Origin of the sequence: Streptomyces sp. NPDC005722 (genome assembly GCF_040630935.1) — a bacterium.
Lineage (GTDB): Bacteria > Actinomycetota > Actinomycetes > Streptomycetales > Streptomycetaceae > Actinacidiphila.
The window spans coordinates 1-55,740 of sequence record NZ_JBEXYN010000040.1; the positions used below are offsets into that span (position 1 = coordinate 1).

Annotated in this window: 53 protein-coding genes, 1 tRNA gene and 2 pseudogenes (1 of these 56 only partly in view); 13 read left to right on the forward strand and 43 right to left on the reverse strand. The window is 70.5% G+C overall.

Annotation, left to right across the window (positions count from 1 at the left end):
- The first annotated feature begins 107 nt into the window (after window positions 1-107).
- The 4 genes from ABZ479_RS32310 to ABZ479_RS32325 all read left to right on the forward strand — a co-directional run bounded on the left by ABZ479_RS32310 (window position 108) and on the right by ABZ479_RS32325 (window position 4,102).
- Window positions 108-1,094 (forward strand): ABC transporter ATP-binding protein, encoded by a 987-nt coding sequence (locus ABZ479_RS32310; RefSeq protein WP_500464872.1) that lies wholly within the window; start codon window positions 108-110, stop codon window positions 1,092-1,094.
- Window position 1,095: 1 nt separating this feature from the next.
- Window positions 1,096-1,872 carry an ABC transporter permease gene (locus tag ABZ479_RS32315; protein WP_500464873.1) on the forward strand — a complete coding sequence of 259 codons (777 nt, stop codon included), beginning with the start codon at window positions 1,096-1,098 and terminating at the stop codon, window positions 1,870-1,872.
- A 113-nt stretch (window positions 1,873-1,985) separates the two neighbouring features.
- Window positions 1,986-3,236 carry an ABC transporter ATP-binding protein gene (locus ABZ479_RS32320; protein ID WP_500464874.1) on the forward strand — a complete coding sequence of 417 codons (1,251 nt, stop codon included), beginning with the start codon at window positions 1,986-1,988 and terminating at the stop codon, window positions 3,234-3,236.
- Entirely contained in the window at window positions 3,233-4,102 is an 870-nt protein-coding gene (locus ABZ479_RS32325; RefSeq protein ID WP_500464875.1) for an ABC transporter permease, read from the forward strand. The genes ABZ479_RS32320 and ABZ479_RS32325 overlap by 4 nt, the downstream gene beginning before the upstream one ends.
- A 28-nt stretch (window positions 4,103-4,130) precedes the next feature.
- On the opposite strand, the gene ABZ479_RS32330 is transcribed toward ABZ479_RS32325, so the two are convergent.
- Entirely contained in the window at window positions 4,131-4,454 is a 324-nt protein-coding gene (locus tag ABZ479_RS32330; protein ID WP_500464876.1) for an Rv1322 family protein, read from the reverse strand.
- Between the two features lie 212 nt (window positions 4,455-4,666).
- Between ABZ479_RS32330 and ABZ479_RS32335 the strand changes: the two genes are divergently transcribed.
- On the forward strand, window positions 4,667-5,692 hold the full coding sequence (locus ABZ479_RS32335) for an LLM class flavin-dependent oxidoreductase (RefSeq protein ID WP_499602462.1): 1,026 nt from the start codon (window positions 4,667-4,669) through the stop codon (window positions 5,690-5,692).
- Window positions 5,693-5,745: 53 nt separating this feature from the next.
- On the opposite strand, the gene ABZ479_RS32340 is transcribed toward ABZ479_RS32335, so the two are convergent.
- Window positions 5,746-6,138: an SCO5389 family protein gene (locus ABZ479_RS32340; RefSeq protein WP_499602463.1), complete on the reverse strand. Its 393-nt coding sequence runs from the start codon at window positions 6,136-6,138 to the stop codon at window positions 5,746-5,748.
- 186 nt (window positions 6,139-6,324) lie between these two features.
- Here ABZ479_RS32340 and nucS point away from each other — a divergent pair, with 186 nt between their 5' ends.
- Window positions 6,325-6,987 carry an endonuclease NucS gene (nucS, locus tag ABZ479_RS32345; protein ID WP_499602464.1) on the forward strand — a complete coding sequence of 221 codons (663 nt, stop codon included), beginning with the start codon at window positions 6,325-6,327 and terminating at the stop codon, window positions 6,985-6,987.
- A gap of 92 nt (window positions 6,988-7,079) precedes the next feature.
- Here nucS and ABZ479_RS32350 read toward each other — a convergent pair whose 3' ends face one another.
- The 3 genes from ABZ479_RS32350 to ABZ479_RS32360 form a co-directional block, all read right to left on the reverse strand.
- Window positions 7,080-9,662 carry a P-loop NTPase family protein gene (locus ABZ479_RS32350; protein ID WP_500464877.1) on the reverse strand — a complete coding sequence of 861 codons (2,583 nt, stop codon included), beginning with the start codon at window positions 9,660-9,662 and terminating at the stop codon, window positions 7,080-7,082.
- A 222-nt stretch (window positions 9,663-9,884) separates the two neighbouring features.
- Window positions 9,885-10,208, reverse strand: a complete 324-nt coding sequence (locus ABZ479_RS32355; protein WP_018563514.1) for an STAS domain-containing protein — start codon at window positions 10,206-10,208, stop codon at window positions 9,885-9,887.
- Window positions 10,209-10,398: 190 nt separating this feature from the next.
- Window positions 10,399-11,247 (reverse strand): 3-hydroxyacyl-CoA dehydrogenase family protein, encoded by an 849-nt coding sequence (locus ABZ479_RS32360; protein ID WP_499602466.1) that lies wholly within the window; start codon window positions 11,245-11,247, stop codon window positions 10,399-10,401.
- Between the two features lie 242 nt (window positions 11,248-11,489).
- Between ABZ479_RS32360 and ABZ479_RS32365 the strand changes: the two genes are divergently transcribed.
- Window positions 11,490-12,062 (forward strand): cob(I)yrinic acid a,c-diamide adenosyltransferase, encoded by a 573-nt coding sequence (locus tag ABZ479_RS32365; RefSeq protein WP_499602468.1) that lies wholly within the window; start codon window positions 11,490-11,492, stop codon window positions 12,060-12,062.
- A gap of 49 nt (window positions 12,063-12,111) precedes the next feature.
- On the opposite strand, the gene ABZ479_RS32370 is transcribed toward ABZ479_RS32365, so the two are convergent.
- A complete protein-coding gene (locus ABZ479_RS32370; RefSeq protein WP_500464878.1) occupies window positions 12,112-12,663 on the reverse strand; it encodes a hypothetical protein in 552 nt (183 codons plus the stop codon).
- A gap of 134 nt (window positions 12,664-12,797) precedes the next feature.
- Here ABZ479_RS32370 and ABZ479_RS32375 point away from each other — a divergent pair, with 134 nt between their 5' ends.
- Together ABZ479_RS32375 and ABZ479_RS32380 are read left to right on the forward strand one after the other, a co-directional pair.
- Complete coding sequence (locus tag ABZ479_RS32375) at window positions 12,798-14,000, forward strand: sensor histidine kinase (RefSeq protein WP_500464879.1); 1,203 nt, start codon at window positions 12,798-12,800, stop codon at window positions 13,998-14,000.
- Window positions 13,997-14,647: a response regulator gene (locus tag ABZ479_RS32380; RefSeq protein WP_500464880.1), complete on the forward strand. Its 651-nt coding sequence runs from the start codon at window positions 13,997-13,999 to the stop codon at window positions 14,645-14,647. Before ABZ479_RS32375 ends, ABZ479_RS32380 begins: the two co-directional genes overlap by 4 nt.
- A 96-nt stretch (window positions 14,648-14,743) precedes the next feature.
- On the opposite strand, the gene ABZ479_RS32385 is transcribed toward ABZ479_RS32380, so the two are convergent.
- From ABZ479_RS32385 to ABZ479_RS32505, 25 genes are all read right to left on the reverse strand, one after another.
- Entirely contained in the window at window positions 14,744-15,190 is a 447-nt protein-coding gene (locus tag ABZ479_RS32385) for a DUF2550 domain-containing protein (protein ID WP_500464881.1), read from the reverse strand.
- 99 nt (window positions 15,191-15,289) lie between these two features.
- Window positions 15,290-15,670 (reverse strand): F0F1 ATP synthase subunit epsilon, encoded by a 381-nt coding sequence (locus tag ABZ479_RS32390; protein ID WP_499602756.1) that lies wholly within the window; start codon window positions 15,668-15,670, stop codon window positions 15,290-15,292.
- A gap of 123 nt (window positions 15,671-15,793) precedes the next feature.
- Entirely contained in the window at window positions 15,794-17,236 is a 1,443-nt protein-coding gene (gene atpD / locus ABZ479_RS32395; protein ID WP_500464882.1) for a F0F1 ATP synthase subunit beta, read from the reverse strand.
- Between the two features lie 2 nt (window positions 17,237-17,238).
- Entirely contained in the window at window positions 17,239-18,156 is a 918-nt protein-coding gene (locus ABZ479_RS32400; RefSeq protein ID WP_499602478.1) for a F0F1 ATP synthase subunit gamma, read from the reverse strand.
- Window positions 18,157-18,158: 2 nt separating this feature from the next.
- The gene (atpA, locus tag ABZ479_RS32405) at window positions 18,159-19,730 is read right to left on the reverse strand and encodes a F0F1 ATP synthase subunit alpha (protein ID WP_499602481.1); all 1,572 of its coding nucleotides are present in this window, start codon (window positions 19,728-19,730) and stop codon (window positions 18,159-18,161) included.
- A gap of 89 nt (window positions 19,731-19,819) precedes the next feature.
- The gene (locus ABZ479_RS32410) at window positions 19,820-20,635 is read right to left on the reverse strand and encodes a F0F1 ATP synthase subunit delta (protein WP_500464883.1); all 816 of its coding nucleotides are present in this window, start codon (window positions 20,633-20,635) and stop codon (window positions 19,820-19,822) included.
- Window positions 20,632-21,177: a F0F1 ATP synthase subunit B gene (locus tag ABZ479_RS32415; protein WP_499602484.1), complete on the reverse strand. Its 546-nt coding sequence runs from the start codon at window positions 21,175-21,177 to the stop codon at window positions 20,632-20,634. Before ABZ479_RS32415 ends, ABZ479_RS32410 begins: the two co-directional genes overlap by 4 nt.
- A 44-nt stretch (window positions 21,178-21,221) precedes the next feature.
- Entirely contained in the window at window positions 21,222-21,464 is a 243-nt protein-coding gene (gene atpE, locus ABZ479_RS32420) for an ATP synthase F0 subunit C (RefSeq protein WP_018563527.1), read from the reverse strand.
- 78 nt (window positions 21,465-21,542) lie between these two features.
- A complete protein-coding gene (gene atpB / locus ABZ479_RS32425) occupies window positions 21,543-22,373 on the reverse strand; it encodes a F0F1 ATP synthase subunit A (RefSeq protein ID WP_026251816.1) in 831 nt (276 codons plus the stop codon).
- Window positions 22,374-22,583: 210 nt separating this feature from the next.
- The gene (locus tag ABZ479_RS32430) at window positions 22,584-22,997 is read right to left on the reverse strand and encodes a Cg1360 family ATP-synthase-associated protein (RefSeq protein WP_499602486.1); all 414 of its coding nucleotides are present in this window, start codon (window positions 22,995-22,997) and stop codon (window positions 22,584-22,586) included.
- A gap of 255 nt (window positions 22,998-23,252) precedes the next feature.
- Window positions 23,253-24,560 (reverse strand): MraY family glycosyltransferase, encoded by a 1,308-nt coding sequence (locus ABZ479_RS32435; RefSeq protein WP_500464884.1) that lies wholly within the window; start codon window positions 24,558-24,560, stop codon window positions 23,253-23,255.
- A gap of 118 nt (window positions 24,561-24,678) precedes the next feature.
- Complete coding sequence (gene glyA, locus ABZ479_RS32440) at window positions 24,679-25,980, reverse strand: serine hydroxymethyltransferase (RefSeq protein WP_500464885.1); 1,302 nt, start codon at window positions 25,978-25,980, stop codon at window positions 24,679-24,681.
- A 192-nt stretch (window positions 25,981-26,172) separates the two neighbouring features.
- Complete coding sequence (locus tag ABZ479_RS32445) at window positions 26,173-26,805, reverse strand: arsenate reductase/protein-tyrosine-phosphatase family protein (RefSeq protein ID WP_499602491.1); 633 nt, start codon at window positions 26,803-26,805, stop codon at window positions 26,173-26,175.
- Window positions 26,802-27,449, reverse strand: a complete 648-nt coding sequence (locus tag ABZ479_RS32450; protein ID WP_499602493.1) for an L-threonylcarbamoyladenylate synthase — start codon at window positions 27,447-27,449, stop codon at window positions 26,802-26,804. The genes ABZ479_RS32445 and ABZ479_RS32450 overlap by 4 nt, the downstream gene beginning before the upstream one ends.
- Window positions 27,450-27,480: 31 nt before the next feature.
- Window positions 27,481-28,326 carry a peptide chain release factor N(5)-glutamine methyltransferase gene (gene prmC, locus ABZ479_RS32455; RefSeq protein ID WP_500464886.1) on the reverse strand — a complete coding sequence of 282 codons (846 nt, stop codon included), beginning with the start codon at window positions 28,324-28,326 and terminating at the stop codon, window positions 27,481-27,483.
- 16 nt (window positions 28,327-28,342) lie between these two features.
- Window positions 28,343-29,431, reverse strand: a complete 1,089-nt coding sequence (gene prfA, locus ABZ479_RS32460; RefSeq protein ID WP_500464887.1) for a peptide chain release factor 1 — start codon at window positions 29,429-29,431, stop codon at window positions 28,343-28,345.
- Between the two features lie 115 nt (window positions 29,432-29,546).
- Window positions 29,547-29,771, reverse strand: a complete 225-nt coding sequence (rpmE, locus tag ABZ479_RS32465) for a 50S ribosomal protein L31 (protein ID WP_018563536.1) — start codon at window positions 29,769-29,771, stop codon at window positions 29,547-29,549.
- 123 nt (window positions 29,772-29,894) lie between these two features.
- Entirely contained in the window at window positions 29,895-31,034 is a 1,140-nt protein-coding gene (locus tag ABZ479_RS32470) for an LCP family protein (protein WP_500464888.1), read from the reverse strand.
- 269 nt (window positions 31,035-31,303) lie between these two features.
- Complete coding sequence (gene rho / locus ABZ479_RS32475; protein WP_500464889.1) at window positions 31,304-33,235, reverse strand: transcription termination factor Rho; 1,932 nt, start codon at window positions 33,233-33,235, stop codon at window positions 31,304-31,306.
- 397 nt (window positions 33,236-33,632) lie between these two features.
- Window positions 33,633-34,556 (reverse strand): homoserine kinase, encoded by a 924-nt coding sequence (thrB, locus tag ABZ479_RS32480; protein ID WP_500464890.1) that lies wholly within the window; start codon window positions 34,554-34,556, stop codon window positions 33,633-33,635.
- 262 nt (window positions 34,557-34,818) lie between these two features.
- Complete coding sequence (gene thrC, locus ABZ479_RS32485; RefSeq protein ID WP_499602500.1) at window positions 34,819-35,907, reverse strand: threonine synthase; 1,089 nt, start codon at window positions 35,905-35,907, stop codon at window positions 34,819-34,821.
- A gap of 7 nt (window positions 35,908-35,914) precedes the next feature.
- A complete protein-coding gene (locus ABZ479_RS32490) occupies window positions 35,915-37,207 on the reverse strand; it encodes a homoserine dehydrogenase (protein WP_500464891.1) in 1,293 nt (430 codons plus the stop codon).
- 126 nt (window positions 37,208-37,333) lie between these two features.
- Window positions 37,334-38,725 carry a diaminopimelate decarboxylase gene (lysA, locus tag ABZ479_RS32495; RefSeq protein ID WP_500464892.1) on the reverse strand — a complete coding sequence of 464 codons (1,392 nt, stop codon included), beginning with the start codon at window positions 38,723-38,725 and terminating at the stop codon, window positions 37,334-37,336.
- Window positions 38,726-38,744: 19 nt separating this feature from the next.
- The gene (gene nrtL / locus ABZ479_RS32500) at window positions 38,745-39,722 is read right to left on the reverse strand and encodes an ArgS-related anticodon-binding protein NrtL (protein ID WP_500464893.1); all 978 of its coding nucleotides are present in this window, start codon (window positions 39,720-39,722) and stop codon (window positions 38,745-38,747) included.
- Window positions 39,723-39,798: 76 nt separating this feature from the next.
- Window positions 39,799-40,227 (reverse strand): response regulator, encoded by a 429-nt coding sequence (locus ABZ479_RS32505; protein WP_500464894.1) that lies wholly within the window; start codon window positions 40,225-40,227, stop codon window positions 39,799-39,801.
- 255 nt (window positions 40,228-40,482) lie between these two features.
- On the opposite strand from ABZ479_RS32505, the gene ABZ479_RS32510 reads away from it, so the two are divergent.
- Both ABZ479_RS32510 and ABZ479_RS32515 read left to right on the forward strand, forming a co-directional pair.
- Window positions 40,483-40,554 (forward strand) — tRNA-Arg (locus ABZ479_RS32510).
- Between the two features lie 538 nt (window positions 40,555-41,092).
- Window positions 41,093-41,659, forward strand: coding sequence for a hypothetical protein (locus ABZ479_RS32515; protein ID WP_500464895.1), 567 nt, complete (start codon window positions 41,093-41,095; stop codon window positions 41,657-41,659).
- Window positions 41,660-41,770: 111 nt separating this feature from the next.
- Here the strand turns inward: ABZ479_RS32515 and ABZ479_RS32520 are convergent, their stop codons facing one another.
- From ABZ479_RS32520 to ABZ479_RS32535, 4 genes and pseudogenes are all read right to left on the reverse strand, one after another.
- Window positions 41,771-43,144 (reverse strand): tyrosine-type recombinase/integrase, encoded by a 1,374-nt coding sequence (locus ABZ479_RS32520; protein WP_500464896.1) that lies wholly within the window; start codon window positions 43,142-43,144, stop codon window positions 41,771-41,773.
- Window positions 43,141-43,314 carry a helix-turn-helix transcriptional regulator gene (locus tag ABZ479_RS32525; RefSeq protein ID WP_026251821.1) on the reverse strand — a complete coding sequence of 58 codons (174 nt, stop codon included), beginning with the start codon at window positions 43,312-43,314 and terminating at the stop codon, window positions 43,141-43,143. Before ABZ479_RS32525 ends, ABZ479_RS32520 begins: the two co-directional genes overlap by 4 nt.
- A 20-nt stretch (window positions 43,315-43,334) precedes the next feature.
- Window positions 43,335-43,781, reverse strand: a pseudogene (locus ABZ479_RS32530) (replication initiator); the annotation flags it as partial.
- 264 nt (window positions 43,782-44,045) lie between these two features.
- Window positions 44,046-44,342, reverse strand: a complete 297-nt coding sequence (locus ABZ479_RS32535; RefSeq protein ID WP_500464897.1) for a hypothetical protein — start codon at window positions 44,340-44,342, stop codon at window positions 44,046-44,048.
- Between the two features lie 460 nt (window positions 44,343-44,802).
- Here ABZ479_RS32535 and ABZ479_RS32540 point away from each other — a divergent pair, with 460 nt between their 5' ends.
- A complete protein-coding gene (locus tag ABZ479_RS32540) occupies window positions 44,803-44,955 on the forward strand; it encodes a hypothetical protein (RefSeq protein WP_500464898.1) in 153 nt (50 codons plus the stop codon).
- A 300-nt stretch (window positions 44,956-45,255) separates the two neighbouring features.
- Here the strand turns inward: ABZ479_RS32540 and ABZ479_RS32545 are convergent, their stop codons facing one another.
- The 4 genes from ABZ479_RS32545 to ABZ479_RS32560 all read right to left on the reverse strand — a co-directional run bounded on the left by ABZ479_RS32545 (window position 45,256) and on the right by ABZ479_RS32560 (window position 48,194).
- Window positions 45,256-45,906, reverse strand: coding sequence for a hypothetical protein (locus tag ABZ479_RS32545; protein ID WP_500464899.1), 651 nt, complete (start codon window positions 45,904-45,906; stop codon window positions 45,256-45,258).
- 61 nt (window positions 45,907-45,967) lie between these two features.
- The gene (locus tag ABZ479_RS32550; RefSeq protein WP_500464914.1) at window positions 45,968-46,582 is read right to left on the reverse strand and encodes a hypothetical protein; all 615 of its coding nucleotides are present in this window, start codon (window positions 46,580-46,582) and stop codon (window positions 45,968-45,970) included.
- A complete protein-coding gene (locus ABZ479_RS32555) occupies window positions 46,516-47,364 on the reverse strand; it encodes a helix-turn-helix domain-containing protein (protein ID WP_500464900.1) in 849 nt (282 codons plus the stop codon). The genes ABZ479_RS32550 and ABZ479_RS32555 overlap by 67 nt, the downstream gene beginning before the upstream one ends.
- A 21-nt stretch (window positions 47,365-47,385) precedes the next feature.
- Window positions 47,386-48,194 (reverse strand): IS5 family transposase gene (locus ABZ479_RS32560; protein WP_500464901.1). Its coding sequence is split into 2 segments (ribosomal slippage): window positions 47,386-47,855 and window positions 47,855-48,194, totalling 810 coding nucleotides; the frame shifts between segments, so codons are not numbered across the junction.
- A gap of 201 nt (window positions 48,195-48,395) precedes the next feature.
- On the opposite strand from ABZ479_RS32560, the pseudogene ABZ479_RS32565 reads away from it, so the two are divergent.
- A pseudogene (locus ABZ479_RS32565) lies at window positions 48,396-49,333 on the forward strand (IS5 family transposase).
- 136 nt (window positions 49,334-49,469) lie between these two features.
- Here ABZ479_RS32565 and ABZ479_RS32570 read toward each other — a convergent pair.
- From ABZ479_RS32570 to pglZ, 4 genes are all read right to left on the reverse strand, one after another.
- Complete coding sequence (locus tag ABZ479_RS32570; RefSeq protein WP_500464902.1) at window positions 49,470-50,678, reverse strand: IS701 family transposase; 1,209 nt, start codon at window positions 50,676-50,678, stop codon at window positions 49,470-49,472.
- A 125-nt stretch (window positions 50,679-50,803) separates the two neighbouring features.
- Window positions 50,804-52,987, reverse strand: a complete 2,184-nt coding sequence (locus ABZ479_RS32575; protein WP_500464903.1) for a DEAD/DEAH box helicase — start codon at window positions 52,985-52,987, stop codon at window positions 50,804-50,806.
- Complete coding sequence (brxD, locus tag ABZ479_RS32580) at window positions 52,984-54,321, reverse strand: BREX system ATP-binding protein BrxD (protein ID WP_500464904.1); 1,338 nt, start codon at window positions 54,319-54,321, stop codon at window positions 52,984-52,986. The genes ABZ479_RS32575 and brxD overlap by 4 nt, the downstream gene beginning before the upstream one ends.
- A protein-coding gene (pglZ, locus tag ABZ479_RS32585) for a BREX-2 system phosphatase PglZ (protein ID WP_500464905.1) crosses the window boundary here: on the reverse strand, window positions 54,318-55,740 show its 3' portion. Its footprint extends 1,316 nt past the window's final position; 1,423 of the gene's 2,739 nt are visible here — the last part of the coding sequence; its start codon lies off the right edge, out of view; the stop codon is at window positions 54,318-54,320. The genes brxD and pglZ overlap by 4 nt, the downstream gene beginning before the upstream one ends.

Below are 55,740 nucleotides of genomic sequence, written 5' to 3' on the forward strand. Positions count from 1 at the left end.
GCGAGCCCCCCGCCTCCTCGGCGGGGGGCTCGCGCACGTCCGGGGAGCGCAAACGGGGGCGGGAATTCCGCGTGCATCGCGCGCCGCGGCCAAATAGTGTATGCGGCATGATCGAGCTGCAGGGGCTGACCAAGCGGTACGGCGACAAGACCGCGGTGGACGACCTCACCTTCACGGTGCGGCCGGGGGTGGTCACCGGCTTCCTCGGCCCCAACGGGGCAGGGAAGTCGACGACGATGCGCATGATGCTGGACCTGGACAATCCGTCCAGCGGCAGCATCCGCATCGACGGCAAGCACTACCGCGAGCTCCACGAACCGCTCAAACACATCGGGGCGTTGCTGGAGGCCAAGGCCATCCACGGTGGTCGCACGGCCCACAACCACCTGCTGTGCCTGGCGCAGTCCAACCGCATCCCGGCCCGCCGGGTCGACGAGGTGCTGGAGATCGTCGGTCTCGCCCCCGTCGCGAAGAAGCGCTCCAAGGGCTTCTCCCTGGGCATGGGCCAGCGCCTCGGCATCGCCGCGGCGCTGCTCGGCGACCCCGAGATCCTGATGTTCGACGAGCCGGTCAACGGACTGGACCCGGAGGGCATCCACTGGATCCGCAACCTGATGAAGGGGCTGGCCGCCCAGGGCCGCACGATCTTCGTCTCCAGCCACCTCATGAGCGAGATGGCGCTGACCGCCGAGCACCTGATCGTGATCGGTCGCGGGAAGCTGATGGCGGACACGACGATGGCGGACTTCATCGCCGAGAACTCCCGCTCCTACGTGCGCGTCCGCACCCCGGAACCGGAGAAGTTCAAGGACGCGCTGGCCGCCGCGTCGATCACCGCCGTGATCGGCGACGAGGGCGCCTTCGAGATCGAGGGTGCGGAATCCGCCAAGATCGGCGAACTGGCCGCCCGCAACCAGCTGGTGCTGCACGAGCTCAGCCCCCAGCAGGCCTCGCTGGAGCAGGCCTTCATGCAACTCACCGCCGAGTCGGTGGAGTACCACGCCGGTGGGCCCGCGGCGGAGCACGGCGAGGCCGCCGCTCCCGCACCCCAGTGGGGCTCCGCCTGGAACACCAGCGCCGGAAAGGAAGCCTGACATGGCAGCGACCACCGCTGTTCTGCAGTCGGAGTGGACCAAGGTCAGGACCGTCCGGTCGACCGTGTGGACGCTGGCGTCGGCCGCCGTCCTGACCATCGTCATCAGCGGTCTGTTCTGCCTGCTCTTCCGTACCCAGTGGGACACCATCGAAGAGGGTGCGCGCGCCCAGTTCGACGCCACCAGCCAGAGCCTGTCCGGTCTCTTCCTCGGTCAGCTCGCGCTGATCACCTTCGGCGTGCTGATCATCTCCAGCGAGTACAGCACGGGCATGATCCGGGCCTCGCTCTCGGCGGTGCCGCAGCGCGCGACCTTCTACCTCTCCAAGGTCGCCGTCGCCGCCGGCATCACCTTCGTCCTCGGGGTGATCGTCAGCTTCGTCTCCTTCTTCATCGGCCAGGCCATCCTCGGCGGTGACCTCGCCACCTCGATCAGCGACCCCGGTGTGCTGCGCGCGGTCTTCGGGGCCGGCCTCTACATGACGCTGATGGTGCTCTTCGCGGTCGGCGTCGCGACGATGCTGCGCAGCCCGCTGGTCTCGCTGGGCATCCTCATCCCCTTCTTCTTCCTGATCTCCGGGATCCTCTCGGCCGTGCCGGGCGCCAAGGAGGTGGCCCGGTACTTCCCGGACCAGGCCGGCAGCAAGATCATGCGGGCCACGATCGCCCCGGACGACCCCGCCCCGTACAGCGCGTGGGGCGGACTCGGCATCATGGCGCTGTGGGTGATCGTCGTACTGATCGGCGGCTACGCGCTGCTGAAGAAGCGGGACGCCTGACCGCACCGGGACGTTTCGGGCCTCACGGGGCGGGAACCGATCCCGCCCCGCTAGCCTCCTGATACTCACGGGGGCGAGCGCCGCCCCGCGGACTGTTCGTCGAGGGGCGGAGCATGATCGAGGCAGTCGGCCTCACCAAGACCTACGGCAGCAAGACGGCCGTCCACAACCTGTCGTTCCAGGTGCGGCCCGGCATGGTGACCGGCTTCCTGGGGCCCAACGGCTCCGGGAAGTCGACCACGATGCGGATGATCCTGGGCCTGGACACCCCGACCGCGGGACAGGTGACCATCGGCGGCCGGCCGTTCCGCCAGTTGCCCAACGCCCCGCGCCGGGTGGGCGCGCTGCTGGACGCCAAGGCCGTGCACGGCGGGCGCAGCGCGCGCCAGCACCTCCTGTGCCTGGCCCAGTTGTCCGGGATCCCGGCCCGCCGGGTGGACGAGGTGCTGGGCGTCGTGGGCCTTCAGGACGTCGCGGGCCGGCGCTCCAAGGGGTTCTCCCTGGGCATGGGGCAGCGCCTCGGCATCGCTGCGGCGCTGCTGGGCGACCCGGAGGTGCTGCTCTTCGACGAACCGGTCAACGGGCTGGACCCGGAGGGCATCCACTGGGTGCGCCACCTGATGCGCAAGCTGGCCTCTGAGGGCCGTACCGTCTTCGTCTCCTCGCACCTGATGAGCGAGATGGCGCTGACCGCCGACCACCTGATCGTGATCGGCCGCGGCCAGTTGCTGGCCGACACGAGCGTCAAGGACTTCATCGCCGGCAACTCCACCGGCTTCGCGATGGTCCGCACCCCGGACGTGGCCGCGGACCGCGAGAAGCTGGCGAAGGCGCTGACCGGCGCGGGCGCGCAGGTGCAGCAGGAGCAGGACGGCGCACTGCGCGTGACCGGTCTGGAACTGCCGCGGATCAGCGACCTCGCGTACGAGGCCGAGGTGCGGCTGTGGGAGCTCTCCCCCCACCAGGCCTCGCTCGAGGAGGCCTACATGCGCCTCACCAACGGCGCCGTGGACTACCGCTCCACGGCCGACCCCCGGCAGGGCCTGCAACAGCCCGCCAGTGCGCCGGTGCCCGGTGGCTGGGGCATGCCGCCGCAGGGCCCGTGGCCGCAGCCCGGCCCGCAGCCCGTCCCCCCGCAGCCGCCGTACGGGTACGGCTACGGGCACCCGCAGCCCCCGGTGCAGCCGTACGGACCGCCGGTGCCGCCCGGTCCCGGCGCGGCACCGGGCGCGTCCCCGAACCCCTACGCGCAGCCGCCGGTTCCGCCCGGTGCGTCCGTGCCACCGGCCGTGCCCGCGGCGCCGGCCGTGCCGCCCGCCCCGCCCGCCCCGCAGCCGACCCAGCCCGTCGAGGACGCCCGATGACCGCCCCCGTCCACATCCCGGCCCCGCAGTTCTCCTCCGCCGTCCCGGTGGAGCGGACCCACCTCGGCCACGCGCTGAGGTCCGAGTGGACCAAGATCCGCACGGTGCGCTCCACGATCTGGACGCTCGGCGTCATGCTGGTGCTGATCCTCGGGATCAACCTGCTGATCGTCGGCCTGTCCTCGTCCGACATCGTCACCGACCCGGTGCTCGGCTTCGGCCTGTTCGGGGTGCTCCTCGGCCAGCTCTGCGTCATGACGCTCGGCGTGCTGGTGATCAGCTCCGAGTACGGCACCGGCATGATCCGCACGACCCTGACCGCCTGCCCGCAGCGCGGCCGGGTGCTCGCCGCGAAGGCGATCGTCTTCTTCGCGCTGACCTTCACCGTCACCACCGTGGCCTGCGCGCTGACCGCGCTGATGAACTACGCCACCTTCGGCGGCAAGCCGGTGGGCGAGGGTTCCTTCCTCGGCCCCCGGCTGGTCGTCGAGGACGGCTTCACCACCGCCAGCGGCAGCCAGTGGCTCGGGGCCACCGTCGGCGTCGGCCTCTACGTGGCCCTGCTCGGGCTGCTCTCGCTGGCCGTGGGCGCGCTCCTGCGGCACTCCGCCGGCGCGATCACCACGATGATGGGCGTGGTCCTGCTGCCGCTGATCATCGCGATCTTCATGCAGTCGGACGGCCTGCACACGGTGCAGGAGAAGCTGATCGAGTACTCCTCCCCCAACGCCATCGCGTCGCTCTACCAGATGCCGATGCTGGAGAACGGGGACGCCGACGGCGTGCGCCAGTTGATCGTACTCGCGATCGTCACGGCCGTCGCCCTGGGCGCGGCCTACGCGGCGCTCGCCAAGCGCGACGTCTGACCCGGGTCACCGGGCTTCCGCTCCCCGCTCAGTACCTGGGGGCGTTGCGGGACCGCTGGAGCCGTGCGCCCCGGCGGTCCCTCGCGTTCCAGCAGGCGGTGTGCCAGTGGCGCCGGTCCTCCACGCCGCCGTACTCGGGCCAGGCCACCAAGTGGCCCACGCCCGGCGGGATCTCCTGGTCGCAGCCGGGGCAGCGGTAGTGCTTGCCGCCGGTGCTCCCGGCCAGTTGGCGGACGCTCCACTGCTCGCCCCGCCAGCTCTCCACGCGCTCCGGACCGCGGCCCGGTCCGGCCTCGGGAGGCTCCTCGGCTCTGCCGGCGGCGCCTCGCGGGCGGTTTCGGCGCGGGGACACGGGCACACACCTCATGCGTTCGGGGGACTCGGACCGCTTCCCAGCGTACGCGTAGCGCGCACCGTGCCGGGTACCCGATCGGACATCCCCCATTCCGGCCATCATCTGGAAAATCATGAAATCGCGGCGGCCGGGCCGTGCCTTTGGCACGTGTCAGGCGTTAATGCCGGTAGGGGAGCCGTGTCGGGCCACCGAGGAAGGTGTGAAGCACGATGCGTGTCGGTACTTTCGTCCTCGCCGCCCAGTTCCCGGGGCAGGGACCGGGGGAGGCACTGCACCGCGCGGTGCGGACCGCGGAGGCGGCGGAGAAGGCCGGGCTGGACTCCGTATGGCTGGCGGAGCACCACTTCGTGCCGTACGGCGTGTGCCCGTCGGCCGTGACGCTCGCCGCGCTGCTGCTGGGCAGGACGCGCCGGATCGGGATCGGGACGGCCGTGAGCGTGCTGCCGACCGCGCATCCCGTGGCACTCGGGGAGCAGGCGGCGCTGCTGCACATCACCTCGGGCGGCCGTTTCACGCTGGGCGTGGGCCGCGGCGGTCCCTGGGTGGACCTGGAGGTCTTCGGCGCCGGACTCGCCGCCTTCGAGAGCGGTTTCCCCGAGTCGCTGGACCTGCTGCTGCGTTGGCTGCGCGAGCCCCGCGTGGGGGCCTCGGGTGAACGATTCGCCTTCCGCGAGGTCGATGTCGTGCCGCGGGCGGACGAGTTCGAGGCGCCCGGCGGGCCGCCGGTCGTCGTCGCCTGCACCTCGCCGGGCAGCGTCCGGCTCGCGGCGCGCAGGGGTCTGCCGATGCTGCTCGGCATGCACTGCGGCGACGAGGACAAAACTGCCATGGTCGCAATGTGGCAGGCGGAGGCGCGCGATGCGGGGCTTTCACCCGAAATGGTGGCCGCCGCGGAACACGTCTCGGCGGGCGTCGTGCAGATCGCGGACCGCCGCGCGGACGCCGTGGAGACCCTCACCAAGGCGATGCCCGGCTGGCTCCAGCGGGGCCTCGCCGCGCACCGCACGGTCGACGGCCGGCCCCGGACGATGCGCGATCCGCTCGCCTACACCGAACTCCTCTGCGATCTCCACCCGGTGGGCCCGCCGGCGCTGTGCGCCGACCGTCTGGCCGCCACCGCCGAGCGGACCGGCATCCGCCGCTTCGCCCTGCTGGTCGAGGGCTCCGGCGATCTCGCGGCCACCGAGGAGAACGTGGCGCGGCTCGGTGGCGAAGTGCTCCCGCAATTGGCCTGATTGAAACATCAAAGAGCAGTGGTGCGACCAACGGCGGGAGCACCCTGCCCGGTTCAGCAGTCCCGCAGCTCCGGGGACTGGTTCAGCAGCTGTGCGCGTACGGAGGTGAAGGTGGCGTAACGCTCGTCGACCGCCGGGTCCAGCGGGAACACCGCGACCCGGTGGCAGTTCTGGAACGCCAGCCGGACCCCGAAGTGCCGCTGCAGGGCCCCCCGTATCGCGTCACTCGCCAGGGCGCGGAGCAGCTGACCGCGCGCGTGCTCGTCCGGCGGGGGTACCTGGTTGTCGGCGAACTGGCCGCCGTCCACCTTGAGTTGTGCCGCCAGAGAGCTGATCATGTCCCATGCGTAAGGCAGGGAAGTCCGGACGCAGTCGACGAACTCCCGTTCGTCGACCTCGCCTCGCTCGGCCTGTTCGAGGAGGGCCGGTGAGACGTCGAGCGACATGAGTACTCCTCTCGTGACCCCCCTGTCCGAGGAGTCAGACGGACTACGGAGAGAAGCCGCCCAGAGTTCTCCCGCGCGACGGCCTCCACCCACAACCGTAGGCGGAGAGGTCCCACGACACTAGGCGGGAGCGCTCACAACAGGCCATTTTCCGACCGCGCCCGGTAGCGAGTAACGTTGCCGACCATGCGTCTCGTCATCGCCCGTTGCTCCGTGGACTACGCGGGCCGGCTCTCCGCCCATCTGCCGTCGGCGACCAGGCTGCTCCTGGTCAAGGCCGACGGCAGTGTCTCCGTCCACGCCGACGACCGTGCCTACAAGCCGCTGAACTGGATGTCGCCGCCCTGCACGCTCAAGGAGGGCGAGGACGGGGTCTGGACGGTCACCAACAAGGCCGGCGAGCAGCTGATCATCACCATCGAGGAAGTGCTGCACGACTCCACCCACGAACTCGGCGTCGACCCCGGCCTGATCAAGGACGGCGTCGAGGCCCACCTCCAGGAGTTGCTGGCCGACCGCATGGAGGTGCTCGGCGAGGGGTGGAGCCTGGTACGCCGCGAGTACCCGACCGCCATCGGCCCGGTGGACATCCTGTGCCGGGACGCGTCCGGCACGACCGTCGCGATCGAGATCAAGCGCCGCGGCGAGATCGACGGCGTCGAGCAGCTCACCCGCTACCTCGAACTCCTCAACCGGGACCCCCTGCTGGCGCCCGTGAAGGGCGTCTTCGCGGCCCAGGAGATCAAGCCGCAGGCGCGGGTCCTCGCCACGGACCGCGGCATCGACTGCGTCGTCCTCGACTACGACGCGCTGCGCGGCATCGAGGACGACAAGCTCCGCCTCTTCTGAGGGACGCCGTCCTCGCCCCGCCGGACGGTGGGGCGAGGACGGCGCGCGGCCCGGGCGGGCGCACCGGGCACCGGCCGACGGGCCGCGCCTCGTCAGGCGATCGTGCCGGAGGCGTCCGGGACGCCGGGCAGATCGGTGCCGGTCGCGGAACCGTCGGGAGCGCTCGCGCTGGCCGTGGTGCCGCCGTCGTCGGTGCCGCCGTCGGTTCCGGTCTCGGTCGGGGTGGGTGTGGGAGTGCCCGAATCCGACGGGGACGGGCTTCCGGTCGAACCGCCGTCCGTCGTGCCGCCGTCGGTCGGGTCGCCCGAGCCGCCGGAGTGGCTGCCGCCCGTGTTCCCTCCCCCGGTCTGGTTGCCGCCCGTGCCACCGCCGTGCGAGCCACCGCCGGAGCCGCCGCCGGCCGCGCCGCCGCCCGTCGAGGAGCCGCCGCCGTCCCCGCCGTCGGTGCCGCCGGAGCCGCCGGAGCCGCCACCGGACACGGACCCGGCACCGCCGGTGCCGGCCGCCGGCGTGGTCGCGGTGTCGCTGCCGCTCGCGGAGGGCCGGGGCCGCTGGCTGGAGCCGGGGCTCGGGATGTCCTCGGCCGGGAGGCCGTCGTCCGCGTTGTCCTCCTGTGCGGTCTCGACCGGCTTCACGTTCATGGGGGTGTTCTGGTCGCCCCCGGAGGCCGTCGTGCCGAGGGTGACGACGGTGCCGAGCACGGCGGCCAGCAGGGCCCCCGCACCGGCGGCGGCGAGGTTGCGGCGCGAGCCGGTCAGGACGCGGCGCGGGGCGGTGGCCGCCGCGGCCAGGCCCTTGCCGATGATCGTCGTCGGCGCCTCGGACATGTCGGTGCCCGTCGCCGGGGTCTCGACGCCCGCGAGGCCCGTGCCGGGCACAGGACCGCCCTCCCGGTCCACGACGAGCGCGAGGGTCCGCCGCCCCACCGTGGTGCCCTGGCGGTCCGCCAGGGCGCCGCGCAGGGCTATCGAGGCCTCCAGCTCGCTGCGGGCCCGGTCCAGGTTGCCCGTGCACAGCGCCAGGACGCCGAGTTCGTGGAGGAAGTACGCCTCCTCGGCCACCTCCCCGGCGAGCCGGGCGGCCTCCTGGCCGACGCGCAGCGCACGCTCCCACGCGCTCCAGTGCATGGCGGCGGCGAGGACGGGCGCCACCGTACGGGCCAGGAGCACCGCGGCGCTGGCATGGCCGCCGTCGCGGGCGGCGCCGAGGGCGGCCAGGATGGCCTCCGCCTCGGCGGCGACGCGCCGCGGGGTGACCGAGGGGTGCCCGGCCCACCAGGCGTAGTGCTGCGCGGCGGCCAGCGCCTGCGGGGAGCCCTCGGCGGCGGCCTCGGCCGCGAGACCGTCCACGAGGGCGAGTTGCCGGGCCACGCCCGCCGCGAGGCGGTGGTGCGCGGCGACGGGCACGGCGAGCCCGACGGCCACGATCTCGCCGAGCGCGGCGTCGCCGTGGGTCTCGCCGACGAGTGCCGGAAGGTGCGACTGGTGCGGGCACTCGCCACCCAGGGCCACGGCGAAGCGCAGGGCCTCCTGGGCCGAGGCGCCGAGGCGGGAGGCGAGCAGGGCGGCCGGGGCGGCGCTCTCGGCGAGCGAGGGCAGCGGCACGTGCGAGGCCGACGCGGCCGGGTCGGCGCCGAAGGGCGCGTCGACGGGGAGTCCGTCGGCCTCGACGTCACCCCACACCGACTCGTCGGCCGCGAGGATCTCCGCCCCGAGGGCGTCGCGCTGCCGCAGCAGTGCGCCGGCCTGGACGAAGCGCAGCGGCAGACCCTCGGACTCGAACCACAGGTCCGCCGCCCAGGCGGTCTCGTCCTCCTCCAGGGGGCGGCCGGCGGAGAGCTCCAGCAGTTCCAGGCAGGCGACCCGGGTCAGTCCGGGGAGGAAGACCTCCTCGACCAGGGAGTCGGTGGCGGGGGCCGGCACGTCGGGCGTGGCCGACAGGACGAAGGCGCACTCGGGCGCCGCCGCGAGCAGTTCCTCCAGGGAGGCACCGCCGAACTCCAGGTCGTCCAGGACGACGACCGCGCCGACGTTGCGCAGCAGCTCCAGCAACCGGCCGCGGTCGGGGCGGTGGTCATCGGCGTCGTAGACGGTGCCGAACAGTTCCTGCAGCAGGTCGCTGGGGGTCCGCCGGTAGCCGGAGAGCCGGATCACGCCGTCGGGGGCGAGGTCCTCGCAGGCCTCGGCGACGACGTCGAGCAGCACGCTGCGGCCGGCGCCGGAGGGCCCGGTGACGCGCACCGAGCGGCCCCGGGAGAGCAGCCGCACCAGGCGCTCGCGTTCCTCCTCCCGCTCCAGCAGCGGAAGCTCGGGAGCGCGCGGCCCCGGCGGCACCGACGGCCGGGCGGCGGCGGTCAGCGCGGCGCGTCCCTCCGCCGTACGCCGTACGGGTGCGGGCAGGTCGGCGGGGGCGAGGGAGCTGACCTCGCTGCCGTCGACGGGGTTGAGGGTCAGCTTGCAGTCGCCCACGACGAGTTCGACGACGCGTGGCGCGTCGCCGTCCGCCGTGCCCGCCCCGACCTCGAGGGCGAGCGGTTCGCGCGGCGGCCGGCCGGGACGCGGGACCGGCAGGGTGCCGTCCTCCGCGCCGACGGCGGGCGGCAGCTCGGCCGGGCTCGTGGAGTCCTGTAGTGCGCCGTACTCGTCACCGGTCATGTCGGGTCCGTGTGGGTCCATTAGTCTCCGCCCCCCATGTGCGTCGCAGCGGGGCCCCACCGGGCCCGCGGTTCCGCCGTTGGACCGGTCCGGCTCCCCTCCTCGGCGTACGGGGTTGAGGCACGCCGGAACCGAACCCTAAACCTTCCCACAGTATGTGCGAAGCCCAGGGCGGCCATGCCGCCCTTGCGCCCGAATCTGTCCGGGGTTGCCGCTTCCGTGGCGGCGCGCCCGGTCGGTGCCCTAGGTCCGCGGCAGTGCTTCTGCCGCGATTCCCCCCTCGATGACCAGGATGCGGTGCAGCCTCGTGGCGACCAGCAGGCGCTGCATCTGCGCGGGCACGCCCCGCAGGACGAGGCGCCGGTCCGCCCGGCCGCAGCGGCGGTGCGCCCCCATGATGACCCCCAGGCCCGTCGCGTCCCACGAGTCGAGTTCGGTCAGGTCGAGCACGAGGTCGCCGTGGCCGCCGTCCACCGCGCTGTGCAGGACCTTGCGGGCGTCCGCCGCGGTGCGGACGTCGAGGCGGCCCCCGACGACCAGCTCGGCGTGATCGCCCCTGATGTGCATTACGCCTCCCCGTGGAGTGAATGGGTGGAAACTGCCGTGGTTCTACGTAACTGACGGTCCGTCGTACGAAGAGGTTGCCGTCTGTGAGCGAACCGATACCGAATTCACCCTTGCGAGTGACAGGAGGGGTCCGAGGGGCCCAGCCCGCCGGTCGTCCGCACCGGGCCGGGCCCTTCTGGTTGACGCTCCGTCAGTACCGGTAGAAGCCCTCGCCGCTCTTGCGGCCGAGCGCGCCCGCGTCCACCATGCGCCGCATGAGCTCCGGCGGGGCGAACTTCTCGTCCTGGGACTCGGTGTAGATGTTGTCGGCGGCGTGCAGCAGGATGTCGACCCCGGTGAGGTCGGCGGTCGCCAGCGGGCCCATCGCGTGGCCGAAGCCGAGCTTGCAGGCGACGTCGATGTCCTCCGCCGTGGCGACGCCCGACTCGTAGAGCTTGGTGGCCTCGACGACCAGCGCCGCGATCAGCCGGGTGGTGACGAAGCCGGCCACGTCCCGGTTGACCACGATGGTCGTCTTGCCGATCTCCTCGGCGAAGGCCTTGGCGCGCGCCAGGGTCTCGTCGCCGGTCTTGTAGCCGCGGACCAGCTCGCACAGCTGCATGAGCGGCACCGGCGAGAAGAAGTGGGTGCCGACCACGCTCTCCGGGCGCTCCGTCACCGCCGCGATCTTGGTGATCGGGATGGCGGAGGTGTTGGAGGCCAGCACCGCGTCCGCCTTGGCGATCTTGTCGAGGGCGCGGAAGATCTCCTGCTTGACCTCGATCTTCTCGAAGACGGCCTCGACGACGATGTCGGCGTCGGCGGCCGCGTCCAGGTCGGTGGTGGTGGTGATGCGCGCGAGCGCGGCGTCCGCGTCCTCGGCGGTGAGCCTGCCCTTGGCGACGAACTTCCCGTAGGACGCCTCGATCCCGCCCTTGCCGCGGGCCAGCGCCTCGTCCGTGATGTCACGCAGGACGACCTCGTAGCCCGCCTGTGCGGACACCTGCGCGATGCCGGAGCCCATCAGGCCGGCTCCGATGACGGCGAGCTTCTTCGCCACGGCACACACCAATCTTCTCGATGCTGTTGCCGGGACCTTAACGCCGCTTCACAACGGAGCGCAGCAGGAAGAGAGGCGGGTCACCCTGTGTCCTTCGTCGCACAGTTGAGGGCCCCGGCGCCCAGTTGCTGCCGCTGCGCGTCCAGTTTGACCGGGACCGCCCCCGGAGTCTGCTTCCGCCGCCCCCGGCCGCGGGCCCGCCACCGGGCGCGCCCGGGGCGCGGCCTGACTACGCTCGACACATGGTCAATCTGACGCGCATCTACACGCGGACCGGGGACGACGGCACCACCGCCCTCGGCGACATGAGCCGCACCGCCAAGACCGACAGCCGCATCTCGGCCTACGCGGACGCCAACGAGGCCAACGCGGCGATCGGTGTGGCCCTCGCGCTCGGCGCGCTCCCGCAGGAGGTCGCGTCCGTCCTCGTACGGGTCCAGAACGACCTCTTCGACGTCGGCGCCGACCTTGCGACGCCGGTCGTGCCCGACCCCAAGTACCCGCCGCTGCGCGTCGAGCAGTCCTACGTGGACCGGCTGGAGGCGGACTGCGACCGCTTCCTGGAGGAGCTGGAGAAGCTGCGCAGCTTCATCCTGCCCGGCGGCACCCCGGGCGCCGCGCTGCTCCACCAGGCGTGCACGGTCGTCCGGCGCGCCGAGCGCTCCACGTGGACCGCGCTGGAGGAGCACGGCGAGACGATGAACCCGCTCACCGCCACCTACCTCAACCGGCTGTCCGACCTGCTGTTCATCCTGGCCCGGACGGCCAACAAGGAGGTCGGCGACGTGCTGTGGGTGCCCGGCGAGAACCGCTGACCGACCGCGCCCGCCGGCCGCGACGACGCGGAGGGCCGGCCTCGCCCGCTCAGGTACGCGGACGGACGGCCGGCTCCCGCTTGGGCCACAGCGTGTAGCTCGCCGCGATGACGGCGTGGATCCCCGCCGTCACCGCCATCCGCCCCTGCCACTCCCCCAGGGCCGCCGTGCGCGAGGCGTCCGCCACAAGCCACACGGCCAGCTGCAGCAGCGCCGCGGCGACGGCGGCGGACACCGCGGTACGGCCGAGCAGCCGCCACTCGTGCACGGCCCGGGCCCGGCCGTACTTCGGCGCCGGCGGCGGCTTCGGCCCGCCCGCGAAACGGTGCGCGAACCGGGCGTCGGCCCAGCGGACGACGGAGTGGCCGTAGCCGGCCGAGAAGCCGACGTAGACGGCGGCCAGACCGTGCCGGGCGGCGGCATCGCCGCCGTCGCGCAGGTCGGCCACGGCGGCGGCGAGCAGCACCAGGTCCACCAGGGGCACGCACAGCAGCAGTGCCGCACCCGTCCGGGGCCGGCGCAGCAGGTAGCGCACGGCGAGCCCGGCGCCGAGCAGCACCCAGAAGGCGATCTCGCACGCGATGATCAGCGTCACCAACATGCCGCAAGGCTCCCCCACCGCCCCGCGGGAGGCGTCGTCGGCGCTGATGAGACCCGGCTGCAACCTTCGGTGTAGGCGCCGGCTCCGCCCCCGGGCGGACGCGCGCCGTCCGCGCCGCGTGCTGGGATGGGCCCATGACGACCACCGCCGCCCGGCGCCCGCACCGCGACGACGTGCTGATCGCCGTGGCGGGGCTCGCCGGGGGCCTCACGATGTGGGCGTTCGGGCTGTACACCTACTCCGGGAACCATCCGGCGGGCAACCGTCCCTGGCTGCCCCTGCTGCCGCTGGCGATCATGGCCGGATGCGAGCTGCTGCGCCGGACCGCGCCCGGCGCCGCGATCGCCGTCGGCGTCCTCGCCTTCTGCGCGGACTTCGTGATCGGCTCGCTGCTGGTGACCGTGCTGATGTTCACCGACCTGGTGTACGCCGCAGTCCTGTACGGGCCGAAGCGGCTGGCCCGGGTCGTCCCGGTCGGCAGCGTGCTCGGCACGGCGGCCCTCACCGCCACCGCCGTGGCGGTGCACCCGGTCGCCGAGTCCCTGCTCATCGGTGTGGTCGGCGCCCTGGTCTCGGTGGCCCCCGCCTCGACGGGCGCGATCGTACGGCGGCACCGCGACGAGGCCGCCCACGAACGGCTGCGCGCGGAGCAGACCGCGCTCCTGGCCGAGCTGGACCGCCGGGAGGCGGTGGGCCGCGAGCGGGCCCGGATGGCCCGCGAACTGCACGACATGGTGGCGGGCCACCTCTCCGCGATCGCCGTCCACTCCACCGCCGCGCTGTCCCTGGACCGCCAGGAGGGCCCGGCCCGCCAGGCACTGGCGGTCATCCGGCAGAACAGCGTGGAGGGCCTGTCCGAGATGCGCCGGCTGATCGGGCTGCTGCGCGACTCGGCGGGCGAGGAGGGGGAGCCGGCCGCCGTCCCGCGGCTGGCCGGTCTGGACGTGCTCCTGCGGCAGATGCGCGCGGCGGCCCCGCACTCGGCCTTCGTGCTGCGCGACGCGCGCCCCGAGGGTGCCGCCACGCTGCCCGCGCCGGTGGAGCTGGCGGCCTACCGGATCGTGCAGGAGTCCTTGACCAACGTCCTGAAGCACGCGTCGCCGGGCGAGGTGCCCGTCATTCTGGAGCAGGACGGCATGGCCCTGACGGTGACCGTGGCGAGCCCCTGCCGGAACGGCGCCGCCGCGCACCGGCCGGGCCCCCGGGCCCCCGGCTCCGGCAGCGGGCTGATCGGCATGCGGGAGCGCACCGAGTTGCTGGGCGGCACCTTCGAGGCGGGCCGGGAGGGCACGACGTGGCGGGTACGGGCGGTACTGCCCATGGAGGGGAGCGCATGATCCGGGTGGTGGTCGCCGAGGACCAGTCCGCCGTACGCGCGGGACTGGTGCTCATCCTGGGTTCGGTGCCCGACATCGAGGTGGTCGGCGAGGCGGCCGACGGGGAAGCCGCGGTCCGCCTCGCCCGCGAGCTGCGTCCCGACGTGATCCTCATGGACCTCCAGATGCCCCGGCTGGACGGGGTCTCCGCCACCCGGGAGGTCGTCGCGGAGGGACTCGCCGACGTGCTCGTCCTCACCACGTTCGACCTGGACGAGTACGTCTTCGGGGCGCTGCGCGCGGGCGCCGCGGGATTCCTCCTGAAGGACACCGAGGCGGACCTGCTGATCGAGGGCGTACGGCTGGTGGCCCGCGGCGAGGGGATGATCGCGCCCGCGGTGACCCGCCGGCTGATCGGCGAGTTCGCCCGCCCGCGGCCGCGTCCGGCCGCCGACCACGCCGCCCTCGGCACGCTGACGCCCCGGGAGCGCGAGGTGCTGGTCTGCGTGGGCCAGGGCCTGTCCAACGCGGAGATCGCGGCACACCTGGAGATGGCGGAGGCCACGGCGAAGACGCACGTCAGCCGCATGCTGGCCAAGCTGGAGCTGCGCAGCCGCGTGCAGGCAGCGGTGCTCGCGCAGGAGTTGGGGCTGTCGGTACGACCGTAGGACCGCGCAGGACCGGACGGCGCCTGTCAGGCGACGTTCACCCCGCCCCGGACTTCGTCCTGGGGGACCCGCAGCCGGGAGGGCCGAAGCGGACTGCTAGGCGACGTTCACCCGCTGCCCCGGAGGGGCGGCCTCGAGCCAGGCGAGGAAGCCGGTGAGGGCGTCGTCGCTCATGGCGAGTTCCAGACGGGTGCCGCGGTGCTCGCAGACCAGGATGACGGCGTCGGAGAGGAGCGCCAGCTCCTCCTGCCCCTCCGGGAGGCGCCGGTGCAGCACCTCGATGGCGGAGCGCTCCAGCACCCGGCGCGGCCGGGGCGCGTAGGAGAAGACCCGGAACCACTCGATCCGGTCACCGCTGTAGCGGGCGACGCCGTAGGCCCAGCCCTTGCCCGAGGGCTCACCGGCAGCGGTGGGCGACATCCGCAGGCTGCAGTCGAAGGTGCCGCCGGGCCGCTGGATCAGCCGGCGCCGCAGCCCGAAGATGAACAGCCCCAGCAGCGCAAGCGCCACCAGGGCCCCGCACACCTGAAAAGCGAGGATCACGCCCACCGACCTCCTCGCTCCGTGTCACGAATAGGGATACTGCAGCCGCGGGACACCCTCACGGGCCTCCCGCGGCTCATGGCCCAGTGGGCCGGGTGCTCAGCGCGACCCGCTGGTCGCGGCGATCAGCCGGACCTCGGCCCGTCGCTCGCCGGCGGCGTCGGCGTCGGCCTTCGCGCGCTCCAGGGCCCGCTCCGCACGCTGGACGTCGATCTCCTCGGCGAGCTCGGCGATCTCCGCCAGCACCGAGAGCTTGTTGTCCGCGAAGGAGATGAAGCCTCCGTGCACCGCCGCGACGACGGTGCCGCCCTCGCCGGTGCGGATGGTCACCGGGCCGGACTGGAGCACTCCCAGCAGCGGCTCGTGGTTCGGCATGACGCCGATGTCGCCGGACTCGGTGCGTGCGACGACAAGTGTGGCCGCGCCGGACCAGACGTTGCGGTCCGCTGCGACCAGCTCGACGTGCAGCTCAGCCAAGATGGCTCCTCGGGTCGGCACCCGCCGCCGTCCGGCGGGTGCATAAAACAAAGGATAACGGGGGTGCGGCAAGGGGGCGGACACAGGGTCCGCCCCCTGCCACGGTGAGCCGTCGGGCTACGGGTGTCAGCTGACGCCGAGCTCGCGGGCGTTGCGCTCGAGGTCCTCGATGCCACCGCACATGAAGAACGCCTGCTCAGGGAAGTGGTCGTACTTTCCGTCGGCGATGGCGTTGAACGCGGAGATCGACTCCTCCAGCGGGACGTCCGAGCCGTCCACACCGGTGAACTGCTTCGCCGCGTGGGTGTTCTGCGACAGGAAGCGCTCGATGCGGCGGGCGCGGTGGACGGTGAGCTTGTCCTCCTCGCCCAGCTCGTCGATACCGAGGATCGCGATGATGTCCTGGAGGTCCTTGTACTTCTGCAGGATCCCCTTGACGCGCATGGCGCACTCGTAGTGGTCCGCCGCGATGTAGCGGGGGTCCAGGATGCGGGACGTCGAGTCCAGCGGGTCGACCGCCGGGTAGATGCCCTTCTCCGAGATCGGACGCGACAGAACGGTCGTCGCGTCCAGGTGGGCGAAGGTGGTCGCCGGCGCCGGGTCGGTCAGGTCGTCCGCGGGGACGTAGATCGCCTGCATCGAGGTGATCGAGTGACCACGGGTCGAGGTGATGCGCTCCTGGAGGAGGCCCATCTCGTCCGCGAGGTTCGGCTGGTAACCCACCGCGGAGGGCATGCGGCCGAGCAGCGTGGAGACCTCGGAGCCGGCCTGGGTGAAGCGGAAGATGTTGTCGATGAAGAACAGCACGTCCTGCTTCTGCACATCGCGGAAGTACTCCGCCATGGTCAGACCGGCCAGCGCCACACGGAGACGGGTGCCCGGGGGCTCGTCCATCTGACCGAAGACCAGCGCGGTCTTGTCGAGGACCTCCGACTCCTCCATCTCCTGGATGAGGTCGTTGCCCTCACGGGTGCGCTCGCCGACGCCGGCGAACACGGAAACGCCCTCGTGCAGCTTCGCCACACGCATGATCATTTCCTGGATGAGGACGGTCTTGCCGACACCGGCGCCGCCGAACAGGCCGATCTTGCCGCCCTTGACGTACGGGGTCAGCAGGTCGACGACCTTCAGGCCGGTCTCGAACATCTCGGTCTTCGACTCGAGGTCCTCGAACTTCGGGGCCTTGCGGTGGATCGCCCAGCGCTCGCCGACGTTGGCGTTCTCCTCGGGCAGGTTCAGCACCTCACCGAGGGTGTTGAACACCTTGCCCTTGGTGAAGTCGCCGACCGGGACGGTGATGCCCGTGCCCGTGTCGGTCACCACGGACTGGCGGACCAGGCCGTCGGTGGGCTGCATGGAGATGGCGCGGACCAGGCCGTCACCCAGGTGCTGGGCGACCTCGAGGGTCAGCGTCTTCTTCTTGCCGTCCTCGGCCGGGTCGGCGACCTCGACGTGGAGGGCGTTGTAGATCTCCGGCATGGCGTCGACGGGGAACTCCACGTCGACGACCGGGCCGATGACCCGGGCGACGCGGCCCGTGGCAGCGGCCGTCTCAACAGTGGTGGTCATGTTTAGTCACTCCCCGCAGACGCGTCGGCCAGGGCGCTGGAGCCACCGACGATCTCGCTGATTTCCTGGGTGATTTCGGCCTGGCGGGCCTGGTTGGCAAGCCGCGTGAGCGTCTTGATGAGCTCCTCGGCGTTGTCGGTCGCCGACTTCATCGCGCGGCGGCGGGCGGCGTGCTCGGAAGCGGCACCCTGCAGCAGCGCGTTGAAGATCCGGCTCTCGACGTACCGCGGCAGCAGCGCGTCCAGGACGCCCTCCGCCGACGGCTCGAAGTCGTACAGGGGGAGGATCTCCCCCTCCTTGCGGGCCTCGCCACCGGTGGCGTCGTCCAGGGACAGCGGCAGCAGCCGCCTCTCCACCGGCGCCTGCGTCAGCATCGACACGAACTCCGTGAAGACGATGTGCAGTTCGTCGACGCCGCCCTCGGCCGTGTCCTTGAGGACCTGGTCGATCAGCGGGTCGGCCACGGACTTGGCGTCCGCGTAGGCCGGCTTGTCGGTGAACCCGGTCCACGAGCCGGCGATCGGGCGCTCACGGAAGCCGTAGTACGCCACGCCCTTGCGGCCGATGATGTAGTGCACGACCTCCTTGCCCTCCGCGCGCAGCCGCTCGGTGAGCCGGTCGGCAGCCTTGATCGCGTTGGACGAGTAGCCGCCGGCCAGACCGCGGTCGCTCGTGACGAGCAGCACCGCGGCACGGGTCGGGTTCTCGGCCTCGGTGGTCAGCGGGTGGTTCGTGTTGGAACCGGTCGCGACCGCCGCGACGGCCCGGGTGAGCTCGTCGGCGTACGGGGACGATGCCGCGACCTGGCGCTGGGCCTTGACGATCCGGGACGCGGAGATCATCTCCATCGCCTTCGTGATCTTCTTCGTCGCGGTGACGGTCTTGATGCGGCGCTTGTATACCCGAAGCTGGGCGCCCATGCTCAGCCCTCACCCAGCAGCTTGCCGTCCGAGGTCTCGAACTGCTTCTTGAACTCCGCGACCGCGTCGGTCAGGGCCTCGACGGTGTCGTCGCCGAGCTTGCCGGTCTCGGCGATGCTCAGCAGCAGGTCCTTCTTCTCGCGGCGGAGGTAGTCCAGCAGCTCGCGCTCGAAGCGGCGGATGTCCTCGACCGGGACGTCGTCCAGTTTGCCGGTGGTGCCGGCCCAGATGGAGACGACCTGGTCCTCGATCGGGAACGGGGCGTACTGGCCCTGCTTCAGCAGCTCGACCATGCGCTTGCCGCGCTCCAGCTGCGCCTTGGAGGCCGCGTCCAGGTCGGAACCGAAGGCGGCGAACGCCTCGAGCTCGCGGTACTGGGCGAGGTCCACGCGCAGGCGGCCGGCGACCGACTTCATGGCCTTGATCTGCGCCGAGCCACCGACTCGGGAGACCGAGATACCGACGTTCAGCGCCGGGCGCTGGCCCGCGTTGAACAGGTCGGACTCCAGGAAGCACTGGCCGTCGGTGATGGAGATGACGTTGGTCGGGATGAACGCCGACACGTCGTTGGCCTTGGTCTCGACGACCGGCAGACCGGTCATCGAGCCGGCGCCCAGCTCGTCGGAGAGCTTGGCGCAGCGCTCCAGCAGACGGGAGTGCAGGTAGAAGACGTCACCCGGGTAGGCCTCACGACCCGGCGGGCGGCGCAGCAGCAGGGACACGGCGCGGTAGGCGTCGGCCTGCTTGCTCAGGTCGTCGAAGACGATCAGGACGTGCTTGCCCTGGTACATCCAGTGCTGGCCGATGGCCGAGCCGGTGTACGGGGCGAGGTACTTGAAGCCGGCCGGGTCGGACGCCGGAGCCGCGACGATCGTCGTGTACTCCAGGGCGCCTGCCTCCTCCAGCGAGGCGCGCACGCCCGCGATGGTGGAGCCCTTCTGGCCGATGGCGACGTAGATGCAGCGGACCTGCTTCTTCGGGTCGCCGGAACGCCAGTTGTCGCGCTGGTTGATGATCGTGTCGATCGCCAGGGCGGTCTTGCCGGTCTGGCGGTCGCCGATGATCAGCTGGCGCTGGCCGCGGCCGATCGGGGTCATCGCGTCGACGGCCTTGAGGCCGGTCTGCATCGGCTCGTGCACGGACTTACGGGCCATGACGCCGGGAGCCTGGAGCTCCAGGGCGCGGCGGCCGTCGGTCTCGATCTCGCCGAGGCCGTCGATCGGGTTGCCGAGCGGGTCGACGACGCGACCCAGGTATCCCTCGCCGACCGCGACGGAGAGCACCTCACCGGTGCGGCGCACCGGCTGGCCCTCCTCGATGCCGCTGAACTCGCCGAGGACGATCGCACCGATCTCGCGCTCCTCGAGGTTGAGGGCGAGACCGAGGGTGCCGTCCTCGAACTTCAGCAACTCGTTCGCCATGGCCGAGGGCAGACCCTCGACCTTCGCGATACCGTCGCCGGCCAGGCTGACCGTTCCGACCTCCTCGCGCGAGGCCGCGTCCGGCTGGTACGACTGGACAAAGTTCTCCAGCGCGTCCCGGATCTCCTCCGGCCGGATCGTGAGCTCCGCCATCTGGGTTCCCTGCTCTCCTTGTTGGGCCCGAAGTATTCGCTACGGCCCAACTCGGGCCGCTGATACTGCTCTTTGAGTTGGTGGCTGGTTCAGCCGGCCATCCGCCGGCTCGCCTCTTCGAGGCGGTCCGCGATGGTCCCGTCGATGACCTCGTCGCCGACCCGAACCGAGATGCCGCCGCGGACCGCGGGGTCCACGTCCAGGTTCAGGTGCACCTGCCGGCCGTAGATCGTGGCCAGCGCGGCACCGAGGCGCTGCTTCTGCCGGTCGCTCAGCGGCACCGCCGAGACCACGACCGCGACCGTGCGGTCACGGCGCGTCGCCGCCAGCTTGGACAGGGCGTCGATCCCTGCCTCCAGGCTACGGCCTCGCGGCTGGGTCACGAGACGGACCACGATCCGCTCGGTGACCGCGTTGACACGGCCGTCCAGCAGCGAGTGCAGCAGGGTCGTCTTGGCCTGGGTGCTCGCGGCGCGGTCGGTCAGCGCCGCCCGCAGCTCGCTGCTGCCGGAGACGATGCGGCCGAAGCGGAACAGCTCGTCCTCGACGCCGTCGAGGTGACCCGCCCGCTCCGCGGCGACCAGGTCGGCGCTGTAGGCAAGCTCCTCCAGCGCGTCGGCGAGATCGCGCGACTGCGACCAGCGGCTGCGGACCATGCCCGAGACCAGGTCGGACGTCTCGCCGCCGATCTGCCCGCCGAGGACCGCCTGCGCCAGGCCCGCCTTGGCCTCACCCGGCTGGGCCGGGTCGGTCAAGGCGCGGCGCAGCGAACCCTCGCGGTCGAGCAGCCCCGTGACGGCGGCCAGCTCCTCGGCGAGCTTCGCCGCGTCGACGGACGTGCTGTCCGTCAGTGCGTCGAGGCGCTCGCGCGCGGTGGCCAGTGCCTCGCGGCTCGCTCCGTTCATCGCGCGGCCTCGGCCTTCTCCTCGAGCTCGTCGAGGAAGCGGTCGATCACGCGGCTCTGACGGGCGGTGTCCTCGAGGGACTCACCGACGATCTTGCCGGCCAGGTCGGTGGCGAGCTTGCCGACGTCCTGGCGCAGGGCGTGCGCGGCGGACCGGCGGTCGGCCTCGATCTGGGCGTGGCCGGCCGCGATGATCTCCTCGCGCTGCCGCTGGCCTTCCGCACGCATCTCGGCGATGAGCGCGGCGCCCTGCTCCTGCGCCTCCTGGCGCAGACGCGCGGCCTCGTGGCGGGCCTCGGCGAGCGACTGCTTGTACTCCTCGAGGGTCCGCTGAGCCTCGGCCTGTGCGGCCTCGGCCTTCTCCATGCCGCCCTCGATGGCCTCGCGACGCTCGTCCAGAACCTTGTTGATGTTCGGGAGCAGCTTCTTTGCGAGGAAGAAGAAGACGATGGCGAAGGCGATGAGACCGATGACGAGCTCTGGGATCGGCGGGATGAGGGGGTTCTCCGCCTCCTCGGCCGCCAGCTGTGCCAGGGCGTTCACATCAGTGCCTTCCGTCGAAAGGGGTTGGTCTCGTCAGCCCGGACTCAGGAGGTCGGGTAGACGAACGGCATGACCAGACCGATCAGCGCGAGCGCCTCACAGAAGGCGAAGCCGAGGATCTGGTTGGCGCGGATCAGGCCGGCGGCCTCGGGCTGGCGGGCGAGGGCCTGCGTACCGTTGCCGAAGATGATGCCGATGCCGACGCCGGGGCCGATGGCCGCGAGGCCGTAGCCGATGGAGCCCAGGTTGCCGAGGATCTGGGTGGCGGCGAGGTTCACAGCGGACATGCTGTTTCTTCCTTCTCTTTCACGGACCGGTGGGGGTTGGCCACCGGACAATCGGGGGGCTGTGCGTCGTGCGGGTGCTCAGTGGTGCTCGGCGAGCGCGCCCTGGACGTACGAGCAGGCCAGCAGCACGAAGACGTACGCCTGGACGGCCTGGATGAAGAGCTCGAAGGCGGTCATGACGATGACCATCACGAACGAGACGCTGGCGTAGGCGATGCCGATCCCGTTGAGCAGGTACCAGCTGGCGATGGTGAACAGCAGCAGCAGGACGTGACCCGCGAACATGTTGGCGAACAGTCGCACCGCGTGGGTGAACGGCCGGACGATCACGTTGGAGAGGAACTCCAGGCCGACGACCATCGGCAGCACCGCGCCGAGGTTCTTGTCGTAGCCCGTGATGTTCTTCCAGCCCCCGACGAAGCCGTGCTTCTTGAAGGTCAGCGACATCCACGTGATGTACACGATCGCGGCGAGCGCGGCCGGGTAGCTGATGATCGCCGTCACGGGGAACTGGGCGATCGGGACGATCGACCAGAGGTTCATGATCCAGACGAAGAAGAACAACGCGACCATGAAGGGCACGTACTTCTCGCCGTCCCGCTTGCCGATCGTCTCGTAGACGATGCCGCGGCGGACGAAGTCGTAACCGGCCTCGGCGACCATCTGCAGCTTGCCCGGGACGATCTTCGGCTTGGCGAAGGCAGCCCAGAAGAAGCCGACGATCACGATGCTGCCGAGCAGCGCCAGCAGCATCGTCTTGTTGAAGTAGACGCTGCTGTCCCCGTCGCCGATCAGCGGCTTGAAGAGGAAGGAGTGCAGGCCGGGAGCCGGGAAGCCGCACCCGTCGAAGATGTGGCAGTTCGTCTCGAAGGCGAGCGTCGTTACATCACTCACCGAGAGCTCCTTCAGCGTGGCGCATAGGTACGGCAACCTCTACGTGTCGGCGCGGCGCACGGCCACGGAACGGCACTGGACTGGTGTTACGGATGTGGGGGCGGCGGGTGGGCGCTGAGCCGAAGGGCTGTTGCGAAGGCATGACTGCCACCCGCGCCAGCTCTGCCGCAGTTGAGACCGGACGATAGCAAACGAGCGGAACCCCGCTTGCACCGGCCCTGCTTTTCACGTCGGGGTTCCGGCGGAGCCGGGCTCCACGTACAGCATCTTGGTCTTCATATGAGCACGGGCCTGGGCGGCGATCCACACCAGGGTCGTGCCGAGCAGGGTGAACGCGAACACCTGGGTGTCGAACAGCGTCGTGTTCTTGAACACGGCCAGCACGATGGCGAGCAGCAGCAGCTGCACGGTGTAGAGCATCAGGCCCATCGCCTGGAAGAGCGAGGGATAGGAACGGGCGGTGCGCTGAAGCACCGTCAGACCGATTCCCATGAAGGCGATCACGACCACCGCGCCGAAGCCCGCGCCGATCGCGCCCTTGCCGCCCGCGAGCGCGCTGGACACAGCGACCGCGATCACCCCCGCGGCGGCGGCGGGCACGGCGCAGTTCAGGAGCGTTCGGACGTCGTTGGACTGCATGGCGGCAGCTCCTCCGGCGAGGTTGGGAGTACAGGGGTCGTCGAGGACGAGCGTAGCCCGGCGGCGGGGACATGCCTCACGCCGGAAGACCATCGCACTAGGGTCTTTCGGCTTGCTTCCGGGTTCTCGTGAACGGTATCACAAACTATTTGATGAGGTCTTTACCCGGTTCGTGTGCGACCTGTCACACGGACGGCGCAATCCTCGTGGCGCCTGGCTGACGCCGCAAGGACCGTGTGCTATCGGACCGCCGGCCTACGGGCGGGTGCCCGCGCCGCGGCCGGCGTCCACCAGGGAACGGGCGCTGAGCGCGGTCGCGCCGTTGACGCCGGGGGCCTCCCCCGCGGCGATGGTGGCCGCCGCGGCGGCGTGCGCCGCCTGCGCGGCCTCCGCCTGGGTACGGCGGTACCGCGGCGGGACGAACGCCTCGGCCCAGCGCGGGGCCCGGGGCCGGAAGCGCGGCATGAGCAGGGCGCTCAGGCCCATCGCGCTCAGCATCACGATGCCCAGGACGATCCACAGGCTGGAGGAGTTGACCGCGAAGGCGACCGCTCCGAAGGCGATCAGCGCGGACCAGAAGTACATGATCCACACGGCCCGGCTGTGCGAGTGGCCGATGTCCAGCAGCCGGTGGTGCAGGTGGCCGCGGTCGGCGGCGAACGGCGACTGCCCGTTCCAGGTGCGGCGCACGATGGCCAGCACCAGGTCGGCGGCGGGGATCGCGATGAGCGTCAGCGGCAGCACCAGGGGCATGTAGACCGGCACCATGAAGTGCGTGGTGTCGCGGGTCGAGCCGGTGAGGTTGGTGATCGCGTCGGGGTCGGTCTGGCCGGTGATCGAGATGGCCCCGGAGGCCAGCACCAGGCCGATCAGCATCGACCCCGAGTCACCCATGAAGATCCGCGCGGGGTGCAGGTTGTGCGGCAGGAAGCCCAGGCACATCCCGATGAGGATGGCGCTGAACAGCGTCGCCGGGGCGGCGGCCTCGATGCCGTAGCCGTACCAGATGCGGTACGCGTACATGAAGAACGCGATCGCGGCGATGCACACCATTCCGGACGCGAGTCCGTCGAGTCCGTCGACGAAGTTCACCGCGTTGATCGTGATCACGACCAGGGCCACGGTCAGCAGGGTCGACTGCACCGGCGTGAGCGCCACGATGCCCTTGCCCGGGATCGGCAGCCACAGCACGGTGAGGCCCTGCAGCACCATCACGCCGGCCGCGATCATCTGCGCGCCCAGCTTGATCAGGGCGTCCACGCCCCACTTGTCGTCCAGCACGCCCAGCAGCCAGATCAGTCCGGCGCCGGAGAGCAGCGCCCGCGGCTCGTTGGAGAGCTCGAAGACGCTCTTGAGGTTGGTCAGGTGGGCCGCCACCAGCAGGCCGGCGCACAGCCCGCCGAACATGGCGATGCCGCCGAGGCGTGGCGTGGGTTCGCGATGGACGTCGCGATCGCGGATCTCGGGCATGGCGCCTGCCGCGATGGCGAACTTCCGCACCGGCCCCGTGAGGAGGTAGGTCACGGCTGCCGCCACGCACAGGGTCAAGAGGTACTCACGCACGGGCACACCCTATTCGCGTCCGGGTGGCGACTGTAAACACAGACGAAGACTCACAGCGAGTACCCAGGGTTGCACACACCACTCGCGGGTTCGGCCCGGCCCCCCTGTGAAGCGCGTCTCAGCCGGGGTACGGCGGGAACGCCTCCACCAGTTCAGCGACCTCGCCCGCCAGCCCCCGCTCTTCCCGCAGCGCCCGCACGATCAGGTCCGCGACCTGCGGCATCTGCTCCTCGCGCATCCCCTGGGTGGTCACCGACGCGGTGCCCAGCCGGATGCCCGAACCCGCCGTGCAGGGCTCGGTGTCGAACGGCAGCGTGTACTTGTCCAGCACGATCCCGGCGGCCGCGCACAGCCCGCGGGCGCGCATCCCGGTGACGCCGAGCGCCGACACGTCGGCGGCGATCAGGTGGGTGTCCGTGCCGCCGGTGGCGATGCGCAGGCCGTGCGCGGCGAGCGCCCCGGCGAGCGTACGGGCGTTGGCGACGACCTGGTGCGCGTAGAGCGCGAACTCCGGCCGCGCCGCCTCGGCGAGGGCCGCCGCCTTCGCCGCGACGGCGTGCATGTGCGGGCCGCCCTGCGAGAAGGGGAAGACCGCCCGGTCGATGCGCTGGGCCAGGTCGGCGCCGCACAGCACCAGCCCGCCGCGCGGGCCGCGCAGCGTCTTGTGCGTGGTGGCGCACACCACGTCCGCGTACGGCACCGGGTTGGGGGCGGCGCCGCCGGCGACCAGGCCGAGGGTGTGCGCGGCGTCCACGATCAGGTACGCGCCGACGTCGTCCGCGATCTCCCGGAAGGCGGCGTAGTCGATGTGCCGCGGGTAGGCGATGCCGCCGCAGACGATCGCCTTCGGGCGGTGCCGGTGGGCCAGCTCCCGCAGCTGCGCGTAGTCGATCAGGCCGCCCTCCTCGAAGGACGCGCCCCGCGTCACCCCGTACCCGGCGATGCGGAACCAGCGGCCGGAGAAGTTCGACTCGGACCCGTGGGTGAGGTGGCCGCCGTGCGCCAGCGACATCGCCAGGACGGTGTCCCCGGGGACCAGGAGGGCCGCGTAGGCGGCCAGCACGGCCGAGGAGCCGGAGTAGGGCTGCACGTTCGCGTGCGCGGCTCCGAACAGCCGTGTGGCCCTTTCCACGGCCAGCCGCTCGGCCAGGTCCACCAGCTCGCAGCCGGCGTGGTGGCGGTGACCGGGGTAGCCCTCGGCGTACTTGTTCGCGAGCGGCGAGCCGAGCGCGGTCAGGACGGCCGGGGAGGTGAAGTTCTCGCCCGCGATCAACTGCAGGCACGAGGCCTGCCGCTGGGCCTCCCCGAGGAGGATGTCGGCCAGCTCGGGGTCATGGGCGCGCAGCTCGTCCAGGCCGCGGTCACCGGCCGGGAGCGTGGGGGCGGCTATGTGGGGTGAAGACGCTTCCGCGGTGGGCATGGCGGCGCTCCCGGGGGCGGCTGGGAAGGTTCTCACCTGCCACTGTTGCACCCTTCCGGACATTTCGCGCCGCGTTGTGCTCCACCGGGGGCCGCGATCGCGCCGCCCGCCGCGGCGCGGTGCCCCGGCGCCCCCCGCGGTGACCGCCCCGGGGGCCGGGCGGGACGTGCTGAAACCTTTCCGCCCCGCCGGTCAGGCGGTCGGCGCCGGAACCCCGGTGAGGGCGGTCATGACGGGGTCCAGCGCGTCGTGGATCTCCTCGCCGATGCTGCGGAAGAAGGTCAGCGGGGCGCCGTACGGGTCGTACACCTCGTCCGCGTCCGCGGTGGGCGCCAGCAGCCACCCGCGCAGGGCCGCGGCGGCGCGCACCAGGGACCGCGCGCGCTCGGTCACGCTGCCCTCGGGCAGCGTCGCCGGGTCTATCGCCTTCACCAGCCGGGTGAACTCCTTGAGCGTGAAGGTGCGCAGCCCCGCCGCGTGCCCCATGGAGATCACCTGGGCGCGGTGGTCGCGGGTCGCGGTCAGCACGAGGTCGGCGTCGATCACGTGGTCGTCGAGGAGTTCGCGCCCGAGGAAGCCCGTCGGGTCGGCGGCGTACTCGGCGAGCACCGTCGCGGCGTGCGCCTCCATCGGGGCGCCCTCGTGCCCCCAGGTGCCGGCGCTCTCCACGACGATCCCCGCGGCGCCGTCACCGAGCCGCAGCGTCAGCTCGTGCCGGGTCAGCCGCTCGGCCATCGGCGAGCGGCAGACGTTGCCGGTGCAGACGTGGAGGATGCGGAACGGGCGCTCGCCGTGATCCCACTGCCCGGGTATGGGCGGTGTCAATTGCCGACCTCCAGGTCGGGTACGACCTCGCGCAGCTGCTCCGCGCTGATCGCGCCCGCCCGCAGCAGGACGGGCACCTTGCCGGTGACGTCCACGATGGAGGACGGCACGGCCGCGGGCGTCGGGCCGCCGTCGAGGTAGATCGCGACGGAGTCGCCCAGCATCTCCTGTGCCGCGTCGCAGTCCTGCGGGGAGGGGTGTCCGGTCAGGTTGGCGCTGGAGACGGCCATCGGGCCGGTCTCGGTCAGCAGCTCGATGGCGACCGGGTGCAGCGGCATGCGGACGGCGACGGTGCCGCGGGTGTCCCCCAGGTCCCACTGCAGCGACGGCTGGTGACGCGCGACGAGGGTCAGCGCGCCCGGCCAGAAGGCGTCGACCAGTTCCCAGGCCTGCTCGGTGAAGTCGGTGACCAGGCCGTGCAGGGTGTTCGGGGAGCCCACCAGCACGGGCGAGGGCATGTTGCGGCCCCGGCCCTTGGCCTCCAGCAGGTCGCCGACGGCCTCGGCGTTGAAGGCGTCCGCGCCGATCCCGTAGACGGTGTCCGTCGGCAGCACCACGAGCTCGCCGCGGCGTACGGCGGACGCGGCCTCGCGCAGTCCGGCGACCCGGTCCGTCGCGTCCGAGCAGTCGTAACGGCGTGCCATCAGCAGACCTCCATGACGTGCGGCGCCGTGGTCACGGCGTCGCCTTGCGGGCAGTGGTGAACCGGGGGCGGTTGTTGAGGTCGGGGTGGTCGGCGGCGTCCGCCCAGCCGGCCTCCTCGGTGAAGATCCAGGGCACCTGGCCGCCCTGGGTGTCGGCGTGCTCGATGACGACGACCCCGCCCGGCCGCAGCAGCCGGTGCGCGGTGCGCTCGATGCCGCGGATGGTGTCCAGGCCGTCCTCACCGGAGAACAACGCCATCTGGGGGTCGTGGTCGCGGGCCTCCGGCGCCACGTACTCCCATTCGGTGAGCGGGATGTACGGCGGGTTGGAGATCACCAGGTCCACCTGGCCGTCGAGGTCCCCGAAGGCCTCCAGGGCGTCCCCCTGCCGCAGGTCGACCTTGCTGCCCTCGACGTTCTTCCTGGCCCACACCAGTGCCTCGTCGGACAGCTCCACCGCGTGCACCCGGCTGCGCGGCACCTCCTGCGCCAGGGCGAGCGCGATCGCGCCCGAACCCGTGCACAGGTCCACGATGAGCGGCTCGGCGACGTCCATCGCGCGCACCGCGTCTATGGCCCATCCGACGACCGACTCGGTCTCCGGACGGGGCACGAACACCCCCGGGCCGACCTGGAGCTCCAGGTAGCGGAAGAACGCCCGGCCCGTGATGTGCTGCAGCGGCTCGCGGGCCTCACGGCGGGCCACGGCCTCCCAGTAGCGCGCGTCGAAGTCGGCGTCGGCGACGGTGTGCAGCGCGCCGCGCTTCACCCCGTGCACGTACGCCGCGAGCTCCTCGGCGTCGAACCGCGGCGAGGGAACGCCGGCGTCGGCCAGCCGCTGGGTCGCCTGGGCGACCTCGGCGAGCAGCAGGTTCACGTTCTCCGCCTCCGGTTCAGCTTCCGTCGCCCGCGGCCGCCAGCTTGGCGGCCGAGTCGGCGTCGACGCAGGCCTGGATCACCGCGTCCAGTTCGCCGTCGAGGACCTGGTCCAAGTTGTACGCCTTGAAGCCGACGCGGTGGTCGGAGATGCGGTTCTCCGGGAAGTTGTACGTACGGATGCGCTCGCTGCGGTCCACCGTGCGCACCTGGCTGCGACGGGCGTCGGAGGCCTCGCGCTCCGCCTCCTCCTGCGCCGCGGCCAGCAGCCGGGAGCGCAGGATGCGCATCGCCGACTCCTTGTTCTGCAGCTGGCTCTTCTCGTTCTGGCAGGAGACGACCAGCCCGGACGGCAGGTGGGTGATGCGCACCGCGGAGTCGGTGGTGTTGACCGACTGGCCGCCGGGGCCCGAGGAGCGGTAGACGTCGATCCGCAGGTCGTTGGGGCCGATCTCGACCTCGACCTCGTCGGCCTCGGGGGTCACCAGCACGCCGGCGGCGGAGGTGTGGATGCGGCCCTGCGACTCGGTGGCCGGCACGCGCTGGACGCGGTGCACGCCGCCCTCGTACTTCAGCCGGGCCCAGACGCCCTGGCCGGGCTCGGTGGCGCCGCCCCCGCCCTTGGTCTTCACCGCGACCTGGACGTCCTTGTAGCCGCCGAGGTCGGAGGCGTTGGCGTCGATGATCTCGGTCTTCCAGCCCGCGCGCTCCGCGTAGCGCAGGTACATGCGCAGCAGGTCGCCCGCGAAGAGCGCCGACTCCTCGCCGCCCTCGCCGGCCTTGACCTCGAGGATCACGTCCTTGTCGTCGCTGGGGTCGCGCGGGACGAGCAGCAGCCGCAGCTTTTCGGTGAGCTCCTCGCGGTGCCGCTCCAGCTCCTTGACCTCGGCGACGAAGTCCGGGTCGTCCGCGGCGAGTTCACGGGCGGTCTCGATGTCCTCGCCGGTCTGCTTCCAGCCGCGGTACGTGCCGATGATGGGGGTCAGCTCGGCGTAGCGCTTGTTGAGCCTGCGCGCGTTGGCCTGGTCGGCGAAGACCGCCGGGTCGGCAAGCTTCTTCTCGAGGTCGGCGTATTCGCCGATCAGTTCCTCGACCGCCTCGAACATCAGGATCCCTGCTCGTGAAAAGGGGTGGACGCCGGTCTGCCAGCCTGGGACGACAAAGCGCCGGTCCGGCCGCCGGAGGATATCCGGGCAGCCGTGGACCGGCGCTTTCGGGTCGCTACTTCTTGGCGGACCCGGCCGCCTTGCCGAAGCGGGCCTCGAAGCGGGCCACACGGCCACCGGTGTCGAGGATCTTCTGCTTGCCCGTGTAGAACGGGTGGCACGCGGAGCAGACGTCGGCACGGATGACGCCGTCCTTCACGGTGCTGCGGGTGGTGAACGAGGCGCCGCAGGTGCAGCTGACCTGGGTCTCCACGTACTCCGGGTGGATGTCGCGCTTCAAGGGGTTCTCCTAGTGTTCGGGAGGGTCCCGGGTCGTGCTGCGGGCTTGCGTCACGTGAACCGGGGCCGACGTACCAGTCTGCCAGCACTGGCCGCATCTCCCCAAACCGGGTCCCGCGGTGATCTATTCCGATCCCCCGGCGGTCGGCTGCGAGGAGCTCCTGACCACACCGTTCGTGTCGACGTCGTCACCGGCGGAGCCCTTGGTGGCGGACTCGGGGATCGGTTCGTCGGCCCGCAGCGCCGCCCAGACCTGCTCGGCCTGGTCGGTGATCGGCAGGACGCGGTTGGGGTCGTAGGGGTCGTAGCGCACGGGCATCGTGACCATGCCGATGTCCTTCGAGCCCAGGCCCTTCAGGCTCTCCCCGAGGCCGACCAGCTTCTTGACGGACGCCAGCTCCGAGTCGGTGGTGATGGCCCCCGTGGCGGTGTCGGCGATCGTGTACAGCCGGGTCGGCGAGCTCAGCAGCCCGATGCCGTTCACCCGGTCCACCAGGGCCTTCAGGAAGGCCTGCTGCAGCTTTATCCGGCCCAGGTCGCTGCCGTCGCCCACCCCGTGGCGGGTGCGGACCAGGCCGAGCGCCTGCTTGCCGTCGAGGTGGTGGGTGCCGGCCGGCAGGTGCAGGTGGCTGCGGTTGTCGCTGATGGCCTGGCTGGTGGTGACGGTGACCCCGCCGAGGGCGTCGATCAGGTGCTGGAAGCCGGCGAAGTCGATCTCGATGTAGTGGTCCATGCGGATGCCGGTCATCGACTCGGCCGTCTTGACGGCGCAGGCCGGGCCGCCGATCGCGTACGCCTGGTTGAACATCTCGCCCTGCCGGGCGGGGGCGGTGCCGCCGCCGGGCTCGGCACAGGCGGGCCGGTCGACGAGGGTGTCGCGGGGGATGCTGACCACGCTCGCCCGGTCGTGCCCCTGGTAGACGTGGACGATCATCGCGGTGTCGGAGCGCGCGGTGCCGTCGTCCTGCCCGCCGCCGGCCTTCTGGTTGCTGCCGGAACGCGAGTCGGAACCGAGGACGAGGATGTCCATCGAGCCGTTGTCGACGTCGGCCGGCCGGTCCCGCCCGAGGAGGGCGTTGATGTCGATGCCCCTGATGTTGCCGTTGAGCTTGAGGTAGAGGCATCCGACGGCGGTGGTGGTCAGCAGCAGGAACGTCGCCACGACCCATGCGGTGACCCGCAGGGCCCGCCGGCGGGGGCTGCGCAGGCTCGGGCTGCGAAGGCGCCGCCGGGCGGCTCGTCCGTCGTCCGCGTGCTCGGGCATCGGCTCCTCTTGTCCTGATTCGTCCCCCTATCTTCGGGATACCCCGTCCCGCGCCGGATCAGCCACGCGAGGGGTGCCGCACAGGGCAATGACAGCGGGTCCGGGGCCGCGCCGCCGGGGGACGCGCCGGATCCGCCGCAGGTGAGAGCCATCCGGTCGGTGCCTGCGTGGACGCCGGAAGGCCGGCGCCTCGGCCGCGGACGCCGGAAGGCCGGTCCCCTCACCGAGGTGAGGGGACCGGCCTTCGCGGTCGTGCCGACGCCGGGGCGTCAGTCGTTGTTGCCACCCGGGGTGGTCTTGGCGATCTGCATCAGGAACTCGGCGTTGGACTTGGTCTGCTTCATCTTGTCCAGCAGCAGCTCGATCGCCTGCTGCGAGTCGAGCGCGTGCAGCACCCGGCGCAGCTTCCAGGTGATGTTCAGCTCGTCCGGAGCCAGCAGGATCTCCTCCTTGCGGGTACCGGACGGGTCGACGTCCACCGCCGGGAAGATCCGCTTGTCGGCGAGCTTCCGGTCGAGCTTGAGCTCCATGTTGCCGGTGCCCTTGAACTCCTCGAAGATCACCTCGTCCATGCGCGAGCCGGTCTCGACCAGCGCGGTGGCCAGGATGGTCAGCGAGCCGCCGTCCTCGATGTTGCGCGCGGCACCGAAGAAGCGCTTCGGCGGGTACAGCGCGGTCGAGTCGACACCACCGGACAGGATGCGGCCGGAGGCGGGCGCCGCGAGGTTGTACGCGCGGCCCAGACGGGTGATGGAGTCCAGCAGGACGACGACGTCGTGGCCCAGCTCCACCAGTCGCTTGGCACGCTCGATGGCGAGCTCGGCGACGGTGGTGTGGTCCTCGGCCGGGCGGTCGAAGGTCGAGGAGATGACCTCGCCCTTGACCGACCGCTGCATGTCGGTGACCTCTTCGGGACGCTCGTCGACGAGGACGACCATCAGGTGGCACTCGGGGTTGTTGCGGGTGATCGCGTTGGCGATGGCCTGCATGATGATCGTCTTACCGGTCTTCGGCGGGGCCACGATCAGGCCGCGCTGGCCCTTTCCGATCGGGGCGACCAGGTCGATGATCCGGGTGATCAGCTGGCCGGGCTCGTTCTCCAGCCGCAGCCGCTCCTGCGGGTACAGCGGGGTGAGCTTGTTGAACTCCGGGCGGCCGCGGCCGCTCTCGGGCGCCATGCCGTTGACGGAGTCCAGGCGCACCAGCGCGTTGAACTTCTCGCGGCGCTCGCCGTCCTTGGGCTGGCGCACGGCACCGGTGACGTGGTCGCCCTTGCGCAGGCCGTTCTTGCGGACCTGGGCGAGCGAGACGTACACGTCGTTGGGGCCGGGCAGGTAGCCGGAGGTCCGGATGAACGCGTAGTTGTCGAGGATGTCCAGGATGCCGGCGACCGGGATCAGGACGTCGTCGTCGGCGACCTGCGGCTCGCCCGCGAAGTCGTCGCGGCGGTTGCCGCCGCGGCCACGGCGGTCGCGGTAACGGCCCCTGCGGCGGCGGCCGCCGCTCTCGTCGTCGTAGTCGTCCTGGCCACCCTGACCGCCCTGCGGTCCGCCACCCTGCTGCTGGCCCTGGCCGCCGCCCTGCTGCTGACGCTGCTGGCCGCCGTCCTCGCCACCCTTGCGGCGGTCGCGCTGCCGGTCCCGCTGACGGTCGCGGCGGCTCTCGCGGCGGTCGTCGCCGCCCTTGGCCTCGCCGGACCTGCCCTCGGCGTTGTCCACCGCGGCCTCGGCACGGCCCTCGGCGGACTGCTCGGCCCTGGCGGACTCCGCCTTGGCCTTGGCCGCGGGTGCGGCCTTCTCGCCGGCCGGCTGGCCGGGGATCTCGATCTGCTTCGGCTGCTGCTCGGCGCCCTGGTCCCCGGCCTCGGCGGATTCACCCGTACGGGTGCGGGAGGTGGCCCGGCGCTTCGGCTTCTCGGCGGCGGGCGCGCCCTCGGCGGCGGAGGCCTTGGCGCCGCCGCCGGACTGCGCGGCCTTGATGGTCTCGATGAGCTGGCTCTTGCGCATCCGCGCGGTGCCCTTGATGCCGAGACCGGAGGCGAGCTGCTGCAGCTCGGCCAGGACCATGCCCTCAAGACCGGTACCCGCGCGGCGGCGCCGCGCGGCGGGGGCAGTGGCAGCACCGGTGGCAGGCGCGGCAGCATCGGACGCGGCGACAGGGCTGTCTGCGCGTACGCCCATCAGATCGGTGGTGTCGCTCACGAAGGGTCCTTCCCTGGAGCGGACGTCGGCCTGTCTGGCTCGGCGACCGGTCGTGCTGTCCGGATCCGGTCCTTATCACTTGCGCCGGACCCGGGGCGGTGGTCCGCCTGATGGCGGAGGAAATGATGTGGAACAAAGAAAACAGTTACCGGCGAGGTGAGAGTTCACTCTCGGGTGAAATGTCACCCGCGCCGTCTCCGGAGCGTGCTCGGCACTGCCCAGGCAGGCTGCCTATGCGGTGTGGGAGGCTCCCGGAAGAATGGGCGGTCCCGATGCGGGACACAAGGCACCGGGACAACAGGCACAACAGGCAGGTTCCTGAGTCCACGGGTGCAGCAATGAGATTAACACTACCGGATCCAGCAAACATTCCCCCTCTCTACGACCGGCAATCGTGTCACTGCCCCACGGCGAGCGGCAGCACACTCGCCCCCGCCGCGTCGAGCGACAGACGGTTCGCCGCCCACCCCTCGCCCGCCAGCCGGGAGACCTTGTCGGCGCTTTCCTCGTCCGCCAGCGCCAGCACCGTGGGCCCCGCACCGGAGATGACGGCGGGGACGCCCTCGGCGCGCAGGCGGTTCACCAGTGCCGCGCTCTCCGGCATCGCGGGCGACCGGTACTCCTGGTGGAGCCGGTCCTCGGTGGCCGGCAGCAGCAGGTCGGGGCGCCGGGTGAGGGCCTCGACGAGGAGCGCGGCGCGTCCCGCGTTGACCGCGGCGTCCACGTGCGGCACGGTGCGCGGCAGCAACCCCCGGGCGGTCTCGGTCAGCACGGGCCTGCCGGGTACGAAGACCACCGGGACGACCGACCCCGAGGGGTCCATCCGGACCGCGTGGGCGGCCCCGCCCTCGGTCCAGGCCAGCGTGAAGCCGCCGAGCAGACAGGCGGCGACGTTGTCCGGGTGGCCCTCGATCTCGTTGGCCAGCTCCAGCAGCGCGGCGTCGTCGAGCTTGTCCTGCCCGCCTATCGTCACCGCGCGGGCGGCCATGATGCCGGCGCAGATGGCGGCGGAGGAGGAGCCCAGGCCGCGGCCGTGCGGGATGCGGTTGGCGCACACCACCTCCAGGCCGCGCGGCTGTCCGCCGAGCAGGTCGAAGGCGGTCCGCAGGGCGCGTACGACCAGGTGGTTCTCGTCGCGGGAGAGCGAGTCGCTGCCTTCGCCGGCGATGTCGACGTGCAGACCGGAGTCGGCCACCCGGACCACGACGTCGTCGTAGAGTCCGAGCGCCAGACCGAAGGCGTCGAAGCCCGGTCCGAGGTTGGCGCTGGTCGCGGGGACGCGCACTCGGACGGCGGCGGCGCGGAAGGCTGGTCCGGCCATCGGTCGATGACTCTCCTTGCTTCAAGGGCGTGTCCGCCCCGCGATGCCGCGGCATCGTTGCCGTACGGCGGCGAGGACTTGGGGGACCGTACCAAGGGGATCCCGCGAGGAGGATGCCATTGGCATGGGCCAGAACGGCGTGCGGCGGCGCCGGTGTGAGGTCAGCCTATCGAAGGAAGGTTCTCCTGCGACATAGGGCGCACGGACAGCGCGTGATGCGTGTCGCGTGCGAATCCGTGCGCCCCTGTTGTCCCTCGGGGGTTCAGAGCAGCCCCAGCCGCTCCGCGGCCGTGTCCGCGTCCACCGGGACGGTGATGGGCTGCGGCGCGCCGGCGACCGCCCAGTCCGGGTCCTTCAGGCCGTTGCCGGTGACCGTGCAGACGATCCGCTGGCCCGGGTCGACCTCGCCCTGTTCGGCGGCCTTCAGCAGCCCGGCGACGCTCGCGGCGGAGGCCGGCTCGACGAAGACGCCCTCCTGCGCGGCGAGCAGCCGGTACGCCGACAGGATCTGACGGTCGGTCACCGAGTCGATCAGGCCGCCGGATTCGTCGCGGGCCTCCTCGGCGAACTGCCACGACGCCGGGTTGCCGATGCGGATCGCGGTGGCGATCGTCTGCGGCCGGCGCACCGGGTGGCCCAGCACGATCGGCGCCGCGCCGGAGGCCTGGAAGCCCCACATCCGCGGGTTGCGCGTCGACACGCCGTCCGCGGAGTATTCGCGGTAGCCCTTCCAGTACGCGGTGATGTTGCCCGCGTTGCCGACCGGCAGCACGTGGACGTCCGGCGCGTCGCCGAGCGCGTCCACGATCTCGAAGGCGGCGGTCTTCTGGCCCTCGATGCGGGCCGGGTTCACCGAATTGACCAGCGCCACCGGGTACTTGTCGGACAGTCCGCGGGCGAGGTCCAGGCAGTCGTCGAAGTTCCCGTCCACCTGCAGGATCCGCGCCCCGTGCACCAGCGCCTGGCCCATCTTGCCCAGCGCGATCTTGCCCTGCGGCACCAGGACGGCGCACACCATCCCGGCCCGCACCGCGTACGCGGCCGCCGAGGCGGAGGTGTTGCCGGTGGAGGCGCAGATGACCGCCTGCGCGCCCTCCTCCTTGGCCTTGGAGATCGCCATGGTCATGCCGCGGTCCTTGAAGGAGCCGGTGGGGTTGGCGCCCTCCACCTTCAGGAACACGTCGCAGCCCGTGCGCTCGGACAGCACCTGGGCGGGGACCAGCGGCGTGCCGCCCTCCAGCAGCGTGACCACGGGGGTCGCCGCACCGACCGGGAGCCGGTCCCGGTACTCCTCGATGAGGCCGCGCCACTGGTGGGTGGCCGGCACACGGCCGGCGGAGACTGCGTTCATCGCTGGGTTACTCCCCTTCCACACGCATGATGCTGGCGACACCCCGGACGGTGTCCAGCTCGCGCAGCGCCTCGACGGTCGCCCCGAGCGCCGCGTCCGCCGCCCGGTGGGTGACGACGACGAGCGACGCGTCGCCGTCCTTCCCCTGCTGGCGGACGGTGTCGATCGACACCTGGTGCTCCGCGAAGACCGTGGCCACCTGGGCCAGGACACCCGGTTTGTCCGCCACGTCCAGACTGATGTGGTAGCGCGTCACCACCTCGCCCATCGGGCCGACCGCGAGCTGCGCGTACGCCGACTCCCCCGGCCCCGTGGTGCCCACCAGCTTGTTGCGGCAGGTCGCCACCAGGTCGCCCAGCACCGCCGAGGCCGTCGGCGAGCCGCCCGCACCGGGACCGTAGAACATCAGCCGGCCGGCCGCCGCGGCCTCCACGAAGACCGCGTTGTACGCCTCGCGCACGCTGGCCAGCGGGTGCGTCAGCGGGATCATCGCCGGGTGGACGCGGGCGGTGACCGAACGGCCGTCGGCGCTGCGCTCGCAGATCGCGAGCAGCTTCACCGTGCAGCCCATCCGCTGGGCCGAGGCGATGTCGGTCGCGGTGACCTCGGTGATGCCCTCGCGGTGCACGTCGTCGATGGTCACCCGGGTGTGGAAGGCGATGCCGGCCAGGATCGCGGCCTTGGCCGCGGCGTCGAAGCCCTCCACGTCGGCCGTCGGGTCGGCCTCGGCGTACCCCAGGGCGGTGGCCTCGTCCAGCGCCTCGGAGTAGCCGGCGCCGGTGGAGTCCATCTTGTCGAGGATGAAGTTGGTCGTGCCGTTGACGATGCCCAGCACCCGGTTCACCTTGTCGCCGGCCAGCGACTCGCGCAGCGGGCGGATCAGCGGGATGGCGCCGGCGACGGCGGCCTCGTAGTAGAGGTCCACCCCGTGCTCGACGGCGGCGGCGTGCAGCTTGGCACCGTCCGCGGCCAGCAGCGCCTTGTTGGCGGAGACCACGCTGGCGCCGTGCTCGAAGGCGGTGGTGATCAGCGAGCGCGCGGGCTCGATGCCGCCGATCACCTCGACGACCACGTCGATGTCACCGCGTTTGACCAGGGCGGTCGCGTCCGTGGTGAGCAGTTCCGCGGGCACGCCCGCGCGCACCCGGTTGGGCCGGCGCACGGCGATGCCGGCGAGCTCCACGGGTGCGCCGATCCGCGCGGCGAGGTCGTCCGCGTGCGTCGTCATGATGCGCGCCACCTCTGAGCCGACCACACCACAGCCCAGCAGCGCCACCTTCAGCGGACGCGTACGCATCATCCGACCTCGCTTCGCGGTTTCAGCTCTTGCAAGCTTCTTGGACGGTCCCAGTCTCACGCACCGGACGGAAGTTTCCACGTACTGTCCGGATCGCGAGACCAGGCTTCTTCCATGTGAGATTCCACGTCATCCGACGTCGAGACGCAGGAGATCTTCTTCCGTCTCACGCCGCACGATCACCCGGGCCTCGCCGTCCCTGACCGCCACCACCGGGGGGCGCAGGGCGTGGTTGTAGTTGCTGGCCATCGAGCGGCAGTACGCCCCCGTCGCCGGCACCGCCAGCAGGTCGCCGGGCGCCAGGTCGGCGGGGAGGAAGGCGTCGCGCACCACGATGTCGCCCGACTCGCAGTGCTTGCCCACCACCCGGGTCAGCATCGGCTCCGCGTCGCTCGACCGCGACACCAGGGCCACGCTGTACTCGGCGTCGTACAGCGCCGTGCGGATGTTGTCCGACATGCCGCCGTCCACGCTGACGTACGTCCGCAGGCCCTCCAGCGGCTTGATCGTGCCCACCTCGTACAGCGTGAACGCCGTCGGGCCCACGATCGCCCGGCCCGGCTCGACCGACAGCCGCGGCACCGCGAGCTCCGCGCCCCGGCACTCCCGGGAGACGATCTCCCCCAGCGACTTGGCGATCTCGTACGGCTCGCGCGGGTCGTCGTCCGGCGTGTACGCGATGCCGAGGCCACCGCCGAGGTCGATCTCCGGCAGCTCCACCCCGTGCTCGTCGCGGATCTGCCGCAGCAGGCCGATCACCCGGTGCGCCGCCACCTCGAAGCCGGAGGTGTCGAAGATCTGCGAGCCGATGTGCGAGTGGATGCCCACCAGTTCGAGCGACTCCAGGCGCAGCACCCGGCGCACCGCCTCGGCCGCGTCCCCGCCGCCCAGCGAGAAACCGAACTTCTGGTCCTCGTGCGCGGTGGCGATGAACTCGTGGGTGTGCGCCTCGACGCCGACGGTGACGCGGATCTGCACCCGCTGCCGCCGGCCCGCCTTCTGCGCGGCGTCCGCCACCCGGACGATCTCCTGGAACGAGTCCACCACGATCCGGCCCACCCCGGCCTCGACGGCCTGGCGGATCTCCGCGGTGGTCTTGTTGTTGCCGTGCAGCGCGATCCGGTCGGCCGGCATCCCCGCGGACAGCGCCACGGCCAGCTCGCCGCCGGAGCACACGTCGAGGTTGAGGCCCTCCTCGTGCAGCCAGCGCACCACGGCGCGGGACAGGAAGGCCTTGCCCGCGTAGAAGACGTCGGCGTCCGCCCCGAATGCCTCGCGCCAGGCACGGCAGCGGGCCCGGAAGTCGGCCTCGTCCAGGATGTAGGCGGGGGTGCCGAACTCCTCCGCGAGGGCGCGGACGTCCAGACCGCCCACGGTGGCGACGCCCTCGGCGTCCCGGGTGACGGTGCGGGCCCAGACCCGGGGGTCCAGGACGTTCAGGTCGGTGGGCGGCGCCGCGTAGTGGCCCTCGGGGAGGACGTCGGCGTAACGGGGCCCGGCGGGGTGTGCGGAACGGCTCATCGTCGTGTGCTCTCTGCTCTCACAGGTGTCGGGGGGCGCTGATGCCGAGCAGGGTCAGGCCGTTGGCGAGCACGGTCCCGGCGGCGTCGGCGAGCGCCAGGCGGGCCCCGTGAACGGCCGAGGGTTTCTCCTCGCCCTTCGGCAGCGCCGGGCACTCCTCGTGGAAGCGGAGGAAGGCGTCGGCCGTGCGCTCCAGCAGCCGCGCCACCCGGTCGGGCGCGCCGTGCCGGGCCGCCGCCTCCACGGTGCGGGGGAAGTCGGCGATCAGGCCGAGCAGTTCGGCCTCCGCGGGGTCCCGGGGGCCGGATGCGGCGCCGGGTCCCAGGCCCAGGTCGTGGGCGCCTCGCAGCAGGGCCCGGCTGCGGGCGTGAGCGTACCGGACCAGGAACAGGGGGTTGCCCTCGCGCTGCGCCAGGTGCGTCGCGGGGTCGGTGCGGGAGGCGTCCTCGGCGGGCGGGCGCAGCAGGGCCCAGGCGGTGGCGTCGGCGCCGAGGGTGCGCAGCAGCTCGTCCGGGGTCTGCGCCACGGGGTGGGGCCGGCGGGCGGGGGGCTCGATGCCGGTGGCGGCGTGGAGCCGGCGGAGGGCGGCGGCGTAGGCGTCGGCGCGGGGCTCGCCGGTGGGTGCGGGGACGTCGCCGGCTCCGTACTCCCCCACCCCGTAGCGGGCGCCCTGCTCGCGGACGAGGTCGACGAGGGCCTCGTGGGACTCGCCCTGGAGGGTGATGTTGAGGAAGCCGGGTGCGGCCACGTCCACCCGGGCGATGCCGGGGGCGGCGGCGAGGCGGCGGCGGAGGACGTCGGCGACGGCGAGCGGGGCGGCGCCGGTGAGGGGGGCGAGTTGCAGGGCCACGTTGGTGGCGTAGTCCCCGCACCCGGGGCGCGGCGGGCGGCGTACGACGACCCGCTCGGGGACGGGGCCCGCGAGGCTGAGCTCGTCGGCCTCCACGGCACGACGGACCGTGGCGAGCACGGTGCGGGAGAGCTCAGCGGGCGTCACAAGCGCAAGCGTAGGCGAGGAGGGGGGTGCGGACGCGAACGGGTTTCACCCCTTGGTCATCCCTGGTCACCGTCGGTCAGGCGGGCCCCGGGGTGGTGGCGGGCGCGCCTTCCTGCGGGGTGTCGGTGTCGACGCCGCCGACGAGTCGCCGTACGACACGGATCAGCTCGCCGGGCTCGAAGGGCTTGCTGAGGAAGGCGTCCACGCCGGCGGCGACGGCGCGCTCGACCTCGGCCTGGGTGCAGGCGCTGACGACGACGATCCGCACATCGCGGGTGCGGGGGTCGGAGCGCAGGCGGGCGGCCGTCCCTATGCCGTCGAGGCGGGGCATGACGACGTCGAGGGTGACGACGTCGGGGCGCACCTGCTGCACGACGTCCAGGCACTCGGCACCATCGGCCGCGGTCACGACCTCGAAGCCCTCCAGCTCGAGGTTGACCCTGATCAGCTGCCGGATCACCTTGTTGTCGTCGACGACAAGCACCCGGCCGGACACGCCCGGCACATTCAGATGCTAGGCGCGCAGGATCGGATGCGTCCGCGTTTTCCCCATTCCTTCCCCGACCGGGGGACCCGGCACGGGTGCGCCGGACACGCCCCGCCGCCATGGGCTATGCCACGGGCACGCGGCGCGGGGCACGCCGCACGGGGCCTCCGCCGGCGGTCCCGGGTCCACAACCCGCCTCCCCGGAAACCCTGTACACGGACACCCCTTCCAGGCTGGTAAGGTTTCACCCGTCGCCGCCACGGCGGACGACACGCCCCCGTAGCTCAGGGGATAGAGCAACGGCCTCCGGAGCCGTGTGCGCAGGTTCGAATCCTGCCGGGGGCACCTCGCACGAGGTGCCAAAAGACCCCGCCACCAGCCAGAACGCTGGATGCGGGGTCTTCGCGTATGCGCAGCCGTGTGCCGCCGGAAGTGGCCGTATGACGGGGTCTGTGGACTATCCGTGGACGGGATCTTGAGGGATCGGCGCAGGTCAACGGGCTAAATGATGAGGCCCTCGGGCACTCGGTCCTCACCACGATCCAGGGCTGGACACTTCGACGCTTCGCCTCCAAGTCGCTTGCCCGTCTGGGGCCCGCCGAGCCTGGACGGGGTCGCCGGCCTCGACGCCAAGAGGGTCAGGTAACGTCCCGCCGGCAATGAACAAGGGAAAGGAGTGCTCGTCGTGAAGACGGGTCGACGAAGACTGGCGGTCGCGAGTCTCGCGGTGGCTGTGAGTGGGGCACTCCTATCCGGATGTGGGCCAAGCGCATTGGCGGGGAAATCCGCCAAGCCGCAGCCCTCGGCGCCGACACACAGAGTCCCGATATCGTTCCCCAAGCTTGCTTTCCATTACGTGGGCGCCTCCGGCATGGATGAAACCATGAATCAGACGCTGGAGATCAAGAACGACTATCACGCGTCCGTGGTGCCGGTCCTGTCCTTCACCCCGCTGGACAAGCATGATCACGTGCTCCCTCATGGGAAAGTGCGCACGGTGTACGGAACCGATCAGGGCAAGCTTGTTGCGCCATGGGGAATGAGCATCGACATCCTTCGATTCTCCGGTCCTGGCGAGCATGAGGTAGCGGATGTTCGAGTGAAGGTGCACCACATGCGCCTCGCCCAGAACCCCGCCGGCCCGCACGAGGTGACCACCCAGGCACTGGACAGCCACGGCCGCGAGATCACCAAGTTCGAACGCTTCTCGGCGATCCGACTCAGCAACGAGGACGACATCGCGGTCTCCGTGCGGATCGCCTACATCCTCTGGGACCAGCCACCCGCGGGCGTTACACAGCAAGCGGTCGAGGTCACCGAAATCGGAGGCCTTACGGAGGTACCTGCCCATGGGACGGCAGTCGTGCGCGTGACGGGCAAAGCGGCCGCCGCGGTGGCACGCAACTCCAACGGCCCGGCAGTAAGCATCAAGGCTTACAACTCCCAATGAGCCAAAAGGCTTGCGGTGCCTCGCAACAACGAGGGCACCGCAAGCCTCCTGCGACATCGACCTCGCCGAGGTCGCACCCGCGGCCGCACGGGCACGGGAGCACGTCATGGATCATTCGTACTCGCGCAGCAGGTCCTCGATACGGCGGTTCGCAACCTCCTGCCGCCCGTCGATGCACTTCGCGTACCGACTCAGTAGCACCTCCACACTGTTGCCCGCTCGCTCAGCGACCTCCGTGGCATCCACGCCGGCGTTCAGCCACGTCGACAGTGCCGAATGCCGTAAGTCGTACGGGCGGCGTGCGAGGGGCGATGCGGCCACCGCGGGAGACAGCGCCAGCAGCCGTGCCTCTTGCCAGGCCCGGTAGTAGGAGGACGAGGAGACCACTCCCCCGCCCTCGCTGAAAAACAGCCTCCCGTCGTCGGCCACTCCAAAGGTGTCGATGTGTTCCCGGAAGATCGCCACGAGCTGCGGAGGGATCGGAACCCGCCGTACGTCCTCGGCCGGCCGGTTCTTCAGCCCGCGGTCATCATGGCTCTCCCCCGAGTCGGTCCACAGCTTCCCGACACTCGGGCGCGTTCGGTGCAGCAGGGCGGAGCCCCATCCGGTGGCGGGCAGGGTGAGATCAGTCTCGGCAAGCCCGACCGCTTCGGCGGGGCGCAGGCCCCCGAAGTACATCGCAGCGAACAGGCCGACCAGACGTCGACCACGGGCACGCCGGTAGCCGCCGACGTAGGACACGGCGCACAGCAGGGAGCGGGCCTGGTGAGGGTTGGCGACGACCCGAGGGTCCACCTCGCTGGAAACCTTGGGCTTCTGCCAACGCACGCCGGCGAGCGGATTCTCGCAGAACTCGCCCAGGTCAACCGCGTAGTGCATGGCGTTGACGAGGGTCCGTCGCTTCCGGCGTACGGTCTCGGCAGCTGCGGCGGTGCCGTCGAGCTTGAGCTTGAGGGAGTCGAGTACGGCGCGTGCGATCACGGGGTCACCGAGATCGGCGAGGGGGCGGGAGGCTTTGGAGACCCAGCGGAGGGCATTTCCTATGTCCGTTGGGAGCTCCCGATCACTCGGCCCCTGCAGGACGAATGCCCAATTACGGAGGGCCTTGCGCAACACCTCCGCGGGCGGTTGACCAGGACGCTCGTCAAGGAGTGCCACGGTCACCGATGCCAGGGATTCATTGATACTGACGCGGGTGTTCGGCGCTGCGTGCGGCCACTTCATGGCCAGGTACCTGAGTGCGAATTCGTACCAGGTCAGTGAGGTCTTCTTTTCCGCCATCGACTCGGGGAGGCCACTCTCGACGTCGAACTCCTCACCGTCGTGCGAGGCACGCAGCAGTTTGGAGCGGTAGTGGTCGGCGAGGCCCTTCGTCCTGAACGTCTCGGAGAAAACCTGGCCGGCCACCGACCAGCGCACGTCGTACGACGGTGTCTTGTAGGGCCGCTTACGGACGCCCCAGATTTTGACCTGCAGAGACTTCATGCTGCGGTCCCCTCCAATTGCCGAAGCCAGGCCACGAAGTCGCTGCGCCACACTCGTAGCTCGCCGTTCGGCAACTTGAAGGCGTCCGGGCCGTGGCCCAATTCGCGCCAGCGATAGAAGGTGCGTCGGGACACCCCGCCAAGCTCAGCGAGGATCTGCGGGACGGTCATCAACTCGTCGCGGCTGCCAGTCACGGTGTGGGTTCCCCTTCCGTTCCGAGGGCGGGGGCGAGTGAGGCCACGAGCCAGGCTTCGGCAGGGGTCAGGCCCGTTCCGGCGAAGATCCAGTGGGAGAGGACGAGAGTGGTTTCCTCCGGGCATTCGATGCCGAGCGCGGTCAGGGCCTCAGCGCGACGCCATTCGGCACGGGCGTTGCGCAGGGCGCCGAGGGTGGTGGAGTAGCGGCGGGACTTGGTGGAGAAGTGGCCGCGGAAGCCGAGCATGTGGGCCCAGGCGCGCAGCCGGAGCTCTTCGGGTTCGGGGCGTGCGCCGAGGGTCCATGCCGTGCGGATCATGCGGCGTGCGTGCTCGGAAATCCGCAGATGCCCCAGTTCGGCCAGCAGCCTCAACGGGCGGTCCAAGGTGCCGGTGGCCGTCTCGGCGCCTTTGGTGGCGTACTTGGCGATGTAGGCCGCGACAGGTCCGCGGGCCCCTGGTCCACCGCAAGCGATGCAGATGGGCCGCCGTTTTGACAGCCCCGCTGACCATGATCAGACCCGCCATCAGTCGCTGAGTTACAACCTTCTCCACGGGTTCAAGGCGGCTCGCTCCGCTCACCGCGCGCGGCCCGGCCCCCGGCCGGGCCTGCGCTCCTGTCTCCGCCCCGCTCCAGCCCGGCCGGCGCCCGGGCCGCGCATGCATCAGGACAGTCTTGTTAGCTGGCCGGGTCGGGCGCCGGACGGCTACGGCAGGGCGTCTCCTGTCGGCTCTTCTTGGCAGGCGTTCCTGAGACGCTCGTCCATTTCAGCCGTCAGTTCAGTCAGCCGCGCGTAGAGCGCCTGTTCTTGCTTGGACAGGTTTCCGGACTTCATCCTCGTCAACAACTCATCCGTGGCATCGGACAGGACACCCAGGCAGATCTGAGCCGACTCGTTGAAGCCGCGATCGTACGCACTGAAGACAACGGCGCGTGTGGTCCCTTGGGCCCCCTCTCGTACCACGTGGCCAAGCCCGCGCAAGATCTGCTTGCCCCTCGACATGCTGCCCCTCCCCTTCCCCGTACGCGACACCGAGCTACTGAAGGTACCCGCCCGGCTGGCCCAGTTGGCGATCACGAGCGCTTGCGCCCGGTTGGCGACTGCCTGCGTCCGCTGCGGGGCCTCCGCCGAGCGACGCTGATGCGCCGTGACCACCGTCGGGCGCTGGGCCGCCGACGCGAAGGTCTGCGGACCATCAGCGCAGGTGAGAGGTGTCACAGAGCAAGGCAGCACCCTCACCTAGGTTGCTTCGGGACGAAGAGATCATCACGCTAGGTGCGACCCATCGCATCCGCCGTCGAGACTTGCTCTGGTTGACGGCGGACAGCGTGGCTCAGGCCGGTAGGGGTACCGCGACGCACACGCGCGCCTGCGCGGTCGGCTGACCCGCCATCGTGGCGGACTGTCGTCGGCTGAGGCTCAGACACGCCAAGGGGTCTACTCATGAGCTAGGAGGCCGAGGATGACCACGTCAACGAATGCTCCGTATACCCAGGCCGCGCGCCGCAACGTGCCCTCGATCGTGAACCCCGCCTTCTTCGGCGCCGCGATCATCGGAGCGTTGTCCGCCAAGGTCTCCACCTGCAGTCCGCGTACTGCGAACCCGCACTCGTGAGAATCCGACCAGAGCGTCGGCCAGCAGAACCAGACTGGCGTCAGTCCGGAGGACAACCTAGATCTGCCGCTCCACACGCGTCTCGACCAGGGACCGGTGCACGGCCCCCTGGACGCGACTGTGATCTTGGCGAGCATCGTCACACCGACGCAGTGCCCATGGTGGACAAGACGCCGCTGTCTCCCAAGAGAGGGGCGTTCGGCGAGTCAACCCTCTCCCAGTCGGGCGGGATCCACTATGGCGTAAGGGCAGGGTTCACAGGGCGTCGGGCCCGGTTCCGGGACAGTGGGTCGTGAGCACTCACGCCCCTTCGAAGATCGACTTAACCCGCTCAAGGAGTCCAGCCCACTCTCGTCTAAGCATCGTCTCAAGCTGCTCCTCGAGCTCTTGGCGGTCAGCTCCCTGGAACCAGGCCTGATTATGGCGTACAACCCGATTCCGATATCCCGGCCCCTTCCCCCATTCCTCCGCACTATCGAGCCAGAGTCGGGGATCCAGCTTAAACTGCTCGCGGTAGAAAGTGAGGCTGGCGAGTTGCATTCTGCGAAGCAGTTCGTCATACGCAGCCGTCAAGAGCCTTGAGGCTTGCGACAATAGTTCTTCGGCTTCTGGAAGAGAGTCGCAGAGGGTTTCACACAGGCTCGTGAACCCAGTGACTGATTCCTGCAATGCAGCTACGGCAAGCCTTCGCGCTCCGTGACCGAGCTGGTGCGAGTAGCTCAACGACCGCCACTCACCATCGCGGCGGACTGCCGCATGAACTGTGCTTGCGTGCGCTGAAGCAATCTCATCGAGCAATGCATCGTGCACGTGGCCATCAACCCTTGCCGGTGAGTCGTGCAAGCGAATCCAACTGGAAACATGTCGGCCGGCCGCGCGTTGAACTTCCTGAACCTGCTCCTGTTCAACATTATCGAGCAGACTCTGAGATTTCTTCAGAACGTCCCGCAACTGACGTTGAAACTCATCACGCGTGTGCAGGACGCGCTCACGGAGGAACGCTTGCAGTCGGTCAGGGTCGTCCTCGAGGGCGTTGACCGATAGGCAGGTCAGACAGCCGGTGGGGACTGAGCGCAGCGCTAACTTGTTCTTCTTTGAGCTCGTACCCTTCCTCATCCGACTCGACAAGCAGGCCTGATTCGTCCTGTACGGCCGCCGCTTCTTCGGGGCGCGCCAACACGAGGACAGCGCAGTTTGATTCGATTTGCGGATTGTTGATCTCCCGCGCCCGCTTGAGAAGGTGATGGACAGACTGCTCCGGGGCGTCGTTAAATCCAGAGCACAAAATCGCGACCGTATGCGAGTCCTCTAGATGCGCTTCCAAATCGGCTCGCGCGGTAAGCTGATCAATCCCTCGCGTATCGATCACACTAACTTCAAGGTCATCGATCTTCATCATCTGCGGGACGATCAAATCGATCCGTGCAGGAAGCGAAAAATCTTGGTGCCGACCGTTGTTAATCTGTTCGAACGTAGTCTTCATCCATTCTAGAGGCTCCGAAGCAAGCGAGGGATGGAACCACTCGTCGCGTCGATCCCTGCGGAGAAGGTTCATCCGTGTCAGCACCTCAACCACGAGCTCCCGCTTGGATGGGTTCTCCGCCGCGAGCGCCTTTGCCGGATCCAAGCGCTTCCGTCAGAGTCCTTCGATCTTTTCCTTTGAAGGCCGGACATGTTTCGAATCGCGCGCTCAATCTCCCGCGGAACGGCCTGAGCTACCTCCTCTTCGGCCGACTCTTGATTGTTCTGCAGTAGTTGTTCAACGAAATCGGTCACGTCCGCACGAATGTCATCGTGTGTGCGTGGCTCGACAATGACGCCATGCCCAGGCCCGACCCTGAGACGCACCTCACACAGTGTGATCCCTCCGCCCCCTGTTTCAAGGACGGGCACTTGCCGTCCTTGTCTACCTGGGACCTCGAGGGCCGTCGCACGGCAGATAGCCGTCGACTTGCCGATTCCAATACTGCCGATGAACGCGATCTGGTGATCGCGGCGGATCAGAAGCTCCGCTTTACTGCAAATTTCCCCGACATATTCTTTCAGTCGTTGCTGGAAGGCCGGATGCGCATGAGGCATGAGGGAGAGTGCATTCAAAGCTACCGCCCTTTGCTCAGCCTCCCATAGAAGATGCTGATCTTGATGATCAAGCGTCGGCCGAGGAAGGATTTTCCAGACCCGTTCGAGCACAGCCGCCAGCTCTTGAGCCTCCTGCGTGCCTATGGCCGTCAAAAGCGCCTGAAGCTCATCGTCGGAGATGGCGCGCTCGCCAGCCTCGATACGGGAGAGGACTGCCTGGCTCCAGACGAGCTGTCGCGCCAACTCAGCTTGCTTCAGGCCGGTTCGTTCACGCAGCTGGGCCAGTCGATGACCGAGCTGCACAGCGCCGATGTCCCCAAGAACCGACACGATCCCCCCTTACTGATCGTTTCAGAATGACGTGCGGAGTCGTCGGAGGCAGATGATGCTGCAGGCGAGTTCCAAGAGGCCCTGGTGAAGGTCGGCGCGGCGTTCGTAACGGGTCCGGAGTCGTTTGAACTGGTGGAGCCAGGCGAAGGTGCGCTCGACGACCCAGCGGGTCTTGCCCAGGCCGGAGCCGTGGGCGACGCCGCGCCGTGCGATCAGGGGCTTGATGCCGCGCTGCCACAGCAGCCGGCGGTACTTGTTGAAGTCGTAGCCGCGGTCGGCGAACAGCCGCTTGGGCTTGCTGCGCGGGCGCCCTCGAAGGCCCCGTATTCGGGGGATCGCGTCCAGCAGCGGGATCAGCTGCGTCACGTCATGCCGGTTCCCGCCCGTCACGGACACGGCCAGCGGGGTTCCACAGCGGTCGACGATCAGGTGGTGTTTGGAGCCGGGGCGAGCTCGATCGACCGGCGACGGCCCGACGTGATCCCCCCTTTGAGGGCTCTGACATGGGAGCCGTCGATCGCGCAGTCGTCCATCTCGAGCAAGCCGGTCTTGCGCAGTTCGGCAAGGAGCTCCGCGTGCAGCCGGGGCCAGACGCCGGCTTCGGTCCAGTCCCGCAGACGGCGCCAGGCGGTCACGCCCGAGCAGCCCACCACACCGGCAGGGACGTCCCGCCAGGCCACACCCTTGTGCAGCACGTAGACAATGCCCGCCAGCGCAACACGGTCAGGCACCCGAAGTCGGCCCGGGTGCCGGTGCCTTCGCTCAGGCTGCGGCGGCAGCAGCGGGGCTATGCGCTCCCACAGGTCATCAGGGACAAGATCATCGGACACCCCGCAGACCCTGCCGACGAAGATCGCTGGCTGCCAGCCGACACGCCGATCTCATTCTGAAACGATCAGTTAGTGATTGCGACAAGCTTTCAGCAACGTTGCTGCAATGTCAACATCGCAGCTAGGCCGCTCAGTTGGCGGCTAGGTGCTGTTTCTCGGATCTCCTGACGTGATCATGCGTGTGGGTTGACGCTGTTCAGCATGGTTGGCCGTGGAGACCTGACGAACGCGGAGTGGGGGCGGCTGGAGCCGCTCCTGCCTCGTGGTGGTGCACGTGGCGGTCGGTGGAGCGAGCACCGGAAGGTCATCAACGGGGTGCTATTCCGGGCCAGGACGGGGGTGCCGTGGCGTGACCTGCCGGAGCGCTTCGGGCCGTGGGAGACGGTCTACAAGCGGCATCGTCGCTGGTCGGCGGACGGTACGTGGGAGATGCTGCTGGCGCGTGTGCAGGCGGCCGAGAACGCCGGGGGCGGGATCGACTGGGATGTGTCGGTGGGCTCTACGACGGCCCGGGCCCATCAGCATGCTGCCGGCGCCCGCAGGGCCGCTCCACCCGTGATTGCTCCTGAAAAGGGGCCCCGCAGCGGGACAAATCGGGGCGATCCGGCGCTGGCGAGCCTGTCCGTCCGCCTGGCGGAGGTGGTCAGGCAGGCGAGTGCTTAGGCCGTTCACGCGGCGGCTTCACCACCAAGATTCACCTGTCGGCCGACGGCCGGTGCCGTCCGCTGTCCATCGTCCTGACGCCCGGTCAACACGGCGATAGCCCGCAGTTCCAGGCCGTGCTGGAGAAGATTTCGGTGCCGTGCATCGGGCCCGGCCGGCCCCGCACCCGGCCGGACAGCGTCAGCGCGGACAAGGCTTACAGCTCCCGCAGCAATCGCCGCTACCTGCGGCGACGCAAGATTCAGCACAGCATCCCCGAACCGAAGGACCAGCGGGCCAACCGCCGCAGGCGCGGTTCGGCCGGCGGTCGGCCGACCGGCTTCGACAAACAGCGGTACAAGAAGCGCAACGTCGTCGAGCGGGCGATCGACCGCCTCAAGAACTTCCGGGCCGTGGCCACCCGCTACGACAAACGCGCTTACACCTACCTCGGAACCGTCACCGTCGCAGCCCTGGTGATCTGGCTCCGCACATGATCCAAGAAACAGAACCTAGTAGGGCTTTGTTAGGTGGTGTCGTAGGGCTGCCATGGGGTGGGTTGTCGGCAGGTTGGGCAGGTGCCGGTCCAGGTGGCCAGGAGGTGTTGGAGCAGGTCCAGGGCCTGGTAGAGGGTCAGGCCCTGGCAGGGGCTTTTGGGCAGGTTCGTTGCTCGGTCAGGAACAGGTGGGCGGCGGTGACGAGGGTGACGTGGCGGTGCCAGCCGAGGAAGGAACGGCCTTCGAAGTGGTCGAGGCCGAGGCTGGTCTTCAGCTCCCGGTAGTCGTGTTCGATGCGCCAGCGTGACTTCGCGATCCGGACCAGATCACGGGCGGGGATGTCCGCGGGCAGGTTGGATATCCAGTACTTGACCGGCTCGTCTTCGCCTTCGGGCCATTGGGCGATCAGCCAGGTCAGCCCGATGACACCGTCGGCGGCCGGTCTCGGCCGGCGTCCGGCCAGCCGGACCCGAAGGAACACAAAGCGCGAGGTCAGCGCGGCTTTGGAGCCCTTGCGCCAGGTCACCGACACCGCCCCTTCGCGACCGACGGCCAGGACATGGTCGCGCAGGCTCACCGGCCGGGTCCGATAGCGCGGCAGCGGCCGGGGCCCGAGCCCGCCGTAGGGCGGCCGCTCGGGCATCGCATCCTGGCTGTGTGCGGTCATCTCGCCCTTGACCTGCAGCGAGTAGGCCAGGCCCCGGTCCTCCAGGGCATGCCGGAAGTCGGCGTTGGTGCCATAGCCGGCGTCCGCGACCAGCACCGCGGGCCGCAGTTTGCCGGTGGCCAGCTCATCGAGCATCTCCACCACGAGCTGCCACTTCGGGCGGTGGTGTTCGTCCTCGGGGATGCCGCAGCTCGCCCGCCGATCGGCCGCTTCGGGTTCATCCCAGCCCACCGGCAGGAACAGCCGCCACGACAGCGGACACGAGGCGGTGTCGGAGGCGGCATGCACGCTGACACCGATCTGGCAGTTGCCGACCTTGCCCAGTGTTCCGGAGTACTGGCGGGCCACCCCGGGCGAGGCGATGCCGTCCTTGGGAAAGCCGGTGTCGTCCACCACCCACACCTGCGGTCGCACCACCGCCACCGCCCGGCGGGCCAGCCCTGCCCGCACCACGCCCACCGGCCAGGTCGAGGACGTCATGAACTGCTGCAACTGCTGATGATCCACCCCGAGACGTCCGGCCATCGGCTGCATCGATTTGCGGCGCCCGTCCAGGAGCAGGCCGCGCAGATACAGACCACCTTTGGCCCGCTGATCCACACGCGCCAACGGCGCGAACACCTCCCCGGCGAACTCCTCCAACCGACCACGACACGCCGCTAATTCATCCGGCCTCATGACCGCAGCGAACCACCAGCACCGGCACCTGACCAAACAGCTAACAAAGCCCTACTAGGGACGGTCCGCGGCTGGGTGGGCAGGACTGCTCGCCAACGAAGCGAGGCTCCACATGGAGGTCGACGTTATGTCCCGCCAAGCATGACGAAGCGCACGGGCTCGGCGAGCGCCCTACTGGCTCCCTCCTCGTCCGCACCGCGAGCAGCAAGGGTGGCTTCGGCGAGTCGCGGTGGGAGGGCTTCGCCGAACTTGAGGCCGCGGACCGCATGTCCGTCGACTTCCGGCAGGCACAGCCCTGTACGGGCGTCTGCTGAGGCGGTCTTCCAACTTTCTGCGGTGACTTCGTCACGGAGCCGAATCCACTGGTCGTTGACGTGTCGGTGCGGTGTCACCACGGAAGACAACGAAGCGGCCAGCATTGCGTTTGCCCGATGGCCCGCCCACGTCCACCAGCGGATGTCTCCGTCGGCGGTCCGGGTGACCACTGTCCCACCCGGGTGAACGGTGTGGAGGTGCGCGTCGCGCGCCTCAGCGAGTTTGACCGTGGCTCGCTTGGTCAGGCTGACCGGTGGGTCGTCACCGAGGAGGACGTCACGGGCGGCGCGGGCAAGAGCGAACGAACGGATGCGCTCCGCGCCGAAGCCGCTCCATCGAGCACGCCCTCCTTCGTCGGCCGGCTCCACGAAGCAGCGCTTGCGGCTCCAGTCGATGTACGTCACCAACCAGCTGCGTCCCGCGAGCAGCAGCTTGCGTGGGCCTTCAAGGTGCTCGGTGAGAAGGTCAGGGTCGGTTCGGCCGATTTCGGTACGGCCGTTGAAGACTGTAAACTCCGGTGGTGCCGTGAAAACCGCCGTCAGGTTCATGAAGTGGCGGTACCCGTAACGGCGTTCCGCCTCAGGCCCGATGAAAAGCAGCTCCCCGTCCTGATCCAGGTATCCCTGTTCCACCAGGTGGCTCACCACAGGTGCCGCACCGGGACCGAAGGGTCCGACGCCGCTCCACCACTCCTGCCACAGGTTTTCGCCGACCCGGTGTTCCTGAAGGCACAGCGCCAGCAGTTGCTGAGCCACCAGGTGGCGGGGCTCGGGCGGTGCAACCACGGGTTCCACCCACCCCCGGGACCACTGGAGCAGCAACGCCGCTGCCGAGAGCAGTCCTTCGCTACTCAGCGCCAGGAAAAGGCAGTTACGGAAGGTACCGGGACGTCGGCCCGTACGGCCAAGGCGTTGCAAGAAGGAGGCCACGGTGGAGGGCGTGTCGAGCTGGATGACCCGGTCGAGGTCTCCCACGTCGATGCCGAGTTCCAGAGTGCTGGTGGAGACAATCACGCAGTCCCGACCTTCGGCGAAGGCCGCTTCGGCGCGGCGCCGCTCGTCGACCGAAAGAGAGGCGTGCGAGAGGAAGGTCGTGACGCCCATCAGGCGCAGTTTCTCGCCCAGTTCCTCGACCGTACGACGGCTTTCGCAGAAAACCAGGCGTTTCTCGCCCCGGTGCAGGGCCGCAATGACCGTCGCGGCGTTCGCGACGGAACCGACGTAGTCGAGTTCGATGTCCCCGGGCGGTGGCGTCGCGGGTGCTGCCGCCTCGGCGGCCGGGCCGGGTCCGGTCCGTGCGGCGAGGTCGGGGGCCACCACCCTGGCCAGCCGCCGTCCCTGACCTCCGCCCTGGAGCCAGGTCAACAGCTCGTCGGGGTTGCCGATGGTGGCTGACAGGCCGACTCGCTGGAGCGGCCGTCCTGCGACCCGACTCAGGCGCTCCAGCACGGCCAGCAGATGCCAGCCTCGGTCGTCCCCCGCGAAGGCGTGCACCTCGTCGACCACGACCGCGTGCAGCCCCGAGAAGAAGGCACGGTGGTCGACGTGTGTGCTCACCAGCATGGATTCCAGAGACTCCGGAGTGGTGAGGAGTACGTCCGGGCGCTGAACGAGGATGCGTCGCCGACGGCTCGTGGTGACGTCGCCATGCCACAGCTCGGCGGTGCGGCCCAGCCATTCCGTGTAGGTGCGCAGCCTGGGGTGCAGGTTGTTGAGGAGGGCCTTGAGCGGACACACGTACAGCACGCTGGTGCCCTTCCAGCCGTGCTGGCCCATGCGGGTGAGTAGGGGGAAGGCCGCCGCCTCCGTCTTTCCGCCAGCCGTGGGCGCGAGCAGCAGGGCGTCCTCGCCGCCCAGGAGCGGTTCGATCGCCGCCTCCTGCAGCGGGCGCAGGGAGCGCCAGCCGAGGGAGTTCACGATGTGATGGCCGAGGACGGGATCGAGGAGGTCGAAGGCGTCGGCCGGTTCGCCCATAACAGGCTCGAATCCGGTCATGACGGGTCCAGATCCAGTTCGACGTCTCCCGCTCCGATGGCCGCGCTCCGCTCGGTCTCGTTGAGCTCGGCACTGTTCACCGTAAGGGAATAGTGGTTACGGGGGTCGAAGTCCGCGAACTCGTCGACCCTGTCCAGGACATCGGAGACGAGCTTGCGCAAGTACAGGCGGGGCGCGATGCCGATCTTGCCGCCGAGGGATCCAGTGACCGCGCGAGCCAACTCGTCGAGGTAGGCGTCATCGATGCGATGGGTGAGACGCTCGGGGTGGCGAGCCACCCCCGCGTACAAGTCCCGCACCTTGCGACCGAGCTCGCCGAGTGACGCGAGGTCGAATCCAGGCAGCCGCAGTTGCACGGCCCGCGGAGAGTCGAACCGCGGGTCTGTGGTGAAGTCGGTGGCCAGGCGCTGGGCGAGCGGGGCCAGGCGCTGGACGCCCTGCTGCCCGTCGTAGAAGGCCGGGGTACCGGTGATGACGAGGAAGAGTCCGGGGAAGCGGCCGGCGTCGATCTCGTCGAGGAGCTGGCGCAGCGCGTTGAGGGACTTCTCCCGTACGTCGCTGCGGACCCGCTGGAGGGTTTCCACCTCGTCGAGGACGAGGAGCAGTCCGGGGTGTCCGCAGTCCCGCAGGACGGTGAGCATGCCCTGCAGGAAGCCGAGTGCACCAAAGTGGTCGAGGTCGCCGCGCACGCCCGCGGCGCGTTTCGCGGACGCGGCCACAGACCGCTGGCCTCCGAGCCAGGAGATCATCGCTTCGGCGTGTGCGCCGTCCCCTGCCGCCACGGCCCGCCGGTAGCCGCGCAGGGCCGCAGAGAAGGCGGGGGTGGTGCGGGCGACGTCTGCGAGGCGGCGCTCCAGCAGTTCGTCGACGGCCTTCGCGAGTGCGTCCTCGTCGTCGGCGGCGATGTCGCCGCCATCGAGGACCTCCTCCTCCAGGGCGTAGAACCAGGAGTCGACGACGGCCCGGAGCGCGGAGGGCGGGTGAGTGGCGGTGGTGAGGCGTTCGACGAGTCTGCGGTAGACGGTCTCCAGGCGGTGCAACGGGGTTTCGGTCTCGGAGATCTGCACCTCGCTCACAGCAAGCCCTTGCCGCTTGGCCCGTTCGGCGAGCCAGCGCGCGAAGAACGTCTTGCCGGATCCGTACTCGCCGCGCAGCGCATGGAAGGCCGCGCCGCCGCGGGCCACGGTGGCAAGGTGGTCGTCGAGGGCGGCTTCGAAGCGTTCGAGTCCGACGGCGAACAGGCCGAGTCCGGCCTGGGGTACGGTGCCGCGTCTGAGGGCGTCGATGACATCCCGTCGGCGGGCGGTGCTGATGTCCGGTCCGGGTGCGGTCATGCAGTGTCTCCGAGGAACTGCTGGATGAGCAGCGCCTTGTCGAGCTGGACGGTGCGCCCCGACTCGACGAGCTGGAGTACGGGATAACCGTCGATGTTAAGCAGGCGTTCCAGCACGGTGGCGAACCGCTCGGGGTTGCGCTGTGACTTGCCGGTAGCCGTCTGGGCCGCTGCGGCCACCGCACCGGGAGACAGTTTTCCGCCCACGGCGAGCAGGGCGTCGAGGACGGCGGCGACCGCCTTGTCGGCCGGGGCGAGCCGGACGAACTCACGCTGCGCCTTGTACTGGGCCGACTGCACGGTCCGTTCACCGAGTCCGGCCCGGTCCAGCGCTGTGGCACGGTCCGCGGTCCGCGGTTCCGGCAGCGGCCGGGGTGTCCGGTCGGCGGCGGGAGCGGCCTCGGATCCGGAGACGGCGGGCGTCCCTTCATCGTCCCCGTGCCACCAGCCGGGCGCGAGGCGTTCGGTGGGAAACAGGGTCCATCCGGCGGGGATCCGGTCGGCGGACGGTATGAGGGTGATGACGGGCACGGTGATCTCGGCGAGGGAGGCCCCGCCGTGGTAGCCGGCCTGCCGCGCGGTGTAGCGCATCTCCTCGCGCCACGGCAGGACGGCCCGCCCGCCGTCGGTCCGCACTCTCGGTCCGGCCACTGCGATCTCGCCGTCGCCGGGGGTTCCGGTGCGCCATCGGGCGCCCTGGACGCCGTCGGCGGTGGGCGTCTGCTGCCCGCGCGGGGTGCGGTCGAGGACATGGCCGTGATCAGAGACGAGGACGACGGGCCGGCCGTAGTCGCGGGCGGCGTTCAGCAGGTCGGGCAGTTTGGCGATGTCGCCGAGCGACCACCGGCCGCGGGTGCCTTCCCGGCCGTCGGCCAGCGCGTCGTCGATGGTGTTGAGCACGACCGCAACGATGTCCTCGCCGGCCAGGACCTGGAGGAGCTCCGGGGCCAGCCGGTGGCCGGGCGGTCCTTCGTAGCCGCCCTTGTGGAAGAGGTGGGCGCCCCGGTGCCGCTTCTTCCAGAACGTGGTGAAGCCCGCGCGTTCCTTGTCCTGCCCGCCGTCGGCGGGCTGTCCACACAGCAACGAGACGCGGCTGGTGCGGGTGACGGACGGCAGCATCGACACCGCTGCCTGCCGGGCGGCCTCGGTGCCCGGCCGGGGTTTGGGGACGACCTCGGTCCACACCCGTCGGTCGAGTTCACCGGCGAGATGGACGGCGACGTCGGCGCTCATGCCGTCCAGGACCAGGATGAGCGGCCTGCCGCCGTCGCGGGCCAGGGGTGCGGCGGCCTCCGCGAGGACGTCCTCGATCAGCAGGGCGCCGCCGGGTGCCTGCTGGGAGGCGGTCTCCGTCCACAGGGCGAGCCGTCGGGCGAACGCCTCGTCGAGCCGCGTGCGGCGGGTGCGCACGGCCTCTATG

Bases quoted from the DNA above. Each gene is read 5' to 3' on its own strand.
- ABZ479_RS32310 (WP_500464872.1), top strand. From the start codon at position 108: ATGATCGAGCTGCAGGGGCTGACCAAGCGGTACGGCGACAAGACCGCG.
- ABZ479_RS32315 (WP_500464873.1), top strand. From the start codon at position 1,096: ATGGCAGCGACCACCGCTGTTCTGCAGTCGGAGTGGACCAAGGTCAGG.
- ABZ479_RS32320 (WP_500464874.1), top strand. From the start codon at position 1,986: ATGATCGAGGCAGTCGGCCTCACCAAGACCTACGGCAGCAAGACGGCC.
- ABZ479_RS32325 (WP_500464875.1), top strand. From the start codon at position 3,233: ATGACCGCCCCCGTCCACATCCCGGCCCCGCAGTTCTCCTCCGCCGTC.
- ABZ479_RS32335 (WP_499602462.1), top strand. From the start codon at position 4,667: ATGCGTGTCGGTACTTTCGTCCTCGCCGCCCAGTTCCCGGGGCAGGGA.
- ABZ479_RS32340 (WP_499602463.1), bottom strand. From the start codon at position 6,138: ATGTCGCTCGACGTCTCACCGGCCCTCCTCGAACAGGCCGAGCGAGGC.
- nucS (WP_499602464.1), top strand. From the start codon at position 6,325: ATGCGTCTCGTCATCGCCCGTTGCTCCGTGGACTACGCGGGCCGGCTC.
- ABZ479_RS32350 (WP_500464877.1), bottom strand. From the start codon at position 9,662: ATGGACCCACACGGACCCGACATGACCGGTGACGAGTACGGCGCACTA.
- ABZ479_RS32355 (WP_018563514.1), bottom strand. From the start codon at position 10,208: ATGCACATCAGGGGCGATCACGCCGAGCTGGTCGTCGGGGGCCGCCTC.
- ABZ479_RS32365 (WP_499602468.1), top strand. From the start codon at position 11,490: ATGGTCAATCTGACGCGCATCTACACGCGGACCGGGGACGACGGCACC.
- ABZ479_RS32370 (WP_500464878.1), bottom strand. From the start codon at position 12,663: ATGTTGGTGACGCTGATCATCGCGTGCGAGATCGCCTTCTGGGTGCTG.
- ABZ479_RS32375 (WP_500464879.1), top strand. From the start codon at position 12,798: ATGACGACCACCGCCGCCCGGCGCCCGCACCGCGACGACGTGCTGATC.
- ABZ479_RS32380 (WP_500464880.1), top strand. From the start codon at position 13,997: ATGATCCGGGTGGTGGTCGCCGAGGACCAGTCCGCCGTACGCGCGGGA.
- atpD (WP_500464882.1), bottom strand. From the start codon at position 17,236: ATGACCACCACTGTTGAGACGGCCGCTGCCACGGGCCGCGTCGCCCGG.
- ABZ479_RS32400 (WP_499602478.1), bottom strand. From the start codon at position 18,156: ATGGGCGCCCAGCTTCGGGTATACAAGCGCCGCATCAAGACCGTCACC.
- atpA (WP_499602481.1), bottom strand. From the start codon at position 19,730: ATGGCGGAGCTCACGATCCGGCCGGAGGAGATCCGGGACGCGCTGGAG.
- ABZ479_RS32410 (WP_500464883.1), bottom strand. From the start codon at position 20,635: ATGAACGGAGCGAGCCGCGAGGCACTGGCCACCGCGCGCGAGCGCCTC.
- atpE (WP_018563527.1), bottom strand. From the start codon at position 21,464: ATGTCCGCTGTGAACCTCGCCGCCACCCAGATCCTCGGCAACCTGGGC.
- ABZ479_RS32430 (WP_499602486.1), bottom strand. From the start codon at position 22,997: ATGCAGTCCAACGACGTCCGAACGCTCCTGAACTGCGCCGTGCCCGCC.
- glyA (WP_500464885.1), bottom strand. From the start codon at position 25,980: ATGCCCACCGCGGAAGCGTCTTCACCCCACATAGCCGCCCCCACGCTC.
- ABZ479_RS32450 (WP_499602493.1), bottom strand. From the start codon at position 27,449: ATGGCACGCCGTTACGACTGCTCGGACGCGACGGACCGGGTCGCCGGA.
- prfA (WP_500464887.1), bottom strand. From the start codon at position 29,431: ATGTTCGAGGCGGTCGAGGAACTGATCGGCGAATACGCCGACCTCGAG.
- ABZ479_RS32470 (WP_500464888.1), bottom strand. From the start codon at position 31,034: ATGCCCGAGCACGCGGACGACGGACGAGCCGCCCGGCGGCGCCTTCGC.
- thrB (WP_500464890.1), bottom strand. From the start codon at position 34,556: ATGGCCGGACCAGCCTTCCGCGCCGCCGCCGTCCGAGTGCGCGTCCCC.
- thrC (WP_499602500.1), bottom strand. From the start codon at position 35,907: ATGAACGCAGTCTCCGCCGGCCGTGTGCCGGCCACCCACCAGTGGCGC.
- ABZ479_RS32490 (WP_500464891.1), bottom strand. From the start codon at position 37,207: ATGATGCGTACGCGTCCGCTGAAGGTGGCGCTGCTGGGCTGTGGTGTG.
- lysA (WP_500464892.1), bottom strand. From the start codon at position 38,725: ATGAGCCGTTCCGCACACCCCGCCGGGCCCCGTTACGCCGACGTCCTC.
- ABZ479_RS32515 (WP_500464895.1), top strand. From the start codon at position 41,093: ATGAATCAGACGCTGGAGATCAAGAACGACTATCACGCGTCCGTGGTG.
- ABZ479_RS32520 (WP_500464896.1), bottom strand. From the start codon at position 43,144: ATGAAGTCTCTGCAGGTCAAAATCTGGGGCGTCCGTAAGCGGCCCTAC.
- ABZ479_RS32525 (WP_026251821.1), bottom strand. From the start codon at position 43,314: ATGACCGTCCCGCAGATCCTCGCTGAGCTTGGCGGGGTGTCCCGACGC.
- ABZ479_RS32535 (WP_500464897.1), bottom strand. From the start codon at position 44,342: ATGTCGAGGGGCAAGCAGATCTTGCGCGGGCTTGGCCACGTGGTACGA.
- ABZ479_RS32540 (WP_500464898.1), top strand. From the start codon at position 44,803: ATGACCACGTCAACGAATGCTCCGTATACCCAGGCCGCGCGCCGCAAC.
- ABZ479_RS32570 (WP_500464902.1), bottom strand. From the start codon at position 50,678: ATGAGGCCGGATGAATTAGCGGCGTGTCGTGGTCGGTTGGAGGAGTTC.
- ABZ479_RS32575 (WP_500464903.1), bottom strand. From the start codon at position 52,987: ATGACCGGATTCGAGCCTGTTATGGGCGAACCGGCCGACGCCTTCGAC.
- brxD (WP_500464904.1), bottom strand. From the start codon at position 54,321: ATGACCGCACCCGGACCGGACATCAGCACCGCCCGCCGACGGGATGTC.